Source organism: Bradyrhizobium sp. BR13661 (assembly GCF_029892425.1).
GTDB lineage: Bacteria > Pseudomonadota > Alphaproteobacteria > Rhizobiales > Xanthobacteraceae > Bradyrhizobium.
Map to the genome: position 1 here is coordinate 113,403 of NZ_JARXWB010000008.1, position 57,671 is coordinate 171,073.

Annotated in this window: 48 protein-coding genes, 1 other RNA gene and 1 pseudogene (2 of these 50 cut by a window edge); 21 read left to right on the forward strand and 29 right to left on the reverse strand. The window is 63.9% G+C overall.

All coding sequences use genetic code 11. The annotated features are described in order from the left end of the window. A protein-coding gene (locus M2427_RS15710; RefSeq protein ID WP_280707297.1) for an acetolactate synthase 3 large subunit crosses the window boundary here: on the reverse strand, positions 1 to 455 show its beginning. 1,321 nt of this gene lie to the left of the window's left edge; only the first 455 of its 1,776 coding nucleotides appear in the window; the start codon lies at positions 453 to 455; the stop codon falls past the left edge of the window. Positions 456 to 784: 329 nt separating this feature from the next. After that, on the reverse strand, positions 785 to 1,726 hold the full coding sequence (gene miaA, locus M2427_RS15715) for a tRNA (adenosine(37)-N6)-dimethylallyltransferase MiaA (protein WP_280707298.1): 942 nt from the start codon (positions 1,724 to 1,726) through the stop codon (positions 785 to 787). Between the two features lie 11 nt (positions 1,727 to 1,737). Here miaA and serB point away from each other — a divergent pair, with 11 nt between their 5' ends. After that, positions 1,738 to 2,643, forward strand: coding sequence for a phosphoserine phosphatase SerB (gene serB / locus M2427_RS15720; RefSeq protein ID WP_280707300.1), 906 nt, complete (start codon positions 1,738 to 1,740; stop codon positions 2,641 to 2,643). A 123-nt stretch (positions 2,644 to 2,766) separates the two neighbouring features. On the opposite strand, the gene M2427_RS15725 is transcribed toward serB, so the two are convergent. The 11 genes and pseudogenes from M2427_RS15725 to M2427_RS15775 form a co-directional block, all read right to left on the reverse strand. Further along, positions 2,767 to 4,269 (reverse strand): Do family serine endopeptidase, encoded by a 1,503-nt coding sequence (locus M2427_RS15725; RefSeq protein ID WP_280707301.1) that lies wholly within the window; start codon positions 4,267 to 4,269, stop codon positions 2,767 to 2,769. A gap of 143 nt (positions 4,270 to 4,412) precedes the next feature. Further along, positions 4,413 to 4,619 (reverse strand): DUF2065 domain-containing protein, encoded by a 207-nt coding sequence (locus M2427_RS15730; protein WP_188100998.1) that lies wholly within the window; start codon positions 4,617 to 4,619, stop codon positions 4,413 to 4,415. A gap of 71 nt (positions 4,620 to 4,690) precedes the next feature. Further along, entirely contained in the window at positions 4,691 to 5,587 is an 897-nt protein-coding gene (locus tag M2427_RS15735; protein WP_280707303.1) for a protease modulator HflC, read from the reverse strand. Beyond that, positions 5,584 to 6,720 (reverse strand): FtsH protease activity modulator HflK, encoded by a 1,137-nt coding sequence (gene hflK / locus M2427_RS15740; protein WP_280707304.1) that lies wholly within the window; start codon positions 6,718 to 6,720, stop codon positions 5,584 to 5,586. The genes M2427_RS15735 and hflK overlap by 4 nt, the downstream gene beginning before the upstream one ends. Before the next feature lie 160 nt (positions 6,721 to 6,880). Beyond that, positions 6,881 to 7,396 (reverse strand): dihydrofolate reductase, encoded by a 516-nt coding sequence (locus tag M2427_RS15745; protein WP_280707305.1) that lies wholly within the window; start codon positions 7,394 to 7,396, stop codon positions 6,881 to 6,883. Continuing rightward, positions 7,396 to 7,881 carry a GNAT family N-acetyltransferase gene (locus M2427_RS15750; RefSeq protein WP_280707306.1) on the reverse strand — a complete coding sequence of 162 codons (486 nt, stop codon included), beginning with the start codon at positions 7,879 to 7,881 and terminating at the stop codon, positions 7,396 to 7,398. Before M2427_RS15750 ends, M2427_RS15745 begins: the two co-directional genes overlap by 1 nt. Positions 7,882 to 7,886: 5 nt before the next feature. Further along, positions 7,887 to 8,681 (reverse strand): thymidylate synthase, encoded by a 795-nt coding sequence (locus tag M2427_RS15755; protein WP_280707307.1) that lies wholly within the window; start codon positions 8,679 to 8,681, stop codon positions 7,887 to 7,889. A gap of 240 nt (positions 8,682 to 8,921) precedes the next feature. Further along, complete coding sequence (locus M2427_RS15760; protein WP_280707309.1) at positions 8,922 to 10,436, reverse strand: tripartite tricarboxylate transporter permease; 1,515 nt, start codon at positions 10,434 to 10,436, stop codon at positions 8,922 to 8,924. A 7-nt stretch (positions 10,437 to 10,443) separates the two neighbouring features. After that, the gene (locus tag M2427_RS15765; protein ID WP_280707310.1) at positions 10,444 to 11,205 is read right to left on the reverse strand and encodes a tripartite tricarboxylate transporter TctB family protein; all 762 of its coding nucleotides are present in this window, start codon (positions 11,203 to 11,205) and stop codon (positions 10,444 to 10,446) included. 94 nt (positions 11,206 to 11,299) lie between these two features. Then, positions 11,300 to 11,830 (reverse strand): chromate transporter, encoded by a 531-nt coding sequence (locus M2427_RS15770; protein ID WP_280707311.1) that lies wholly within the window; start codon positions 11,828 to 11,830, stop codon positions 11,300 to 11,302. Next, a pseudogene (locus tag M2427_RS15775) lies at positions 11,827 to 12,425 on the reverse strand (chromate transporter). Before M2427_RS15775 ends, M2427_RS15770 begins: the two are co-directional and overlap by 4 nt. Positions 12,426 to 12,498: 73 nt before the next feature. On the opposite strand from M2427_RS15775, the gene ssrA reads away from it, so the two are divergent. The 13 genes from ssrA to M2427_RS15840 all read left to right on the forward strand — a co-directional run bounded on the left by ssrA (position 12,499) and on the right by M2427_RS15840 (position 25,736). Continuing rightward, positions 12,499 to 12,874, forward strand: a transfer-messenger RNA (tmRNA) gene (gene ssrA / locus M2427_RS15780). Positions 12,875 to 12,988: 114 nt separating this feature from the next. Beyond that, positions 12,989 to 13,507, forward strand: coding sequence for a ClpXP protease specificity-enhancing factor SspB (locus tag M2427_RS15785; RefSeq protein ID WP_280707312.1), 519 nt, complete (start codon positions 12,989 to 12,991; stop codon positions 13,505 to 13,507). Positions 13,508 to 13,596: 89 nt separating this feature from the next. Beyond that, positions 13,597 to 15,024 (forward strand): class II fumarate hydratase, encoded by a 1,428-nt coding sequence (fumC, locus tag M2427_RS15790; protein ID WP_280707313.1) that lies wholly within the window; start codon positions 13,597 to 13,599, stop codon positions 15,022 to 15,024. Positions 15,025 to 15,304: 280 nt separating this feature from the next. Then, positions 15,305 to 15,493: a DUF4169 family protein gene (locus M2427_RS15795; protein ID WP_280707314.1), complete on the forward strand. Its 189-nt coding sequence runs from the start codon at positions 15,305 to 15,307 to the stop codon at positions 15,491 to 15,493. After that, positions 15,490 to 15,744 (forward strand): ribbon-helix-helix domain-containing protein, encoded by a 255-nt coding sequence (locus tag M2427_RS15800; RefSeq protein ID WP_008134463.1) that lies wholly within the window; start codon positions 15,490 to 15,492, stop codon positions 15,742 to 15,744. Before M2427_RS15795 ends, M2427_RS15800 begins: the two co-directional genes overlap by 4 nt. A 139-nt stretch (positions 15,745 to 15,883) precedes the next feature. Further along, entirely contained in the window at positions 15,884 to 16,159 is a 276-nt protein-coding gene (locus M2427_RS15805; protein WP_280707315.1) for a FeoA family protein, read from the forward strand. A 24-nt stretch (positions 16,160 to 16,183) separates the two neighbouring features. Beyond that, positions 16,184 to 18,055 carry a ferrous iron transporter B gene (locus M2427_RS15810; protein ID WP_280707316.1) on the forward strand — a complete coding sequence of 624 codons (1,872 nt, stop codon included), beginning with the start codon at positions 16,184 to 16,186 and terminating at the stop codon, positions 18,053 to 18,055. A 376-nt stretch (positions 18,056 to 18,431) separates the two neighbouring features. Further along, positions 18,432 to 18,683 (forward strand): hypothetical protein, encoded by a 252-nt coding sequence (locus M2427_RS15815; protein WP_280707317.1) that lies wholly within the window; start codon positions 18,432 to 18,434, stop codon positions 18,681 to 18,683. A 636-nt stretch (positions 18,684 to 19,319) separates the two neighbouring features. Continuing rightward, on the forward strand, positions 19,320 to 20,834 hold the full coding sequence (locus tag M2427_RS15820; RefSeq protein ID WP_280707318.1) for an ATPase domain-containing protein: 1,515 nt from the start codon (positions 19,320 to 19,322) through the stop codon (positions 20,832 to 20,834). Next, entirely contained in the window at positions 20,831 to 22,534 is a 1,704-nt protein-coding gene (locus M2427_RS15825) for a response regulator (RefSeq protein ID WP_280707320.1), read from the forward strand. Before M2427_RS15820 ends, M2427_RS15825 begins: the two co-directional genes overlap by 4 nt. A 160-nt stretch (positions 22,535 to 22,694) precedes the next feature. After that, on the forward strand, positions 22,695 to 22,973 hold the full coding sequence (locus M2427_RS15830) for a hypothetical protein (protein ID WP_280707321.1): 279 nt from the start codon (positions 22,695 to 22,697) through the stop codon (positions 22,971 to 22,973). Between the two features lie 158 nt (positions 22,974 to 23,131). Continuing rightward, positions 23,132 to 24,118, forward strand: coding sequence for an ABC transporter substrate-binding protein (locus tag M2427_RS15835; RefSeq protein WP_280707322.1), 987 nt, complete (start codon positions 23,132 to 23,134; stop codon positions 24,116 to 24,118). Positions 24,119 to 25,187: 1,069 nt separating this feature from the next. Further along, entirely contained in the window at positions 25,188 to 25,736 is a 549-nt protein-coding gene (locus tag M2427_RS15840; protein WP_280707323.1) for a GNAT family N-acetyltransferase, read from the forward strand. Here the strand turns inward: M2427_RS15840 and M2427_RS15845 are convergent. Next, complete coding sequence (locus M2427_RS15845) at positions 25,675 to 26,265, reverse strand: TetR/AcrR family transcriptional regulator (protein ID WP_280707324.1); 591 nt, start codon at positions 26,263 to 26,265, stop codon at positions 25,675 to 25,677. The genes M2427_RS15840 and M2427_RS15845 overlap by 62 nt on opposite strands. Before the next feature lie 98 nt (positions 26,266 to 26,363). Between M2427_RS15845 and M2427_RS15850 the strand changes: the two genes are divergently transcribed. Both M2427_RS15850 and M2427_RS15855 read left to right on the forward strand, forming a co-directional pair. Then, a complete protein-coding gene (locus M2427_RS15850; RefSeq protein WP_280707325.1) occupies positions 26,364 to 27,101 on the forward strand; it encodes a 3-oxoacyl-ACP reductase family protein in 738 nt (245 codons plus the stop codon). A 114-nt stretch (positions 27,102 to 27,215) separates the two neighbouring features. Beyond that, positions 27,216 to 27,578, forward strand: coding sequence for a hypothetical protein (locus M2427_RS15855; RefSeq protein ID WP_280707326.1), 363 nt, complete (start codon positions 27,216 to 27,218; stop codon positions 27,576 to 27,578). 53 nt (positions 27,579 to 27,631) lie between these two features. Here M2427_RS15855 and M2427_RS15860 read toward each other — a convergent pair whose 3' ends face one another. Further along, the gene (locus tag M2427_RS15860; RefSeq protein WP_280707327.1) at positions 27,632 to 28,168 is read right to left on the reverse strand and encodes a sterol desaturase family protein; all 537 of its coding nucleotides are present in this window, start codon (positions 28,166 to 28,168) and stop codon (positions 27,632 to 27,634) included. Beyond that, positions 28,159 to 31,530: an adenylate/guanylate cyclase domain-containing protein gene (locus M2427_RS15865; protein WP_280707328.1), complete on the reverse strand. Its 3,372-nt coding sequence runs from the start codon at positions 31,528 to 31,530 to the stop codon at positions 28,159 to 28,161. The genes M2427_RS15860 and M2427_RS15865 overlap by 10 nt, the downstream gene beginning before the upstream one ends. Before the next feature lie 160 nt (positions 31,531 to 31,690). Here M2427_RS15865 and M2427_RS15870 point away from each other — a divergent pair, with 160 nt between their 5' ends. Further along, a complete protein-coding gene (locus tag M2427_RS15870) occupies positions 31,691 to 32,530 on the forward strand; it encodes a class I SAM-dependent methyltransferase (RefSeq protein ID WP_280707329.1) in 840 nt (279 codons plus the stop codon). 8 nt (positions 32,531 to 32,538) lie between these two features. Here M2427_RS15870 and M2427_RS15875 read toward each other — a convergent pair whose 3' ends face one another. The 5 genes from M2427_RS15875 to M2427_RS15895 all read right to left on the reverse strand — a co-directional run bounded on the left by M2427_RS15875 (position 32,539) and on the right by M2427_RS15895 (position 41,436). Continuing rightward, positions 32,539 to 34,239 (reverse strand): di-heme-cytochrome C peroxidase, encoded by a 1,701-nt coding sequence (locus M2427_RS15875; RefSeq protein ID WP_280707331.1) that lies wholly within the window; start codon positions 34,237 to 34,239, stop codon positions 32,539 to 32,541. A 341-nt stretch (positions 34,240 to 34,580) separates the two neighbouring features. Continuing rightward, complete coding sequence (locus tag M2427_RS15880; protein WP_280707332.1) at positions 34,581 to 34,826, reverse strand: hypothetical protein; 246 nt, start codon at positions 34,824 to 34,826, stop codon at positions 34,581 to 34,583. A 25-nt stretch (positions 34,827 to 34,851) separates the two neighbouring features. Further along, on the reverse strand, positions 34,852 to 35,976 hold the full coding sequence (locus M2427_RS15885; protein WP_280707334.1) for a DUF2336 domain-containing protein: 1,125 nt from the start codon (positions 35,974 to 35,976) through the stop codon (positions 34,852 to 34,854). A 313-nt stretch (positions 35,977 to 36,289) separates the two neighbouring features. Then, the gene (locus M2427_RS15890; protein WP_280707336.1) at positions 36,290 to 39,919 is read right to left on the reverse strand and encodes an AsmA-like C-terminal region-containing protein; all 3,630 of its coding nucleotides are present in this window, start codon (positions 39,917 to 39,919) and stop codon (positions 36,290 to 36,292) included. A gap of 284 nt (positions 39,920 to 40,203) precedes the next feature. Next, the gene (locus M2427_RS15895) at positions 40,204 to 41,436 is read right to left on the reverse strand and encodes a cytochrome P450 (protein WP_280707337.1); all 1,233 of its coding nucleotides are present in this window, start codon (positions 41,434 to 41,436) and stop codon (positions 40,204 to 40,206) included. 131 nt (positions 41,437 to 41,567) lie between these two features. Between M2427_RS15895 and M2427_RS15900 the strand changes: the two genes are divergently transcribed. Together M2427_RS15900 and M2427_RS15905 are read left to right on the forward strand one after the other, a co-directional pair. Then, positions 41,568 to 42,179, forward strand: coding sequence for a TetR/AcrR family transcriptional regulator (locus M2427_RS15900; protein ID WP_280707338.1), 612 nt, complete (start codon positions 41,568 to 41,570; stop codon positions 42,177 to 42,179). A 227-nt stretch (positions 42,180 to 42,406) separates the two neighbouring features. After that, entirely contained in the window at positions 42,407 to 43,642 is a 1,236-nt protein-coding gene (locus tag M2427_RS15905) for a pyridoxal phosphate-dependent aminotransferase family protein (RefSeq protein WP_280707339.1), read from the forward strand. A 230-nt stretch (positions 43,643 to 43,872) separates the two neighbouring features. On the opposite strand, the gene M2427_RS15910 is transcribed toward M2427_RS15905, so the two are convergent. Beyond that, a complete protein-coding gene (locus M2427_RS15910) occupies positions 43,873 to 44,307 on the reverse strand; it encodes a VOC family protein (protein WP_280707340.1) in 435 nt (144 codons plus the stop codon). A 338-nt stretch (positions 44,308 to 44,645) separates the two neighbouring features. Between M2427_RS15910 and M2427_RS15915 the strand changes: the two genes are divergently transcribed. Next, the gene (locus tag M2427_RS15915; RefSeq protein ID WP_280707342.1) at positions 44,646 to 45,095 is read left to right on the forward strand and encodes an ester cyclase; all 450 of its coding nucleotides are present in this window, start codon (positions 44,646 to 44,648) and stop codon (positions 45,093 to 45,095) included. Positions 45,096 to 45,161: 66 nt separating this feature from the next. On the opposite strand, the gene M2427_RS15920 is transcribed toward M2427_RS15915, so the two are convergent. The 3 genes from M2427_RS15920 to M2427_RS15930 form a co-directional block, all read right to left on the reverse strand. Further along, positions 45,162 to 47,747 (reverse strand): EAL domain-containing protein, encoded by a 2,586-nt coding sequence (locus tag M2427_RS15920; RefSeq protein WP_280707343.1) that lies wholly within the window; start codon positions 47,745 to 47,747, stop codon positions 45,162 to 45,164. Positions 47,748 to 47,904: 157 nt separating this feature from the next. Further along, positions 47,905 to 49,206, reverse strand: a complete 1,302-nt coding sequence (locus tag M2427_RS15925) for an MFS transporter (protein WP_280707344.1) — start codon at positions 49,204 to 49,206, stop codon at positions 47,905 to 47,907. Between the two features lie 88 nt (positions 49,207 to 49,294). Next, positions 49,295 to 51,724: an EAL domain-containing protein gene (locus M2427_RS15930; RefSeq protein ID WP_280707345.1), complete on the reverse strand. Its 2,430-nt coding sequence runs from the start codon at positions 51,722 to 51,724 to the stop codon at positions 49,295 to 49,297. Between the two features lie 286 nt (positions 51,725 to 52,010). Here M2427_RS15930 and M2427_RS15935 point away from each other — a divergent pair, with 286 nt between their 5' ends. Beyond that, the gene (locus tag M2427_RS15935) at positions 52,011 to 53,177 is read left to right on the forward strand and encodes an ABC transporter substrate-binding protein (RefSeq protein ID WP_280707346.1); all 1,167 of its coding nucleotides are present in this window, start codon (positions 52,011 to 52,013) and stop codon (positions 53,175 to 53,177) included. Positions 53,178 to 53,183: 6 nt separating this feature from the next. On the opposite strand, the gene M2427_RS15940 is transcribed toward M2427_RS15935, so the two are convergent. The 4 genes from M2427_RS15940 to M2427_RS15955 form a co-directional block, all read right to left on the reverse strand. Further along, positions 53,184 to 54,161: a hydroxyacid dehydrogenase gene (locus M2427_RS15940; RefSeq protein ID WP_280707347.1), complete on the reverse strand. Its 978-nt coding sequence runs from the start codon at positions 54,159 to 54,161 to the stop codon at positions 53,184 to 53,186. Positions 54,162 to 54,173: 12 nt separating this feature from the next. Next, on the reverse strand, positions 54,174 to 56,027 hold the full coding sequence (locus M2427_RS15945; protein WP_280707348.1) for a TRAP transporter large permease subunit: 1,854 nt from the start codon (positions 56,025 to 56,027) through the stop codon (positions 54,174 to 54,176). Positions 56,028 to 56,034: 7 nt separating this feature from the next. Further along, positions 56,035 to 57,066, reverse strand: a complete 1,032-nt coding sequence (locus M2427_RS15950) for a TRAP transporter substrate-binding protein (RefSeq protein ID WP_280707349.1) — start codon at positions 57,064 to 57,066, stop codon at positions 56,035 to 56,037. Positions 57,067 to 57,403: 337 nt separating this feature from the next. Continuing rightward, on the reverse strand, positions 57,404 to 57,671 hold the 3' portion of the coding sequence (locus M2427_RS15955; RefSeq protein ID WP_280707350.1) for a DoxX family protein. Its footprint extends 176 nt past the window's final position; only the last 268 of its 444 coding nucleotides appear in the window; the start codon falls outside the window, past its right edge; it ends in the stop codon at positions 57,404 to 57,406.

Below are 57,671 nucleotides of genomic sequence, written 5' to 3' on the forward strand. Positions count from 1 at the left end.
GCTTCGTGCAGCACCTTGGCGAGATCGTTGACGTCGCGCACCAGCCAGTTGTGCTTGGTGCAGGGGCGCGTGATGCCGACGGTGTCGCATTCCTGGAACGCGTCATTGCCGATCAGATGTGTCGGCACCTGGCCGGAGATGCAGACCAGCGGGATCGAATCCATCAGTGCGTCGGTCAGCGGCGTCACCATGTTGGTGGCGCCGGGACCTGACGTCACCAGCGCGACACCGGGCTTGCCGGTCGAGCGCGCATACCCCTCGGCGGCGTGACCCGCGCCCTGCTCGTGGCGAACCAGGATGTGCTGGACCTCGCTCTGCTGGAAGATCTCGTCATAGATCGGAAGCACTGCGCCGCCCGGATAGCCGAAAATGTCGGTCACGCCGTGGTCGATGAGCGCGCGGACGATCATCGCGGCGCCGGTCATCTGGTTCGGATCGTGGCTCTTGTCGCTCATTGGCTTGCTCCGGATGCGCTGTTGTCAGCGGCTTCGTTCGTGTCGGGTTCGGGAAATAAAAAAGGCCCCGAAGAGGGACCCTGCACACCGCCTGTCATGTGGATGGCAGCTAGCCACCCCCGGCGGTGTGCCTGGGTACGACGGCGATAAGAAGTTTGGTAATAATATTACGCATGGCAGGCGCTCGGCTTCCCAAAGGTTGCGCGAAACATAGCGACCAAAGCCTCGATGTCAAGGCAAAGCAGCCGCTTCCGCGTGATTTTGGCAGTGTAACCGTGTTCCCAGGGTTCGGCGAGAGGTAAATGCGGGAACCCGCGCACAAAAGCACGTCAACCGGGATTCCGGGCCGCTTCGGCGACGGCCGCGAGCCATCCCCTCGCCTCCTCCAGCTTAACCCACTCGAACTCCGGCAATTGGTGACGGAACCAGGTGAATTGCCGCTTGGCATAATGACGGGTATCGGCCCGGCCGATCGTGGCGGCTTCCTCGAGGCTAAGCTCACCCCGCAGATGCCGGATCAAGGCGGGCACACCGTGGGCCTTCATCGCCGGCAGCAGCGGATCGAGGTTTCGGGCGGCAAGCCGCTCGACCTCGATGAGGGCGCCGCTGCCCATCATGGCGTCGAAACGGGCATCGATGCGGGCATAGAGATCGTTGCGCTCGGGGGCCAGAAACACGGCGCGAAAACTGTCCTTGGGCAACAGGGGCGGCTGGCCCTCATGGTGCCAGTCGAGCAGCGAACGGCCGGTCGCCTCGACCACCTCGAGCGCGCGCGCGATGCGCGTGCGGTCGCGCAGGTTCAATCGCTCGGCCGCACGCGGATCGCGGCGCGCGAGTTCCGCGTGCAAAGCTTCGACGCCGTTCCGCTCCAGCCGCGCGCGTACATCCTCGCGCACCTCAGCCGGGATCGGCGGCACGACCGAGAGACCTGCCGTCAGCGCCTTGAAATACAGGCCAGTGCCGCCGATGAAGATCGGCAAACGCCCCTCGGCCCGTGTCTCTTCGAGCACCTTCGCGGCATCCATCACCCAGGCGCCGGCCGAGAAATTGACGGCTGCGTCGACATGGCCATAGAGACGATGCGGAACGCGCGCTTCTTCATCCTGCGTGGGACGCGCGGTAATGATGCGGAGGTCGCGATAGACCTGCATGGAATCGGCATTGATGACGGTCCCGCCTGCACTCAGGGCAAGCTCGAGTGCCAGCGCCGACTTGCCGCTGGCGGTCGGGCCTGCGATAAGCACGGCCTTGATCGGATGCCTCTCGCTCACGAAAACCTCAAATGTCTCTCGTCGCCACGCTGATCTGCAACCCCAATAATCCCGCGCTCGACTCGACCATCGTCGACGGCGCCCGCGCCGTGTTGCCCAAGGCGGCGCCTGCGCACTGGCTGTTCGACGGGGTTGCGGTCGACATTCCCTTCGGCGCCGACAGTAACCTCGAAGGCGACCGTCACGCCATCGAACAGCGGCTCCGCGAGCTTCGCGGCGACCTGCCCATCGATATCGTCGTGCAGCCTGTTGGTGTCAGGCGCAAGAAGCTTTTTCTCGCCGACATGGATTCCACCATGATCGGCCAGGAATGCATCGACGAACTCGCCGATCTCGTCGGGATGAAGGCCCACGTGGCCGCGATCACCGAACGCGCGATGCGAGGGGAGATCGAGTTCGAGCCGGCGCTGCGCGAGCGTGTCGCGCTGCTGAAGGACCTCCCCGCCGGCGTTGTCGACGAAGTTCTGGCCAAGCGCATCACGCTGACCCCGGGCGGCCGCGAACTGGTGGCGACCATGCGCGCCCACGGCGCCTACACCTGCCTCGTCTCCGGCGGCTTCACACTGTTCACGAGCGCGATCGCCGCAAAAATCGGATTCCAGGAGAACCGCGCCAACGAGCTCGTGGTGCGCGAAGGCAAGTTCACCGGCGAAGTCAAGGAGCCGATTTTGGGTCGCGCCGCCAAGCTTGCGACGCTGGTGGATCTGATGGAGTCGTTCGATCTCGACGATATCGACTCGGTCGTCGTCGGCGACGGCGCCAATGATCTCGCGATGATCCAGGCGGCGGGGCTCGGTGTGGCGTATCACGCCAAGCCGGCGGTGGCGGCTGCCGCGGCCGCGCGGATCGACCACGGCGATCTCACTGCGTTGCTGTACGCGCAGGGGTATCGGCGGGAGGAGTTCGTCGAGAGCTAAATACTAGCCCCGACGTCGTGCCCGGGCTTGTCCCGGGCATCCACGCTCGGATCTATCTACGCGGCGAAGACGTGGATGGCCGGGTCAAGCCCGGCCATGACGAGACGTTAAAGCAAACGTCCCTTACTGCACGCTCAGCGCCACGAAGCGCAATTCGCCGTCGCCGTTCGACACCAGCAGCAGCACGGACTTCTTGCCGTCCTTCTTGAGCTGGTCGATCCGCTTCTGGATCTCGTCGCCGCTCGCGACCGCTTCCTGCGCGACCTCGACGATGACGTCGCCGGCGGAGAGCCGCTTCTCGGCAGCATCCGAATTGGCGTCGACATTGGTGACGACCACGCCCTTGACGCTGTCCTTGATCTTGTAGCGCGCGCGCAGATCCTTGTTCAGCACGGCGAGATCGAGGCCGAGAGCCTTCTGCGTCACCGGCTTCTCCGGCGCCGGCTCGTCGGTTTTCACCGCGGCTTGCACCTTGTCGGGATCCTGCAGGCGGCCGAGCGTGACCTTCTTGGTCTGCTCCTCGCCCTTGCGGATGATCACGACGTCGACCTCCTTGCCGACCGCCGTGTCGGCGACGATGCGGGACAGGTCCTTCGGGTCCTTGACATCCTTGCCGTCGAACTTGACGACGACGTCGCCCGGCTCGATGCCGGCCGGCTTGGCCGGGCCCTTGTCGTCGATGCCGGCCACCAGCGCACCGCGCGCCGGCTTGATGCTGAGGCTCTCGGCGATCTCGTCGGTGACGCTCTGAATGCGCACGCCCAGCCAGCCGCGACGCAACTCGCCGAACTGGCGAAGCTGATCGACCACGCCCGCGACCGTCTTCGATGGCACGGCGAAGCCGATGCCGATCGAGCCGCCGGAGGGCGAGATGATCAGAGTGTTGACGCCGATGACGTCGCCTTCGAGGTTGAACAGCGGACCACCGGAATTGCCGCGATTGATAGCGGCGTCGGTCTGGATGTAGCTGTCATAGGGGCCTGAGGAAATGTCGCGGTTCTTGGCCGAGACGATGCCCGCTGTCACGGTGCCGCCGAGGCTGAACGGGTTGCCGATCGCGACCACCCAGTCACCGAGACGCAGCTTGTCGGAGTCGCCGAACTTCACCGCGACCAGCGGCTTCGGCGGCTTGAACTTCAGCACGGCGAGGTCGGTCTTCTTGTCGACGCCGACGAGCTCGGCCTTGGTCTTGGTGCCGTCGTTGAGAATGACGTTGATTTCGTCGGCATCGGCGATGACGTGGTTGTTGGTGACCACGACGCCTGATGTGTCGATGATGAAACCTGAACCGAGCGAGTTGGCCTTGCGCGGCGGCCCGTTGTCGCCGCCCTTGCTACCACCACCGGGCCCTTTGCGGTTCTTGAAGAAGTCGTCGAAGAATTCCTCGAAAGGCGAGCCGGGCGGCAATTGCGGCATGGTGTTGCTGCCGCCCTTGGCCTCGACCGTCTGCGAGGTCGAGATGTTGACGACCGCGTCGATCACCTTTTCGGCGACGTCGGCGATGCCCTCCGGTCCGCGCGCCTGCGCCGGCGAGCCGAACACGCCGAAAGCACCGAGCGCGAGCGCGGCCAGCCCAATTCGCGCGTTATGGCGCAAGCGGGTCGGGACAATGGTGGCAGCGGTCATTGTGATCTCCAGAGAAAAGGATTCGGGCTCAAGACTGCGCTTGAACGGGGGCGCGGCGCAAGCACGGAGCTTAACGGGCCTCAACAGCCCAATAATACGGCGAAAACCTGCTTCCCGCCTTCACTTTGGCGTTGGTACGGCGCCTAGATGGGACGTCGCATGACCCAGATCAGGATCAGGCCGGCGACGGCCGAGCCGATCCCGACCGCCCGCAGGATATTGTCCGGCGTGGCGATGGCGCTCTTCATGGCCTTGCGCATCCAGGCCGGACTCGCCGCGAACATCAGGCCTTCCAGCACGAACAAGATGCCCAAGCCGATGAGGAAGTCGGCGAACGCAATGGACCTCATCGGATAGGAACCTCCCGTTGTGCTGTTATTGTCTGGACGAAGGGCGGCCAAACCTGCCGCCCTTGTCTAGCTCACGGTTTCGCTGGCGTCTCTGTCGCCATCTTGCCGGACGGGTTACCAAAATACCGGAAGAAATCCGAGTCCGGCCGCAGCAGGAAGCGGGTGTCATTCGGCTTCAACCCGGCCTCGTAGGCCGTCATTGACCGGTAGAAGGCGAAGAAGTCAGCATCCTTGCCATAGGCCTCGGCAAACAGGCGGTTGCGCTCGGCATCACCAATGCCGCGCGTCTGCTCGGCCTGGGAGTTTGCGTCGGCAATGATGACAGTCACATCGCGGTCGGCCTTGGAGCGAATTTCCTGCGCCTTCTGGGCGCCCTGCGCGCGGAACTCAGCCGCCTCGCGCTGGCGTTCGGACTTCATCCGGTCGTAGACAGCCTGGCTATTCTGCTCCGGCAGATCGGCGCGGCGAATGCGGACGTCGACGACCTCGATGCCGTAACCGCCGGCCTCGTGATCGAGCTGCTCGCGGATGCGCCCCATCAGCTTTTCGCGTTCATCACGCACCACGGTGATGAACGTGACTTCGCCCAGCACGCGGCGCAGCGCCGCGTTCAGGAGCGAGGTGAGCTGGAGGTTGGCGGCCTGGATCGAACCGACGCTCTGATAGAAGCGCAGCGCGTCCTTGATGCGGTAGCGCGCAAAGGCGTCGACCACGAGCCGCTTCTGGTCGGAGGCAATGACCTCCTGCGAGGGGTTCTCGAGATCGAGGATCCGCTTGTCGATGTTGATCACGGAGTTCCAGGGCGTCTTGAAGTGAAGCCCGGGGTCAGTGACGACGTCCACCGGCGCACCGAATTGCAGCACGATGGTCTGCTCGGTCTGCTGCACCGTGAACAACGACATGTAAGCAACGATCACGACCAGAAGCGCCGCGAGCAGCGCGACAATACCTGTTACAGGAGACCTCATCTTGTGCCTCCGCTCGGCTGCTGGCCTGTCGTCGTCGGCCGCTTGGCTGACAATTCATTGAGCGGCAAATAGGGCACGACGCCCTGGCCCGAAGGGCCTCCGTCGTAGATGAGCTTGTCCGAGCCGCCGAGCACGCGCTCCATCGTCTCCAGATAGATCCGTTCACGGGTCACGTCGGGCGCCTTCTTGTATTCCTCGTACACTTTCAGGAAGCGCGCGCTCTGGCCCTTGGCCTCGGCGACCGCTTGCTCCTTGTAGCCCTCGGCGGCCTGCAGAATCTTGGCCGCGTTGCCGCGCGCTTCCGGCACGACCTTGTTGGCATAGGTCTGTGCTTCGTTCGACAGCTGCTCGAGATTGGCGCGCGCCGCCTGCACGTCACGGAACGCATCGATGACCTGCGCCGGCGGATCGACCTTCTGCATCTGCACCTGGGTGATCTGGATGCCGGCGCCATAGCCGTCGAGCGTCTTCTGCATCAGATCCTGCACGGTGCTCTCGGTCTGCGTCCGCGCGCCGGTCAGGATCGGCTGGATGTCGGAGCGGCCGATCACCTCGCGCATCGCGCTTTCGGCCACCGCCTTCACGGTGCCCTCGGGGTTCTGGATGTTGAACAGGAAGTTGCCGACACCGTTGGGCTTGATGCGCCACAGCACGGTGAAGTCGACATCGACGATGTTCTCGTCGCCGGTCAGCATCAGGCTCTCTTCCGGCACGTCACGGATCGAGCGGCCGCGCCGGGCCGGATCGTCGATCAGCGTCATGCCGATGGAAATGGTGGACACGCGCAGCGCCTTCGGCAGCAGCACGGTCTCGATCGGATAGGGCAGATGATAGTTCAGGCCGGGATCCACGGTGCGCACATGCTTGCCGAAGCGCAGCACGACGCCCTGCTCTTCGGACTGCACGCGGAAAAAGCCCGACAGCAGCCAGAGTGCGATGATGATGAGCAGGATCAGCGTGATGCCGATGCCGGAGAAGTAGCCGCCCGGCATGATCTGCTGGAGCCGGTCCTGGCCACGCCGCAGCAGGTCTTCCAGATCCGGCGGCCTCGGCCCGACCGGCTGCGGGCCTGTGCCCCATGGTCCCTTCGGACCCGAGCCCCATGGGCCACCGCCCTGATTCTTCCACGGCATTCGACGCTCTCCTCGGCAGACCGGGACTAGAACTTAAGCCGGCCCGCATTGTCCGGTCCGGCTTTATAGGGGACCGAAAGGGCCCTTACAACGCAGGCGTGACCGACCCACGAGCTATGCTCGGGGACGGAAAAGTCAATGTAAACATTGGCGAATGCAGTTAATGGGACGGCCGCCGACGATATGTCACATAGGAGAAGTCGGTGCTGTCCTCGGGTCCGGCCGGATGACGGACGCGCGCCACCTCGTCCCATTGCGCCTTGTCGATGGTGAAATGCGTGTCGCCATCGGGCCGCGCATGCACTTCCGTGATCTCGAGGCGGTCGGCGCGATCGAGCCATTGCCGGAAGATTTCGGCGCCGCCGATCACCGCGATTTCAGCGGCTGAACGCCGCAAGGCGTCACCCAGCGCGACCGCCTCCGCATCCGCAAACGATGTCGCGACGACGGCGCCGGCGGCGCGATAGGCCGCGTCGCGTGTGACGACGATGTTGGTACGGTTCGAGAGCGGTCGGCGCCCCGGCAAGGATTCAAAGGTCTTGCGGCCCATGATCACGGGCTTGCCGATGGTCAGCGCCTTGAAGCGTGCCAGGTCGGATTTCAGCCGCCAAGGCATCGCGTTGCCGGCGCCGATGACGCCGTTCTCCGCAATCGCGACGACGAACACGATCTCCATCAGGTCGCGCTCCCCGCAAGTCGTGTCAACGCGGGACCCGAAACGCGGCACAGCGTCCAGTCATCCAGCATCACGGCGCCGAGCGATTTGTAGAACGCGATCGACGGCGCATTCCAGTCGAGCACAGCCCATTGCAGGCGCGACCAGCCATTATCGACGCATTCCTTGGCCAGATAGACCAGCAGCGCCTTGCCGAGACCTTTGCCGCGATGCGACGGCCGCACGTAGAGATCTTCGAGATAAAGGCCGTAACGGCCGCTGAAGGTCGAGAAATTCAGGAACCACACGGCAAAACCGACGGACTCTCCGTTCCACTCGACAATCGCGCAAAACAGCCGGGGATCTTGTCCAAACAAGGCGTCCGCAATGTCGACCTCGGTCGCTTCGACCTCGTGCGAGAGTTTCTCGTACTCGGCAAGCTCACGGACGAAATCAAGAACCAGCCCGGCTTCGCCAGGACGCGCGCGGCGGATGTTCAACACCATCGGCTCTAGACCGCGACCTCCGCCTTGATGTGCGGATGCGGATCATAGCCGACGAGCTCGAAATCCTCGTAGCGGAAGGAGAAGATGTCCTTCACTTCAGGATTGATCCGCATCACCGGCAGTGCGCGCGGCGCGCGCGTGAGCTGCAGCCGCGCCTGCTCCAGATGGTTGGAATAGAGATGGGTATCGCCGAACGAATGCACGAAGTCGCCCGGCTTCAGGCCGGTGACCTGCGCCACCATCATGGTGAGCAGCGCATACGATGCGATGTTGAAGGGCACGCCGAGAAACACGTCGGCCGAACGCTGGTAGAGCTGGCACGACAGCTTTCCGTTGGCGACATAGAACTGGAACAGGCAGTGGCACGGCGGCAGCGCCATCTTGTCGACCTCGGCCGGATTCCAGGCCGAGACGATCAGGCGGCGCGAGTCCGGATTGCGCTTGATCATGTCGACGACGTTGGCGATCTGGTCGATGCTGCGTCCGTCCGGCGCCGGCCAGGAGCGCCACTGATGGCCATAGACCGGACCGAGATCGCCATTGGCATCAGCCCACTCGTCCCAGATGGTGACGCCGTTGTCGCGCAGATATTTGATGTTGGTGTCGCCATTCAGGAACCACAGCAGCTCATGCACGATCGCCTTCAGCGGCAGCCGCTTGGTGGTCAGCATCGGGAAACCGGCGGACAGATTGAAGCGCATCTGATGGCCGAACACCGACAGCGTGCCGGTGCCGGTCCGGTCGGTCTTCTCGGCGCCGTCTGAAAGAATCCGCTCGAGCAGGTCCTGATACTGGTGCATATGCGATAGAGCCTTTGGGGAGGCGGCGAACTTAACGGCGCCCCCGGCGCTGCGACAGCGGCGATTCGCTGCGCCCACAGATTATACAAGGAAAAGGTGAGCGTTCCCGCCGCAAACGACAAGGGGCGGAATTTGTGTCCCGCCCCTCCTCTATCGGATTGAAACTGCTCGCTAAGTCGCTCTGGCGTCCGTTCCGCAGGACGCGGGACGCCGCTGCGGGCCGACGCAGCTACGCGCCGCTCAGTTCTCGGATTCGGTGAACACCTCGTCGCGCTTGGCACGCAGCATGGGCAGCAGCGTGAGCACCAGCAAGAAGGCCGCGATCGCGAGCAATACGGCCGAGAGCGGACGCGTCAGGAACACGCTCCAGTCGCCGCGCGAGATCAAGAGCGCACGGCGCAGGTTCTCCTCCATCAGCGGCCCGAGCACCATGCCGAGCAGCAGCGGCGCCGGCTCGAAATCGTGCTTGATCAGCCAATAGCCGACGAGACCGAACACGCCCGCGAGGATGACATCGACGGGTGCATTGTTCACCGAGTAGATGCCGATCGCACAAAAGATCACGATCGATGGGAACATCAGCCGGTACGGCACGCGCAGCAGCCGGACCCAGATGCCGACCAACGGCAGGTTGATGATGATCAGCATGAGATTGCCGATCCACATCGAGGCGATCATGCCCCAGACAAGATCAGGCTGTTTCTGCATCACCTGCGGACCCGGCACGATGCCGTGGATGGTCATCGCGCCGACCATCAGCGCCATCACCGCGTTCGGCGGAATGCCGAGGGTGAGCAGCGGGATGAACGAGGTCTGCGCGGCGGCGTTGTTGGCGCTTTCCGGCGCCGCCACGCCCTCGATCGCACCGCGGCCGAACCGCGACGGATTCCTGGCGAGCTTCTTCTCGAGCGTATAGGCCGCAAACGAGGCGATCACCGCGCCGCCGCCGGGCAGGATGCCGAGGATCGAGCCGAGCGCGGTGCCGCGCAGGATTGCGGGCGTGGAGTCGATCAGGTCCTTCCTGGTCGGCATCAGGCCGGTGATCTTCTGCTGCACGAGATCGCGGTTCATCTCGGCGCCGGCGTCGAGATTGCGGATGATCTCGGCAAAGCCGAACACGCCCATCGCCACCGTTGCGAAGCCGAGGCCGTCGGCGAGCTCCGGGACGTTGAACGCCATGCGCGAGGCGCCGGTCTCGATATCAGAGCCGACCATCGACAGCAGCAGGCCGAACACGATCATCGCGATCGCCTTCAGCACCGAGCCCTTCGCCAGCACGACCGCGAAGATCAGGCCGAGCACCATCAGCGAGAAGTATTCCGCCGGACCGAATGCGAGCGCGAGCTTCGTCAGCGGCGCACCGAGGACGGCGATCAAAACAGTCGCGACACAGCCGGCGAAGAACGAGCCGATCGCGGCGATCGCCAGCGCCGGGCCGGCACGGCCCTGCTTGGCCATGGCGTGGCCGTCGATAGCTGTCACGACCGATGTCGCTTCACCTGGAATGTTGACGAGGATCGAGGTGGTCGAGCCGCCATACTGGGCGCCATAATAGATGCCGGCGAGCATGATCAGCGCGCCGACCGGCGGCAGTCCGAAAGTGATCGGCAAAAGCATCGCGACGGTCGCGATGGTGCCGATACCCGGCAGCACGCCGACCAGCGTGCCGACGAGCGCGCCGATCAGACACATCAGAAGGTTGATCGGAGAAAAGGCGACGACGAAACCGTGAGCGAGGTTGGCAAAAAGCTCCATGACAGCCTCACTGAGCCAGGAAACGTGGGAACATCGGCATCGGCAAACCGAGCACGTAGGGGAAGAGCAGAGCGCATCCGAGCGTCAGGCAGGCGCCGACGATGGCTGCCTCCACCCAGCGCGTCTCATGCGACCCCAGCGCTGCAATCATGAAGCTCACGAATGCCGAGACCACGAGGCCCAGCGGCCGGATCGCCAGGGCGAAGAACACGATCGAGCACATCACGAACAGCGGCCCGCGCCATGAATAATGTGCGAGCGCCGGTCCCTCGTTCAAAAGGCCCGTCAGGGCGATCGCGGCAGACAAGGCCACCAGCAGTCCGCCGAACATCCGCGGCGCGGTGCCCGCACCGAAGGAGAAGCCGCGCATGCCCTGCAGATCGCTCGAGGCCCAAAGCGCGAACAGCGCAAGCGCCATCAGGATGACGCCGCCGATATAGTCCTGTCCCGACTTGATCGTCATGAACAGCGTGACGATCGCCACGGCAAATAGCGGATAGGAATAAATCAGCGCCAGCAAAACGTCCGATGACGCCTTCTTGGTCTCACCGCCGATCGCGCCGAGTAGCGCAGCAGGCGCGCCGGCCGCCAGCGCCGTCGTGTGGCTGATCAGGACGGTGGCCGGACCGCGTCCGGCGCCCCAGCCAAAAATCGTCCCGATCGACCAGATCATTTCGAAAATCTGAGGCGCGAGCGCCAGCAGGCAGAAGCCGAGCGCCACCGACGTGTTCCTGGTGGCTGTTGCCGAGTGGCCCATTGTATCGGCCATGCATGTCTCCTCCGCGACCCGTAAGTCACGAGCACTGTTGTTCTAATCGGCTGGAAATCGATCCCCGCCCCGGATCATTGCGTAGCCATTTTCATCACACAATGCCAGCAAAACCCAACAGGCCGCCTGCGAGCAGAAGCCATAGTGGATTGACGCGCGAGACGGCGGCGATCAATGCAACTGTCGCGGTCAGAAGCAGCGCAGCAATGCTGCGATCGGTCGATTGTGCGAGGATCAAGGCACTCGCCGCCATCAATCCGATCGACAGCGGAACCAGTGCAGCCTGGATCAGGCCGGGCCAAAGCGACTCGCTCGGCCGATTCACGAGCCGGCTGACATAGTAGGCAAGCAGCGCCGTCGGCAGGCACATCGCCAGCGTTGCGGCCAGCGCGCCGGGAATGCCCGCGACCGCATAGCCGATCAGCGTGACAATGAGCACGTTCGGACCCGGCGAGAGCTGCGCGATCGCATAAGCATCCGCGAACTGCTTGTCGGTCATCCAGTGATGCACCTCAACAGCGATGCGGTGCATCTCGGGCACCGCGGCGGCAGCGCCGCCGACGGCGAACAACGACATTAGACCAAAGGTGGAGATCAGCGCCCAGATCGGATTCTCGCTGCTCATGCTGCTACTTTCCGTCGCATCACATAGGTGACTGCGATACTGAGCGGGATCGCGACCAGCAGAACCGCCTGCAACGGCCAGCGAAACACCCCAATGGCTGTGAACACGCCGAGCATCAGGATCAGCACGACGACATCCATCCGCTTGAGCAGCGGCGTCATCATCCTGAAGACGACGGCAATCAACAGGCCGACTGCGGCGCAGGAGATGCCCGCGAGACTACGACGCAGCACCTCCACATCGCCGAACCGGGCATAGATGATCGCGAGCACGGTCATGATCAGCGTCGGCGGCAGCAACAGCCCGGTGAAGGCGGCAACACCGCCGGCGATGCCGCGCAGCTGCGCGCCGAACACCATTGACAGGTTGACGATGTTGGGCCCGGGCAGGAAATGGCAGAGCGCAAGTTGAACTCCTCCGCGGTCATCCAGCGGTGCTGGTCGACGATGGCATGCCGGGCAAACACCAGGACGCCGCCGAAGCCAGCCAGCGACATCCGGGCGAAAGCCAGGAACAGCGCAAGCAGGCCGGGCGGAGGGGCGTGGACGGCGGGGATATCCGGCTCTTGGGCGGCCGGTGCTGAATCCGGGGACATGTCAGAAGCTTAGAACGAAGGCCCTTGCCCGGCCAAGACTATCGAGCCCCTATCCAAAGGGAACCGCGCCAAACCCCTGTCTTTCTAAACCTTTGCCCCCTATATTGGGGGTGCCGGTTCGCCGGCTATGGAAATAAACGGTCGTCGCAATAAACCATTCGGACCCGGGGGCGGTACCCGGCGCCTCCACCAAAGCTCATCGTTCGGCGGGCTTGGCCCACTGGCAAGTGAGCTTCGGCGGGGGCGAAATAGGATCGACGAGGGCGTAAAGGGCGTACTTTTTCCCGGTATTGTTCCGCCGTTATCGGGCTACTGCAATAGTTGCCAACGACAACTTTGCTCCGGTTGCTCAGGCTGCGTAACGCAGTTTGAAAGACCATCTTAAAGTCCTAACGGGTTAAGCTCCGTTAGGCGGGGTTCGGAGGCACCTGGCAACAGAAGCCTCCACTTACCTTTGATTTCCTTTCCGGCGGGGACTCCTGCTGACCCGTCAGGCGCGGTACTATTGCGGCTTGGCGAGTCGGGCCGGCAGGGTCCGGCTCCAGGAATGCAACAGGACCACCATGGCGACCGATCATATCCGATACGATGTGCTGGCACGGGACGCGCTGCGCGGCGTGCTGCGCAAGGTGCTGACCGATGCCGCGGCCCATGGCCTGCCGGGTGAGCATCATTTCTTCATCACCTTCGTGTCGAAGGCCGAGGGCGTGAAGCTGTCGAGCCGGCTGCTCGCCCAATATCCGGAAGAGATGACGATCATCCTCCAGCACCAGTTCTGGGACCTGACCGTGCTTGAGGACCGCTTCGAAGTCGGCCTATCCTTTGGCGGCATCCCCGAGCGGCTGATCGTGCCGTTCAGCGCCATCAAGAGCTTCCTCGATCCGTCGGTGAAATTCGGCCTCCAGTTCGATACGTCCGACGTCGCCGAGGTGGCAGGCGAGACGCTGCCTGCGACCCCGGCCCCTTCAGCCGTCGCGGTGCCCGCACCGGCCGCGGAGCCTGCAGAGACTGCGGAAGAACCGCCCCCGCCGAACCAGGGCGGCGCCGAAGTCGTTCGGCTCGATCGTTTCCGCAAGAAATGATCCAGGTTGGGCGCGAGACGGTCGCGCCCGGCCCAACTCCCTATATAGAAGAGCACATGAACGGGCCGTGCGGTGTTTCGCGCGGCAGAATGGATGTGCTCATGGCCAAAGCTACGAAGACCGCCCGCCCCGCCACCCGCATCGAGACCGACAGCTTCGGTCCCATCGAGGTCCCCGCCGACCGCTATTGGGGAGCGCAGACCGAACGCTCGCGGCAGAATTTCCGGATCGGCATCGACCGCATGCCGATTTCGCTCGTGCACGCGCTCGGCATCGTCAAGCTCGCGGCCGCACAGTCCAACCTCGAGCTCGGCTTGCTCGACAAGCGCAGAGCCGGCGCGATCATCCGCGCCGCGCACGAGGTGATTGAGGGCAAGCTCGACGACCACTTCCCGCTTGTGGTGTGGCAGACCGGCTCGGGCACCCAGAGCAACATGAACCTCAACGAGGTCATCGCCAACCGCGCCAATGAGCTCCTGGGCGGCGAACTCGGCGCCAAGAAGCCGGTGCATCCCAACGACCACGTCAACATGAGTCAGTCGTCGAACGACTCCTTCCCGACCGCAATGCACATCGCGGCCGCAAGCCGCGTCAATGCCGATCTCGTCCCCGCGCTCGGCGAGCTGCATCGCGCGCTGCGCAAGAAGGAGAACGAGTTCGCGAAAATCGTGAAGATCGGCCGCACCCACACCCAGGATGCGACGCCGCTGACGCTCGGCCAGGAATTTTCAGGCTATGCCGCGCAGGTCGAGAGCGGCATCGCGCGGCTCAAGGTCGCAGTGAAGGATCTCTATCCGCTGGCGCAGGGCGGCACCGCCGTCGGCACCGGCCTCAACTCCAAGCCGCGCTTCGCAAAACTGTTCGCAAAGCACGTTGCCGGGATTACGAAGCTGCCCTTCACCAGCGCCGCCAACAAATTCGAGGCGCTGGCGTCGAACGACGCCTATGTGCTGGCGCACGGCGCCATCAATTCTGTCGCAACAGGCCTGTTCAAGATCGCCAACGATATCCGCCTGCTCGGATCTGGCCCACGCTCAGGCCTCGGCGAACTGATCCTGCCGGAGAACGAGCCGGGCTCGTCGATCATGCCGGGCAAGGTCAATCCGACGCAGTGCGAGGCGATGACCATGGTGTGCTGCCAGGTGTTCGGCAATCACACAGCGATCACGGTCGCCGGCAGCCAGGGCCATTTCGAGCTCAACGTCTACAAGCCCGTGCTCGCCTACAACATGCTGCACTCGATCCGCCTGGTGGCGGACGCCGCGCGTTCATTCACCGAGCATTGCGTCAGCGGCATCCGCGCCGACCAGAAGCACATCCAGGAGCTGATGGAGCGTTCGCTGATGCTGGTGACCGCGCTCGCACCGAAGATTGGCTACGACAACGCCGCCAAGGTGGCCAAGACCGCACATGCCAATGGCACAACGCTGAAGGAGGAGGCGCTGCGGCTCGGCTTCGTTTCGGCCGACGAATTCGACCGCCTGGTGCAGCCGGAGAAGATGACCCGGCCCGGATAAATTCCGAATTCCGATAGTCATCCGTAATGATACGGAGCCCCAAAGGCTCATAAATATAAGGTTTAGAGGACAGGATTTGATTACCGTCAATGTTGCGGCGGGGACGCGTGCTACGCAGAGCCTCTCCGCCCTCGACGGGGCGAAATTCATCGTTTGATGGCCCTCGAGGCCGATTGACGAGGACGAGCGAATGACGATCAAGTCTTGTGGGGCGCAACGCGGCGCCCTGTTTCTGGAAGTTTCATCCGGCCCGAAGAGGAGAGGATGATGGAGACGCGGCATGGGGAACGTCATCAACCTGAATCGTTTCAGGAAGCGCGCCGAGCGGGAAGCCTCGGCGAAGCAGGCGGACGCCAACCGAACGAAGTTCGGGCGCACGAAGGCCAAGCGATCGGTGGAGGAGAAACAGGCGGACCAGGCGCAGGCACATCTGGACCAGCACCGGATCGATCGCGAGGAGCAGCCATGAAGTCGCCGGTCGTGAAGCGTTCGATCGTGGTCGCCGGCCACAAGACCAGCGTCAGCCTGGAAGAGGCGTTCTGGAACGGCATGAAGGAGATCTCGGGCCTGCGCAACATGACGCTGTCCGAGCTCGTCGGCGAAATCGACGGCGCCCGCCAGCAGGGCAATCTGTCCTCGGCGATCCGTCTGTTCGTGCTCGACTACTTCAAGAGCCGCGCCATGGCCGCCATCCAGCCGGACAAGGTCCCGGCGCAGTAGCGCCAAGGATCAACGCCAGGGATCATCACTGGGGCGCTCTGCCCACGGCTTCGTGATCTGCACTTTAAAATCCCTCTAAGGTGCAGTTTCCACGGGCATGCGCGCTTGACCTCAATGCCTTGCGTTGAAAATACAGGGCATGACCGATACCCATGATACGCGCCGCGAGATGCCGCTGGGCCTGGCCCAGCGCGGCTATACCGGCGTCATCCAGCACCTCTCCGCCAAGGACGCGGGCTCAGCCCTCTCGGACATCGAGCTCGAGAGCCGGCTGATCGAGCTCGGCTTCGTCGAGGGCGCGCGGGTCGAGGTCCTGCACGAGGGGCTGGTCGGCCGCGACCCGATCGCCGTGCGTGTCGACAACAACACCATCGCGGTCCGCCGCCGCGAGGCCATGGCCATCATCGTCGCCTAGAAGCGCGGCCGGAAATTTGATTCCATGGAATTACCCCTTCTGCATCTCGCCCTGGTGGGCACGCCAAACAGCGGCAAGACGTCGCTGTTCAATGCGCTGACCGGCAGCCGGCAGAAGGTCGCGAACTATCCGGGCGTCACCGTCGAGCGCAAGGAAGGTTTCTTCGTCACCCCCTTGGGACGTCAGGTCTCCGTCGTCGACCTGCCCGGCACTTATTCGCTGCGCGGCCGCAGCCCGGACGAGGAGATCACCCGCGACTTCGTGCTCGGCAAGGCCACCGGCGAGACCGTGCCCGACCTCGTGCTGTGCGTGGCCGATAGCACCAATCTGCGGCTGACCATCCGCCTGCTGCTGGAGCTGAAGCGCACCGGCCGGCCGATGATCCTCGTCCTCAACATGTTCGACATCGCGAGCCGCCGCGGCATCTCGGTCGACGTCGTCAGGCTCGCCAAGGAGCTCGGCGTGCCCGTGGTCACCTCGATCGCGGTGCGTAAGGGCGGCACCGCCGATCTGTTGAAACTGACCGACGATATCTCGGCCAAGCTCGCCGCTGAGCCTGCGGAAAACAGCTGGCGCGCGCTCAGCGTCTCCGAGCTGCGCGCGACCCAGCGCGAGGCCGACCGCATCATCTCGGACTGCGTCAGCCTGCCAAGTCGCCCCGACACGCTGACCGCGCGGATCGATGCCGTGGTGCTTCATCCGGTCGGCGGCCTGATCGTCCTGGCGGCCATCCTGTTCGTGATGTTCCAGGCGGTGTTCGCCTGGGCGCAGCCGCTGATGGAGCTGCTCAACTCGGGCTTCGATGCGCTGGGCGAGTTCGTGCACGCCACCCTGCCCGCCGGCCTGTTGCAGAGCTTCCTGCAGAACGGCGTGATCTCGGGCGTCGGCAGCGTCATCGTGTTCCTGCCGCAGATCATCATCATCTTCCTGTTCATCCTGCTGCTGGAAGATTTCGGCTACATGGCGCGCGCGGCGTTCCTGATGGACCGCATCATGGGCGGCGCAGGCCTGCACGGCCGCGCCTTCATCCCGCTGCTGTCGAGCTTTGCCTGCGCCATTCCCGGCATCATGGCGACGCGCGTGATCGACAACAAGCGCGACCGGCTGACCACGATCCTGATCGCGCCGCTGATGACCTGCTCGGCGCGCATTCCCGTGTACACGCTGATCATCTCGGCGTTCATTCCGGCCAAGGATGTCTGGGGCTTCATCAATCTGCAGGGTCTGGTGATGTTCGGCCTCTATGCGACCGGCATAGCCAGCGCGCTGGCCGTCTCGTTCCTGATCAAGTTCTTCATGCTGCGCGACTACGCGCCGGCACCGTTCATGCTGGAGTTGCCGGACTACAAGGTGCCCAGGCTGAAATCGATCGCGATCGGCGTCTTCACCCGCGCAAAGATGTTCCTGCAGCGCGCCGGCACCACGATCTTCTCGATGATGGTGCTGATCTGGTTCCTGGCCTCGTTCCCGCAGCCGCCCGCGGGCTCGACCGAGCCGGCGATCGACTTCAGCCTAGCTGCCATCATCGGCAAGGCGATCGAGCCGCTGCTCCGTCCCGTCGGCTTCAACTGGCAGATCGCGGTCGCGCTGATCCCGGGCATGGCGGCGCGCGAGGTCGCGGTCGCAGCGCTCGGCACGGTCTATGCGATCGAGGGTGGCAAGGAAGCGGCCGAGCAGATCGGCCAGGTGCTGGCAACGAAATGGTCGCTGGCGACCGCGCTGTCGATGCTCGCCTGGTACATCTTCGCTCCGCAATGCGCTTCAACGCTCGCCGTCATCCGGCGCGAGACCGGAAGCTGGGGCTGGATGGCGACGACCTTCGCCTACATGCTGGTGCTGGCCTATGCGGCGAGCTTGTTGACCTACAATGTCGCGGTCGCGCTGGGCGCGGGATAGCCTCTCTCAAAACCAAGGTCGCGAAAACAACCCCCTGCACAGTAGACAGGGGTTGTGAAATCAATGGCTTACATGACTGCGAGTCCGTAGCCCGGGAGGAGCCAACGGGTCGCGCGAATGCGCGCCCCGATGACGGGATTCGGAAAATCCGTTGACCCGTCGGGCAAAACAGAAGTAGGATAGTATTGTCGGCAGATGCGACACACGCGAATGCAAATCGCGCCGCATCGCGCAACCTCTTCCGAACCGGCGCAACGGCCGGCGTGAGGTTGATCTACATCAACGTGATCGATCCCCGGGACAACAGGCTGTGGTCGGCGCACGTGAAACGACGCTCGTCGTCTTCGTGTCGCACACGCCAAGGGGAGAGATCATCATGCGTATTTCGATCAAGTCCATGACCGTTTCCGGAATTGCTGCCAGCGCCCTGCTCGGACTTGCGGGCGTCACGTTCAATCCGGCACCGGCCGCCGCAATCGTGTATTGCACGTATGTCGACTATCCCGTCGGTTGCGTCGCCAGGGCCGGCGTCGTGCTGCGGCCGCGGCCGGTCGCGCGCGCGGCGGTCCGTCACAATGTCGGCGGCAACGCCAATGGCGGCGTCAATCGTATTGGTGCTGGGCGCTAGGTCTCACTTGCAGGCCGCCATCCTAGCGACATGTCGCGCTGGTGATTGCCGGGTCGAATTCATGATCGGAAGTTGCGCAGTGGCAGGTTGAAACCCGTGCAGCTTCCGCTTTCAAGGATGGCGCAAGGTCGTCCCAAGATGCCGCTGTTGGCGTATTTCTGGAAGGTTGGCGCGGCGTTGCTCGCACTCCTGTTCGTTGCAGACTTTTGTCCGCCCAAGGCGCCGGTCGCCGAAAGAAAAAGAGTGTCGATCGGCCGACCACAACGATCAGCGTCATATCGTGCTTCTGGACGGGCAGCAGCTCGCCGCGCTCGACCGCCGCAACTGAGCTTTGCCGAATCCATCGGTGCGCAGAATGCGCTCTGGTTGACCTCTCGGGCACGAGGCCGGCCGCCGGCAAATCATTCGGAAAAATCGGTTGATCTGTCGGGCACGATGGCATCAGGGAACGATCAGAGCATTCAGAAACCTGTTGTGTTCAGTTTTGAACGTGAAGCAACTCAAATCAGCATCACATGTCTAGGCGTACCAAGAGTGCCAAACGTCGGGAACACGAGCCCGGTCTAAGAGTTCCTATCCGGGCCTTCCATGGACCAGCCCTTCAGGCCGATGGCGGGCTTTGGATAAGAGGATTTAATGACTGGTTCATCCCCGGCTGTTCCAGCCAGCGACCTCAAGGATCTAGCTAGAGTTTCGACCGGCAGCGTAGGCCTAGATGATATTCTGGGCGGCGGCTTCGATGCCAATCGGATGTATCTTTACGAGGGACGACCCGGCACCGGAAAAACCACCCTGGCGCTGCAGTTCCTGCTCAAGGGCGCCGCCAGCGGCGAACGCGTGCTCTACATCTCCCTATCTGAAACCAAGCGCGAGCTGGCCCTGGTCGCGCAGCGACACGGCTGGTCGCTGGACAATGTCGACATCTTCGAGCTGGTCCCGCCGGAAACGACGCTCGATCCCGAGCGGGAACTTACGGTATTCCATCCCGCTGAAATGGAATTGGGCGAAACGACCAGCCTGATCATCAAGGCGGTGGAACGAATTAACGCGACCCGCGTGGTGCTCGACAGCCTGTCTGAACTGCGCCTGCTTGCCCAGAATCCGCTCCGCTACCGGCGCCAGGTTCTCGCCCTGAAGCATTTCTTCACCAACCGCAATTGCACTGTCGTGCTGCTCGACGACCTCTCATCTGCGCAGGACGACCTGCAACTGCATTCGATCGCGCATGGCGTCGTCATGCTCGAACAGCTTGCCCTGGCTTATGGCGCGGAGCGGCGCCGGCTCCGCGTGATCAAGATGCGCGGAATCCGGTTTCGCGGCGGCTTTCATGATCTAACAATCGAAAGCGGCGGCCTGCGCATATTCCCGCGCCTCATCGCGGCAGAACACCACACGCCGTTCCGCAGCGATATTACTCCGAGCGGCAATGCGGAATTCGATCAGCTGCTGGGCGGAGGGCTCGAGCGCGGCACCAACGCACTCCTGCTGGGTCCTGCCGGTGTCGGGAAATCCTCTCTCACCCTGACCTATGCGATAGCGGCCGCTCAACGCGGCGAACACGTCGTATTCTTTGCGTTCGACGAAGGCCGCGGAACGGTTGAAGCCCGGTCCAGAACGCTCGGCCTGCCGCTCGAAAAATACATCGAATCGGGACACATCCGGTTTCAGCAGATCGATCCAGCTGAGATGTCGCCAGGCGAGTTCGCCGCCAATGTGCGCAATAGCGTCGAGCACGACAAGGCGCGTGTCGTCATCATCGACAGCCTCAACGGCTATTTGAACGCAATGCCGGACGAGCGGTTTCTCATCCTGCAGATGCATGAACTCCTGAGCTACCTGGGCCAGCAGGGCGTGCTGAGCATTCTGGTTCTCGCTCAACAGGGGCTGGCGGGTCCAATGGAGACGCCAATCGACCTCAGCTATTTGAGCGACGCAGTGATCATGCTGCGCTACTTCGAGCTGGCCGGAACGGTGCGGCGGGCCTTGTCGATCGTCAAGAAACGCAGCGGCCCTCACGAGCATACCATTCGGGAATTTCAGTTGGGCAGCACGGGCATCAAGCTCGGGCCGCCGGTCAGGGAATTCAGCGGCATTGTTTCGGGTAGTCTGCGCTATGCCGGCATTGAGACGCCGGAAGGATCCGCAGGATGAACGCCGGCCGCGATAATCAAGTTCTCGTGCTTGCTCCAATTGGTCGCGACGGACAGGCGTCCGTCGAACTTTTCCTCAATTCGAGCCTCCAGGCGATCAATTGCCAAAGCCTCACCGAACTCGTCGACGAGATGACGGCCGGCGCAGGCGCCGTCTTCCTCGCCGAAGAAGGTCTGTTCGGGCAGGACACCGCGCCGCTGGCGCAATGGATCGAAAGCCAGCCGCCATGGTCGGATTTTCCCTTCGTCGTGCTCACCAGCCATCGAGAACACCCGGCCGTGGTCGCCTGGCGCCGCAAGATCGTTGCCATGCTGCGAAACGTTTCCCTGCTGGAACGGCCGGTGCAGCCGATGACCCTGACCAGTGCCGTTCAGTCCGCGCTGCGCGCGCGACAGCGCCAGTACGAGATCCGGGCGCTCCTCGCGGCACGCGAACAGACGGCTCAGCAGCTTGAAAAGCTCGTGGTTGACCGCACGCACGCGCTGGCGGAGGCCAACGAGCAATTGCGCCTCGAAATGAACGAGCGCGCCCGGGTCGAGGAAACTCTTCGCCAGGCCCAGAAGATCGAAGCCATCGGCCAGCTGACCGGCGGCGTTGCTCACGACTTCAACAATCTGCTGATGGTCATTTCCGGCGGCCTTGACATGCTGGACCGGCAGACCGATCCGGCCCGCCGCCGCCGACTGATGGATGGAATGGCGCAGGCCGCCCGGCGCGGCGCCGGCCTGACCAAACAGCTGCTCGCTTTCTCTCGGCGACAGAAGCTCAGACCCGAGGCCGTCGACGTCGCCTACCAGATCGGCGGCATGCGCGAACTGCTAGACCGCAGCCTGAGAGGCGACGTGCATGTCGAGTTCGATTTTCCGGATTCGCTGTGGCCGGTCGAAGTCGATCCGGGCGAGCTCGAGCTGGTCATTCTCAACCTCGCCGTCAATGCGCGCGACGCGATGCCGAATGGCGGTACAATCGTTGTGCGCGGCGAAAACCTGCCCGATCTCAACGACGAGCAGATCGCCGGCGATTTCGTAAGGCTCTCCGTCATCGACAGCGGAACCGGCATGGCTCCGGAGATTCTCTCGCGGGTCTTCGAACCGTTCTTCACGACCAAGGACGTGGGAAAAGGCTCCGGTCTTGGGCTCGCCCAGGTGCACGGGTTCGCAACGCAGTCACGTGGCACGGTGCGCATTCGATCGGACCTCGGCCGGGGCACGAGCATCGAGCTCTATCTGCCGCGTTCGTTCAATACGCCTGCCAAGGATAGACACCTCATCGATCTCGACAGAGCGCGGCCGAGAAGGAGCGCCCATGGCCGCATCCTTCTGGTGGAAGACGACGACGAGGTTGCGGCACTTGTAAGTGAGATGCTCGACCAGCTCGGTTACGAAGTCACGCGTGCCGCGAGCGCGGCGGCAGCACTCGGGGCGCTCGCTGACGGTCGCTCCCTCGACCTGATCTTTTCGGACGTCATGATGCCGGGCGGCATGAACGGGGTCGAGCTGGCGCGCGAGATCAAACGGCGACGCAGCGACATGCCTGTCCTTCTGACCAGCGGGTACTCGGAAGCAGCAGCCCAGGATGCGGCGTTAGCGGGCGTTCAGATTTTGGCGAAGCCCTATCATATCGATGAGCTTGCCGCTGCACTCAACGCGGCGAAGTCAGACGGGCTGCAGGCCGACTCCAGGCGTTCCCTCGGCTATTGATCTCGCCTTTCAGACGACTCACGCGCTCGTTCCGACATAGCGCGTTGTTAACGTTGACCTATGTCAGCATGGTCGAACTTTCCGACAACAGGCTGCGTTGGCCCGAGATGAAACGACGCTCGTCGTCTTCGTGTCGCACACGCCTAGGGGAGAGATCATCATGCGTATTTCGATCAAGTCCGTGATCGTTTCCGGAATTGCTGCCAGCGCCCTGCTCGGACTTGCAGGCGTCACGTTCAATCCGGCACCGGCCGCCGCAATCGTGTATTGCACGTATGTCGACTATCCCGTCGGTTGCGTCGCCAGGGCCGGCGTCGTGCTGCGGCCCCGGCCGGTCGCGCGCGCGGCGGTCCGTCACAATGTCGGCGGCAACGCCAATGGCGGCGTCAATCGCATTGGCGCAGGCGCTAGTCACGTGAACCTCAAGTTCGCCACATAAAGTCTGCTGAGCTTTGTGGGAGAAGCGTTTGACGGAAGCCAAGATCTGGTCTGCGGGCATCGGCGGCCCCCAACAAGTTTCCGTCAACGCCCTCGCGTCTTCCAAGTGCAGGGTTTGGTCGGTTACACTGCCGCATACTGATGAACGCGGGGACTGGAATGCGGCGGCGTGAATTTATTGGCCTTGCAGGCGGTGCGGCGGCATGGCCGCTCATCGCAAAAGCTCAGACAGACAGATCAATGCGACGGATCGGCGTTCTGTTCGGAGCGAGTGAGGGGGATCCGCAGGTCACGAAATATCTGGAAGCGTTCAGCTCCGGACTGCGGCAACTCGGCTGGATTGAAGGTCAAAACATCGAGATCGATTACCGCTGGGCGCGGGGCAGCATCGACCGGGCCCGATCCCTGGCGAAGGAGTTGGTCAGCACTTCTCCCGCGCTGATCCTGACCACCGGGACGGAGCCGGCGCTGGCCCTGCGCGAAACAACCGCAACAGTGCCGGTCGTATTCATCAACGTCACGGACCCTGTTGCCGGAGGTCTGGTCGCCAGCCTGGCGCGACCATCGGGTAACATCACCGGGTTTACGCCCTTTGAGTACGATATCGGAGGAAAGTGGCTCGGCTTGCTCAAGGAGATGTCGCCGCGCCTGACACGGGTTGCGATGCTTGGCGATCCCGTCAATCACAACTTCAGGGGATTCAAGGCGTCATTCGAGACGGCCGCGCAGTCGCTGTCAATTGAACCGATTTCTATTGCCGTCCACGGCGCAGAAGACATCGAGCGCGGAGTTGGTTCGTTTGCTGCTGAAGGCGACGGCGGATTAATCATCACGGCCGCAACTTTCTCGAACGTCCATCGCGCACTGATCGTAAATCTCGCCAACACCAGGAAATTGCCTGCGATCTACTGGAATCGCGTTCAGGTGGCTGCCGGCGGCCTGATGTCGTACGGGCCGGATACGGCTGACCTGTTTCGCAGTTCCGCGACCTACGTCGATCGTATCCTGAAAGGCGAAAAACCCGCGGACCTTCCGGTGCAGGGGCCGACCAAGGTCGAACTGATCATCAACGCCAAAACAGCAAAAGCAATCGAACTTACCGTACCGCCAGCTATTCTCGCCCGCGCCGACGAGGTGATCGAGTGAGAGCGCTATTTGCTGCGGCGCATGGGTCCGTTAACGGACCCGGAACGGACGCAGCTGCCGCAGCGTGCTACGGTGCCTCCTGGTGTGAGCGGAACTGTTGGAATGACAAGTGCCAATATGGATCACGTCAAACTGTGGCCGACTGCGTGGGCCACAGTTTCCGGTTATTTTGATCATCCTTTGGAGCGGACCGTTTGGTCTGGTCTTCTTGGGCGCGCCCATCTTGCTCCTGGTGTGGGCCTGCTCAGCACTACTCGCCTCAGGTCTAGCAATTGTTTCAGCACGTGCCCATAACTGGCGGCGAGCCATTTCGATGTCAGTACTGCCACTCGCCACGCTTATCGCAATCGCTAATGCCGGTACCGTTTGGTCGCTCGCAATGGACACTGGGGAGAGGCTCCATTTCCAAGTCATGCGCCGGAGCTATCTCGTGGATGTGGCGAACCTTCCGTCTGCTGGCGAACCTCGGTTCGCGATATGGAACTGGGGTGGATTTGGAACTGGCCACGGTGTTGCCTACGACGAGAGCGATGAAATAGCCTTGTCGGAGCAATCGCCCGCGTGGAAAGAGAGGGTTGCGAATACAGAGGTTGGAATGTGCGGCGCATGGGGCACGCCGCTGGGGGAGCATTTCTACCTCGTTGGGACTGGCTGCTGATAGCAGCCCTTCTCGCTCCGACGAACCTTTGCCCTCTTCAAACCGAATGGCCGTTCCTGGCCCATCGCGACATCATGCACTGCCCCACTAACTTGGCCGCTGTTGGGGCATAGCGGACATCGCCTTCCCTGTCATGCCGCTGTGTTGATGAGTGCATGGCCTAGTTCGGTCATGGACCGAAATGCGCCCGCGTCCGGCAACGATCAAGGCGCCACGCGCGCCCTTGACGGGGCCTTGCCCCACCCGCATTCTCTCAGCGAGCTCGGAATGGCGACCGCGTCGGACGCGATGGTCAGTCGAATTCACCTATCGGCGCGGCGGCGAAATCTACGACGAGAAGGCGCCCGCCGACGTCGTGCGAAACCAGCGCACGATGGAAACATCGAAACTCCAGCCCTCCAATTCACTTTCATGGATCAATTCAGCACCAAGCGGCTGACTGGCGAAAGGCTGAACGAAACCCACCTCGCCGACCTCGTCGCACTCCATCTCGATCCCGATGTCTCCCGCTATCTCGGCGGCGTGCGCTCGGCCGAGGTGACGAAGACTTATCTTGCGACCAACATGGCTCATTGGGAGCAGCACGGTTTTGGTCTCTGGGCCTTGCGCACGAAGGACGGCGTCTTCGCCGGGCGAGCGGGACTCCGGCATATTCTCGTGGACGACATTGACGAGATCGAGATTGCCTACACGTTCAGACGCGATCTCTGGGGCCAGGGATTTGCCAGCGAGATCGCGACCGCGCTGACCGACATTGGGCTGTCGCAGCTGAAATTGCCGTCCCTCATCGGCCTCGTCTTCGTCGAGCATGGCGCCTCGCGGCGCGTGCTCGAGAAATCAAACTATTCGTTCGAGAAGTACACGATGCATCATGACGAAGCCGTCGTGATCTACCGGATCAACCGCCCGGCCATGCGGCCATTGCCGCCTTCGCCACAGCGCTCAACTCCGCCTGCGTAGCTCCGTCCTTGGCCTGGATGGCCATCCCTTCATAGACGCTGAGATAGAGCCGACTCAGGGCCTCGGTGTCCGTGGCGGCCGGGAGTTCGCCGCTGGCCGTCGCAGCCGCGATCCGGGCGCGCAGGTTGCCGAGCATCTCGAGGCGAACCTTCCTGACTGCGCGGGCGATGGGCGCCGGCCAATCATCGCTGACGGCGCCGAGTACGGCCATGCAGCCGGCCGGCGCGATCCGCGATTTCGGCAATATCTCGGCCGCCGCGGTCAGCAGGTTCGCGATGCCCTCACGGGCAGTAGCGCCTTCGCCAAGCCGGTCCCACACCGGAGGCGCCTCGGTCGCGACGTAATGCTCGAAGGCCGCGAGATATAGCGCCTCCTTGCTCTCGAACGCCGCATAGAGGCTCGGCGAGCGCACGCCCATGGCCTCGCACAGATCGTTCATCGAGGCTGCCGCATAGCCCTTGCGCCAGAACAGCAGCATCGCGGCCTCCAGCGCCGCCTCGCGATCAAATTCCCGTGGCCGTCCCGCCATGACGTCTCTTTCTGTAGTAATCAACACATAATTCACTTGACGGAGGCGATCAAGATCCCAGATATTCTGTGTCGATCGTTACAGAATAGGAGATTACGATGACGCTGACGGGAAAACGGGCCCTGGTGACGGGCGCAAGCAGGGGTATCGGCGCGGCGATCGCAAAGGCGCTCGCCGCCGAAGGCGCCGATGTCGCAATCACTTACGAAAAGTCCGCGGACAGCGCCGCGAAGGTCGTCGATGCCATCAAGGCGTCCGGCCGGAAGGCCGTGGCGATCCGGGCAGACAGCGCCGATGTCGCCGCGGTCCAGGCCTCGGTCGACAAGACCGTCGCCGTCCTGGGCGGGCTCGATATTTTGGTCAACAACGCCGGCATTCTGCGCCTGGGCAGCCTCAACGACATCTCGCTCGCGGACATCGATGCGCTGCTTGATGTCAACGTCCGTTCCCCGATCGTCGCGAGCAAGGCCGCGCTGCCCCACCTCGGCAAGGGCGGGCGCATCCTCACCATCGGCAGCTATTTCGCCGACCGCGTGCCGGCGCCGGTGCTTGGGCTCTATTCGGCCTCGAAGTCGGCGTTGATAGCGTTCACAAAGGGACTGGCGCGGGAGCTCGGTTCCAAGGACATCACGGTCAATCTGGTGCAGCCGGGCTCGATCGACACCGATATGAACCCGGCGCATGGCCCGACCGCGGAGACGCTGAAGCAGTTCATGGCGCTCGGCCGCTACGGCGCGCCTGAGGACATCGCCAACGCGGTCGCGTTCCTGGCGAGCGAGAAGGCGAAGTACATCACCGGTTCGACGTTGACCGTCGATGGCGGCGCGAACGCGTAAGCTCCAGAGGGAACGCAGCCGGGCATAAAGACCGGCTGCGCTCTCGTGACTTCATTCAAATTTCGCGCGCGAATTTGAATGGCGTTCCGACAATCGACTGTCTATGGTCGGACCATGTCACGCCTTCTATGTCTATTCGTTGCTGTCGTTCTGTCGCTGCTGCCGGTCGCCGCGCCGGCTGCATCAGTCCACAAGAAGCCCAAGCAGAGCTGGCACGGTTACGGCTTCCTGCCGGGCTATCACCAGCCGCTCAGCAACAGCCAGCCGATCTTCATGCAGAAGAACGGGTTTCGGCGCTACGCGCGCGAAAACCAGCGCCCATGGTATATCGATCCCGTGCCGAGCTATTACCGCTACTTCGACGGCGAATGGCGCTATTTCGGCCGGCCCGGCTTCGGCGGCTCGCGCTACAATGGCGGCAGCTTCGGTCCGTGCTGGACGCGGACGCCGATCGGCATGATCTGGAATTGCGGCTGAACGGCGCGCTGCGCCTTTGCCCACCCTACAATAGCGCGATCCGCGGTGAACAATCATTCGGAACAATAGGTTCCGAACACGCGATCCCACATGCTGGTGACCACGCCGAAATTGCACGGCCGCTTGCCGTAGTGGTGGCGCGTGTGGCGGCGCTTCAGGCGCCAGAGATAGCCGCCGCGCTTAACCGGATGATGATGAATGATGTGGTGGAGCGCACCGAAATAGATGTAGCCCAGCATCAGCCCCGCGGTGACGGTGCAGGCGCTGCCGAACCCGACCAGCAGCCACACCGGCAGCAGCGATCCCAGGCAGATCGAGCCCAGGCTCAGCCAGAGCGGCGAGCCGACCAGCGCGCGCGGATCGGTATGATGAATGTCATGCAGGGCGGCGAGAAAAGCCGGTCCATGCAAGGCAAAGCGGTGAATGACGTATTCGGCGAGGCTCCAGAGCAACAGCCCGCTTGCGAAACCGATGACCGCCTCGTCCCAGCGCAGCGGCTCCTTCAACAGCAGTGCGACCGCGACCAGCGCCGCGCTCGCCAGGGGATAGAAGACGAAATCGGCGAAGTACAAGAACTTTTTCAACTGCATGGGCTTGTCTTGCTGGAACGCTCCATGGCCGCCCGTGCTTCGAAAATCTCCGGCAACTCCTGTGCGTTGGTGAAATTCCCGACCACCGGGCCGAGCACGCTCCGCGCCTGCGCGTCCGTTCCGCTGGCCTGATACAATCTGGCGAGCGAGAGCGCGGCGCGCAGCTCGTAGGTCGCGGTTCTCTGCGCCCGCGCGGTCTCGATGGCCTGGGTGAAAGCCGTCTCCGCAGCGACGATATCGATCGGGTCCTTGCGCAGCAGCAGCTCGCCGCGCCAGCGCTGAATCTCCGGGGTGAACCATTCCTGTCCCGTTCGCTCCACCTCGAGCAGCTGCTCGTCGAGGATTGCGAGCGCCTCGTCGAACTGACCTTCGCACGCCTTTGCTTCCGCAAGCAGCGTCCAGGTCAGCGGCACGTAGAGCCCGGTCGCCATCTTTCCGACCAGCGGCAGCGCGATCGAATCTTCCATCTCCTTGAGCCCGGCGGCCCGTTCGCCTAGATGGCAACGGATCCAGCCGTTCCAGAATTTGCCGGCGCGCGTGTAGAGCAGCAGACCGTGCTCGCGGCTGAGCTCGATCACGGCATCGACATGCGGCCTGGCGCGCGCGGGGGTGCCGCGCATCGCCTCGAGCACGATCTTGTGGAAATGCGCGTAGACCATCGTCGCGATGTGGCCGCTGTCGGTGGCGCGGCGGATCGCCTCCTGCGCCAGCTGCTCGGCGCGATCGACCTCGCCGAGCGGCCACAGCACCAGCGCGAGATAGATCGCCGCAGCGATACCGTAATCGTGGCCGTACAGGAATGCCAGATTGCGATCGTGCTCGTCGCGGTAGATGGTGAGCGCGTGCTCGAGATGCCGCTTGGCATCGACGAAATTCCCCTCGAACCAGCGCGTCATGCCGCAGACGCGCTGCGCGATCCCCGCTTCCGGCGCGTCGGGCCGGTCGGCGGTATCGTGCAGGAAGGCCTCTGCGAGCTCCTGCATCGATCCGAGCTCGCTGCGAACCAGGCTTCCGACCCACAGGCCGTAGACGGCGGCAAACCGCTCCGGCGCCCCCTTGAGACCGGAGGCGAGCTCGCGCGCGCGCGAGAACGCGACCGACGTCTCCGGCGCACCATAGCCGCGCGTCGCGATCAGCGCGTTGCCGTAGGCGATCTGCAATTGCAGCCGGCGGCTCTGCCCCGAGGGGCTTTCGCTCAAGCCCTCCGCAAGGCCGATCGCCTTGGCCAGATGCGCGATCGCCTCGTGACAGGCCGAGCTGCGCAAGGACCGGTCACCCGCCTTGCCCCACCACTCCACCGCGTCCTCGACCAGACCTGCCTGCGTCAGATGGTGCGCCGTGATTTCGGGGGCGGCAGCGGCGGCATCGGGGAATTGCTCCTGCAGCACGCCTGCGATCCGCTCGTGCAATCGGCGCCGGCTGCTCTTGAGCAGGCTCTCATAGGCGGTGTCCTGCACCAGCGCATGCTTGAAGACATAGGCGCCTTCCGGCGCGGACCTGCTGCGGAAGATCAGCTCGGCGGCTTCGAGCTGCGCAAGCCTCGTGTCGAGCTCGGCATCGTCCTTGTCGGCGATGGCGCGCAGCAGCACGTCGGAGAATTCGCGGCCGATGACCGCGCAGATTTGCGCGACCTCCTTCGCCGGCCCGAGCCGGTCGAGCCGCGCCATCAACGAATCCTGAAGCGTCGCGGGAATCGACAGCCGCGGCAGGCTGCCGGCAATCTTGTAGCGGCCGCCGGCTCCGCGCTTGAGGATGCCCATCTCGAGCACGGTGCGGGTCAACTCCTCGACGAACAGCGGGATGCCATCGGTCCGCGTCGCGATCTGCGCCACCAGCTCGGATGGGACCGCGCGGCTTCCGATCACATCAGTGATCATGCGCTCGACATCGGTCTCCCCGAGCCGTCCGAGCTCCAGCGTCGTCAGATTGGCCGGGCCCATCCATGGCAGCGTGAATTCGTTGCGGAACGTCAGGACGAGCAGCAGGCGAAGCTGGTCGGCCAGCCTGACCGCGAGCCCGAGCAGCTCGAGCGAGGTCGCATCCGCCCAATGCAGATCCTCGACGATGCAGACCACCGGCGCCCCGGCGGAAAGGCGCTGCAAGCGCTGGATCAGCGCGGCGAGCGTGTTGCGACGCAGCTGTTGCGGCGTCCAGGCGAGCGGCGGATAGCGTCCGTCGGTTGCGATCGAGAGCAGGTCCGCAAACAGCGGCACCAGCGACGGCGTCTTCAGATCGTTGCGCCCGAGCAGCGCTTCGAGCTTGCGCAGTTTCTGCGCGTTGCTGTCGCCGCCACCGATCTTGGCCGCCCGCTGCAGCTGCGTGATGACGGGATAGAGCGCGCTGGCGCGATGATGCGGCGAGCATTGATAGCGCAAGCGGATGTGCGGCTCCGCGCCGATCCGCTGATCGAGGAAATGTTCGGCCAGCCGTGACTTGCCGATACCGGGCTCGCCCGAGATCAGCACGACCTGGCCCTGGCCGCGCCAGGCCCGCTGCTTGCACTCGGCCAACCGCTCGAGCTCGTGCTCGCGGCCGAAGAAACCTGCGAGGCCGGCGGCATGGTGGGCCTCAAAGCGGCTCGCCAGCGGCGACGGACGATCCACCGCCCAGACATCGACCGGCTCGCTGAATCCCTTGATCACACGCGTACCGAGCTCGCGCAGCTGGAACAGGCTGCCGAGCAGCCGGCGCGTCGAGGCCGCAATGATGACGGAGCCGGGATCGGCGAAGGCCTGCATACGCGCCGCAAGATTGGGCGTCTCGCCGATCACTTCGAGCCGGCTGGAGGCGCCCTTCGCAAAGAGATCACCGACGACGACGAGCCCGGTCGCAATCCCGATCCGCACCTCGAGCTGCAGGCCCGGCTGCACGTCGATGGCGCGGACCGCCGCGGTGATCTCGAGCCCGGCGCGGACCGCGCGCTCGGCATCGTCCTCGTGCGCGGACGGATAGCCGAAATAGGACAGGATGCCGTCGCCCACCAATCGCGAGACGATGCCGTCATAGCTGGCGATGACCGCGGTCGCGGCCTCGCGATAGGCTTGCAGGATTTCGCGCATCTCCTCGGGATCGAACTGCTGCGACAGCGCTGTCGACCCGACGAGGTCGCAGAACATGATGGTGAGCTGCCTGCGCTCGGCGCCCGCGTCGATCGCCGGTGCAAGCAGACGCGCCTTCGGAACGTCCAGCTCAGCAATGGAACGCAACAGCCTCCGCCGGTGTCCCAGCACGACGCCCATGGTCGCGAGATCGCGATCCGTAATCTCGGAAAGAATGTCGAAATCAATGCCGTGGTCGGAAAAGGACTTTAGGTATTGAGGGAGGCCGACCTTCTCCAACCAGGCGGCAACCTGCCCAGTCATCACGCGGGTCCAGCATTATCTATACTAAACTTAAAGTATAGCCCCCGTCGGATTGAAGTCAATCGTGGTACGCAAGCGTCGCCATTGTTGACGCATCGAACGCGCTGGCCCATGCTTTATGGTGGAAGCGTTCCCCATTTTCGCGCGAGAGTATCCATCCGTGAAGCAGGATCCGTATCCGACAGCGGCAAACCCGATTCATTCGGCCGTCGTAAAACTGTTTTATTCGCGCGCCGCGCGGCAGCTTTTCACCAACGCCTGGTACTCCCTGCTCAGCAATCTCGACCGCGACGCCGCGATCCGCTTCCTCAACTACGGCTATGCCTCGCTGAACGGCGAGCAGGTGGCGCTGCAGGCCGCTGACGAGCCCGATCGCTATGCGATCCAGCTCTACCATCACGTGGCATCGGGCGCCGCGATCGGCGGCAAGGATGTGCTGGAGGTCGGCAGCGGCCGCGGCGGCGGCGCGTCCTACATCGCGCGATATCTTGGCCCGCGCAGCTACACCGGGCTCGACATCTGCAAGCCGGCGATCCGTTTCAGCAAGGCGCGCTATGCCGACCAGGGCAACCTCGCATTCCAGGTCGGCGATGCGCTGAGCCTGCCGTTCGCGGACGAGAGCTTCGACGTCGTGATCAACGTCGAGAGCGCGCAGCATTATGGCGACATGGGACGCTTCCTGGACGAGGTGCATCGCGTGCTCAGGCCGGGCGGCGCGTTCCTGATGGCGTGTTTCGAAGACCGGTCCAAGGACGTGTACCCGCGCGAGTCCTTGCAGAAATCGCGCTTGCGCCTCGTCAGCGAGGACGACATCACGCCGAACGTCGCACGCGCGCTGGAACTCGACGGTGCGCGGCGAACGGCACTGGCGGACGAGATCGTGCCGCGGGTGCTGCTCGGCGTGTCGCACGAATTCGCGGGCATTCCGGGCACGCAATTGCACGCCTCGTTCGCGAACGGCACCTGCCCCTATTACTGCTTCACCTGCCGCAAGGACTGAGCGGCCGCTCAGAGCGTCTTGAGATATTCGATCAGCGCCTTGCGATCGTCCTCGGTCATGTCGGTTCCGTAGAGGTGACCGGCGTTGGAGTTGCCGCGGATCGTCGTGTCGAACAGGAACGCGCCCGGACTTTGGGCCTTGGTATCGTATCCCACGATGTCAGGGTTGAACTCCCAATTGCCGATATAAAACGTCTTCGGCCGCAGGTTAGGGGGCAGCAGGAGATCGTTCAGCGACGGCACCGAGCCGTTGTGCAGATAGGGCGCCATCGCCCAGATGCCGTTGAGCGGCCTTGCCCGGTAGGCGAGCGGCGCCCTGAACTGATTTGGACGGCCGCAATTGATCTCGGCGGCACGGGCCGCATTCTCCTTGGACCGGCCGATCCACAGTGCGGCGATGTTGCCGGTGAGAGCCTCGGCGGCCTTGTAGTTGGACATCGCATCCGGACCGCCGATCTTCGACAATGCGATCTTGCGGCGGTTGAACGTCGTCGCCTGCTCGGGATCGGTGCCGATCCGGCCGAGGTCGACCAGCGGGACCTGGATCTCGCTGCAGCCGTCGGAAGCTGCATCAGAGGGCGCGGCTTCGTGGCAATTCGCGCAGGCGCTGACATAGACGAGCTGGCCGCGCAGCGCCCGCTTCTGGTCGAGCGCGCCGAGAATGGTCTCGGGCCAGTGCGGAGAGCGCAACTCCATCAGCTTGCGCTGCCCCCAGACGACGTTCTCCATCTGAACCCCGTGCATCACGTCGGGCCCGAGCATCGTCGCGTCGTGCTTGATGGGCGCGAGCACACCGAGTGCCTCGACGATGTTGCGCGTCAGCGGCTGCCGGATCGAGGCATTGTACAGCACCCAGTTGAAGCGCGGCGTATCCCACAGCGCCGGATACCGCACCGGCGCCGTCAGATGCGCGAAGTTTCTGGTCTCGCCAATGTCCGTCGGATCGCCCGGCAGCCTGAACGGCCCCGCCAGAAGCTGGTTCAGGCCGGCCCCGTGCGCATCGAGCCGGCCCGCCCCGCCCGCCGTATCGCCCGAATTTCCACCGACGACCTGGTTGAACATCGCGGCCGCCTTCAACACGCCGCCGAAGCATTGCAATCCGCTCTGCACGTCGGCCTGCGGCGCCTTCACACGCGCCATGAAGCGCTGTCGGGCTCCGTTCTGATCCACGAGAACCGCGCCGATCGACCCGACCAGCTGCCCGACGAATGAATCGATATCGATATGGGCAGGGCCCCCCTCGATGCGGATCTGCTGGCCGCGATAGCTGACCTGGCCGGTGTGACAGCCGGCGCAACCAAGGCCGAGCCAATCGCCTTTCCAGCAGGCGTGCCGGCCATCGGGAATATCCACCGGCGTGCTGTAGAGTCCGATGGCAAGGCCATCAGGATTGGCGGTGCTGACGGGCTCGGTCAAAAAACCCAGCCGCTGCAAATTGTCGGGCGCCTTGATCAGCGCGGTTTGTCCTCCCTGCTGCCCTGGCTGCTCCAGCGCGACAAACCATTCATAGGGAATCAGCGCCGTGCCTTGCGAGATGAAATGCCAGCGATCGGCGGTCTCATCGCTCCAGCCCTGTTGCAGATGGACCGGACCGCCTGCTGCGGGCTTGTCTTGATATTTGTCTTGAGGCTTGTCCTCTGCCAAAGCGGAAACGACAGCGGCGAGAAGGGTCGCGGCGGCAAACAATTGTACGCGCACATCAAATTTCATCGTCGGCTCCAATTTCTGTGAAGCTCATCAATCATGACGGCGACAGGGCCGCCGCTACCCGGCAATCAGCAATCGTCCGCCCCGGTGGCACCGTATGCAGCACCGGAGCTCTTCCAGAAATTTTCATGCAAGGAACAACGCGCAAACCCCGTTGCTCGCGGCCGTCTTTCGGCGCCCGCAAGCGGAGGCTACATCACGACAGAGATAAGCGCAAAGGTAGAAATGGGACAATAAGACGCGCGGCCGAGACCCGAAGAGTCCGGCGCGCGCTTCTGCGACTGTTACAAATGATCAGATCGCCCGGCTGCCGACACGATCGGGACGCGTGGCGGCTTTGCTTGCTACCGGAAATACCCCAGCACCAGATCGGTATCCGCGCTGCCCGGCACCGTGCCGTTCAGCTCGGCGTCGATGACGCGGCGGCAGGCGTCGATCGCGGCGTGGTCGCCGAGGTCGTTGGCGGCTTCGAGCACGAGCCAGGCGGCGTCGACCGTGGCCTTTTCCGGAGCCGCTCCGCCCGTCTCGGCGGAGAGGTTGCTGGTGAGACTCTTGTTCTTGCGAATCGCGGTGCCGAATTGAGGCAACATGGCAAATACTCCCTCGATTTCCCGCTCAGTGAACCTGGAGCTCGGGCTGACGACCCGATGCGGGATCGGCGCCGGCGCTGTTCTTGCGCGACTGGTAGAATTTCAGAATGCTGCGTGAAGTCTCGATCTTGAGCCGGCCGAAATCGCGCTCGTTGTCATGGAGCTCCCGCGCCGTGATCAAATGATCCTTGGCACCGAGGAACAGCAGCGACATCGTCGTGTCCCAGGAGAAGTCGAGCGCCTTGCACAGCACCAGGATCATCTCGCGGTTGCGGTCCATCAGCGCACGCTCGATCACATCGACCGGCAGCGAGGACAATAGCGACAGGCCGATCTGGACTTCGTCGAAACGATGCTGGCGCGCATAGTTCGAGATCGAGACCTGGTTGAGATTGCCCTGCCGGTACTGCGTCGTGACCACGCGCTTGGCGACGAAATAGGTGCGTGAGGAGGGGCCGAACTTGGACTGCAGATCGCCGGTGACCTCGGTGACCGAGCTCTGGATCTGCGACATCATCTCGGGGCGCTCGGTCTCGAGCCGGCGGCGGACGTCTTCCGAGGCCTTGGAGATGAGCTGCTGGAAGATGTGGCGCGGCACGTCCTTGCGCAGGCCAAGCTGCTCGGCGAGGATCGAGTCGCCCTCGGCGCGCCGGACCATGTGGAGCAGGCCCGAGCCGGAGAAGCGCGCGCCCTCGTTCCTGGCGACCGAGGTGACAACCTCCTGGTTACCACGCTTGACGAGAACATCCGTCACGGCTTCGCCGATCGCCTCACGCTGGGAGATCGCGAGCAGATGCGCCTGGCCCTTGGTCATGGCGCTCTCGACCAGCACCTTCTCGCCGATGCGATTGGAGTCGCGCAGCACGGGGCCGGCGACCTCGATCTTGTCGTCGAGCGCGAGCTTCTCGATGACATTGAGGGGAGCGTGATCGCAACCCGCCATCAATTCGGACAGTTGCGCCCGCGCTTCGACCTCGATCTCATCGGCAAGCCGGCCGATGACCTCGCCGAACGTGCTGATGTCGTCGTCGACATAGCGGCCCGTGATCAGAAGGTCCGTCGCATGCCACAACGCTTTCACCCGGCTTTCGTCGGTGCCGCGCGCGATCGCGTCGTCCAGATCCTGCAGAAGCGTATTCGCCCCGTTCATCTCGATCACCCCAGTTCTTGGACAGCCATCCTGCTGATGCGGGCAGGACTCCGAATTCCTCTGGGGCCCAAGCTAGGGAACAAACGCGAGAATCCAGTAAAACCGTCACATCAGTTTTGCCGATGAAAATTCATTCAAATGCGAGCGAATGTGGTTACCGTTGGGTAAGGTGTGCGTTTCCCCAGTCGTCATGGCCGGGCATAGCCGTCTGAAGGACGGCGTCGCTTCCGCTCGCCTATGTCCCGGCCATCCACGCCTCGCAGCACGAAGAACGTGGATGCCCGGGACAAGCCCGGGCATGACGGAAAGGCCCTTACGGATTCGACGGCGTCAGGACCAGCGGCGGCTTCGGCCGGGGCTTTGCGGGCGGCGGGCCCGGGGCGGGCCGCACGTCGATCGGCGGCGGCAGCGGCGCGACCTGCTGGCTTGCCAGCGGGGGATTTGGCGCGGCCGGCACGGCGAGCGGCGGCTTCGGCGTCGGTACGGCCTTCGGTTCTAGCTTGGCTTTCGGCGGGGGGCGGCGCGGATCGCGGCCGGGCATCGGCACGTCGGTCAGCGCCGGTGAGGGCTCGGACTCCGGGGAGACCAGCGTCGGCAGCGCGGCGGTCGCCGGCGGCGGCTCGCCACGCTCGATGGCATCGAGACGGCGCGTCTCGCGATCGATCGTGCGCACCGCAAGCCATGACGACAGCGGCGTCAGATCGACGGTGCGGCTGAGCCTGTCGGGGGGACCGGCCGCAAACAGCTGGATCTCCGGCGGCGCGCCCGAGAGGCCGGTCATGATCGGCGTCAGGCTGGCGCGGATGTCGGCCTGGTCGGCGGGAATGTCGTAACCGCCCGAGACGATGGCGCGCGCGTTCCTGGCCTCAAGCGGCGTCGCGCCGACGCGCAGGCGGCCGTCGCGGATCGTGAATGCGATCTGCGCTGACGCGACCGCAATCGGAGCCGATGACAAGGCGGGCTCGACGAGCTGGCGCAAACGGTTATCGTCCGAGACCTGCCCGCCGTCGCTGGCGCGGATGGCGATCTCGAAGGCGCGCGGATTGAGACCGCTGATCTCGGCGGAGTCGAGCGTCACCGTGCCATTGCCGGCGAGCGCGCCAGTCAGGGCCGAAACGCTGCGGCCCTGGCTCGTCAGCGTCATCTGCACCGAGGCGCGCCCCTTCGGCAGCGCGAGATCACGGTAGCGCAGCGATGCCGCGTCGACATTGGTCAGATCGAGACGCGCATTCAGCGCCAGGCCATTGGCACCGTTGCGTGCATCGAGGCTCGCCGTCATCTCGCCGCCACCGACGCCGCCCTTGAGCGCATCGAGCGCGAGCGACTGGCCGTCACCCCTGAGCGTGCCGCTGAACGGACGCAGCTCGATGCCGCCGGGCAGGCTGCCGCGGAGCGCCTGGAATGCGATGCGGCCGCGCCAGCCGGTGACGAGGCCTGCGCTCAGCGGCTCGCCGCTGTCGCGCCCGGCGGCGCCGATGGCAAGCGCCAGGGCAGGCGCCAGATCGAGCGCGTCCAAGCCGATTTCGCCTTCGACACTCTTCTCCTGGTCGAGCGTCATGGCGAGATGGCCGCGCAGATGCGAGCCGGATGCGGTGCTGTCGAGATCGTCGAAGGTCAGGCGATTGCCTGACAGCGTAAGACGGGAGGACAGGCTCACCGTCTGAGCCGATTTGTCGGCCGGGCTGGTCCCGAACAGCGGTGCGAGGTTGGCGTTGCGTACGTGCAGATTCACACTGCCCTTCGGCTCCGAAAATTCGAGGCTGCCTTGCGCATCCGCATCCAGGCCGCCACCGCTGAGCTTTGCGTTCAACTGCATCGGCTTGCGCCACGCGCCGCTCAACCGGCCTTCGAAGCGGGATGCGCCCTCACCTGCGGCAACCGCGCGATCAAGGCCGAAGACAGAAAGCAAGGTGCTGCCGCGCTGGGACGACATCCGCGCATCGACGGTGAACTCGTTGCGCGAGAGAGCATTGAAGTCGAGCCCGCGAAGATCGGACAAGGGAGGCTCAGCTGTTGCCTGAAGATGCCCTGTCGCTTGTGGCGTTGCGAAGTCGAGCTGGGCCAGGGCCGTACGGCGGCCACTATCCCCCTTCTTGTCGGCGGCGAGATCGAGCACCAGACTCGCGGTGGACGATCCCGACGCGGAATCGATCGCCAGAAGACGCTGCGACCATGCGGGCGACAGCGTTTCGACGATGGAGGCCATCGGCCGCAGCGAGGCGGCTGTCATGTCCAGCACGAACCGTCCCTGCGAATTGACCCGATCGAGATTTCCGCCGCCATCGACGGACACGCCACCTGTCTGACTGAACTTCAGACGATCGAGAGCGATGCTCTTCGGATCGTAGGCGAGTCCGGCCGAAAACCCTTGCAGCTCCTGTCCGGCCGAGATCGCCCGCCCGACATCGAGCGAGAGTTTTATCTCCTCCGGCCATTCCCCTTGTGGCCCAGCGAGCGCGCGGACGAAACTCGCGGCGGCATCGAGGTCCAGACGGTCGGCCTTGAGGTCGGCATCAATCCGCGAGCCCTTGGCTGCGCCTGTTTGAACGAAGGCGATGCGGCCTTCGACCGCGCCGCCCTCGATGTCGGCCTTCAGCTTGTCGATGGCGAGATGGTTGGCCGCGATCGTCACGTCGCCGGAAAGGCGCAGCGGTCGCGTGCTGCGCCTGATGACCTCGTTGCGTCCCTGCAGCCAGGCCACCAGCGTATCGGGATCGGAGGACTCGACGCTGAGGCGGCCGCTGAAACTGTCGGCACCGGGTGTGGCGCCGTTGAGCGAGACCTGCGTCGTGCCGGGCGCGCGCAGCTCGAGCCGCTGGAAGGTCCAGGACCGGCCGTCGGTCTGCAATTCGGTCGTGATGTTCTGGAGCGGACGGCCGCCCAGCATGATCTGGTCGGAGTTGAACTCGATCTGCGCCGGGATCGGCGCCTGCGGGATCGCGGCAAGGCCTGCGCGCAAGGCGGGCAGGACGCGCAGCGGCTCGGCATCGTCCCGGCCGGCGAGCCTGTCGGCATCGACCTGGCGCGCCGACAGCACCGCGCGCAGCAGCGGCGAGGTGCCAAACCTGAGGTCGCCGACGCCGCCAACCTTGAGCGCCGTGTCTTCGGGGCCGAAGCTCGCGTCAATCTGGTCGAGTCTGGCGCCGGCCGGATCGGCCTTGAGTTTTGCCGTGAGCTTCCAGGGCGTCGGCCCCGCCTCGCCCGGCTTCTTCGGTGGCGGCACCGCCAGCGTCAGCGCGCCATCGAATTTCGGCAGGCGGTTGTCGAAGGCGAGTATGCCTTCGAGATCGGCCAGGATGGCCCGCTCGCCGGGATCGACATTGAGGTGCAGGCGGGTGGCGCTGCCGTCGGGGCTGGGACCGGACGAGACGCGGAACGGATAGCGCACCCCATGGGCGGTGAAATGGCCGTCGCCCCGTACCGAGCCCGCAAGCGAGCGCACGTCGCCGGAGAAGACGATGTCGTTGAGCTCGAGTGTCGAGCGACTGGCGGCATCGTGAAGGGCTATGCGGCCGGTGAGGTTCAGCCGCTCGATGGCAAGCGAAGCGAGGTTGAAGGTGCCGCTTGCGGTCGACGGCAGATCCACCTTGCCCTTGGCGTCGAGACCAAGATCGACGGCCATGCCGCCGACCGAAAGCTCGGTGGCGCGCCATTCGCCCCGCATCAGCGAGCTCAGGCTGAACTCGACGTCGAGCTTGTCGGCGCGCAGCCGCCCGAGATCGTTGTTGCCGCCAAAGGTGACCGAACGCAGCCGCAGGGTCGGGGCCGGCAAAAGCCGCGCATCGAGCTCGCCCGCGACGCGCACCGGCACGCCAATGATCCTGACAGCCTCTGCCTCGAACTGGGGCCGGAACTGGTTCCAGTCGATGAAGTAAGGCCCGATCAGCGCGGCCAGCAGCGCCAAGATAAAGGCAATCGCCAATCCGAGCAGCGTCGTCTGCACGGGTCTCCCCTCGGCCAAGCCGGCACCCGGGTCAAACCCAAGCCTTCAAACCCAAGCCCACAACCAAGCTTCAGGCGCGCCGGAACAGCCCCTTATATAAGGGGAAGTGTGGCGAAGTCACAGCGACTGTTGCGCACGGAGGTTAATGCGGGTGGGAGACCCTCATGGTGAGGAGGCGCGTTAGCGCCGTCTCGAACCATGCAGGCCCAGCTCTCGCCCGTGGCCATCCTTCGAGACGCCCGCCTTCGGCGCTCAGGATGAGGAAAAGTTCTCGCGGGGCAAGACTATCGCCAGCTCGCCGGAAGCTGCTTCAGGCCCCGCAGCACGAAGGTCGGCCGCCATTCCGGGTTCTCGACGTCGTCGATGCGTAAGTCCGGCAGCCGCCGCAGCAGCGTGGCGATGGCGACCTCGGCCTCGATGCGCGCCAGTTGGGCGCCCAGGCAGAAATGGATGCCGCCGCCGAACGACAGCGGCCGAACGTTCGGCCTGGTGATATCGAGCCTGTCGGGGTGATCGGGGTAAACCGCCGGGTCGTGATTGGCCGAGCCGAGCAGGCACAGCACGGTCTCGCCCTTGGGGATTCTCTTGCCGCCGAGATCGTCGAACTCCTCCAGCGCGACCCGTCCGGTCATCTGCACGGACGAATCGTAGCGCAAGAACTCCTCGATCGCATTGACCATCAGGTCCGGCCGCGCCTTCAGAAGCGCGAGCTGCTCCGGGTTGCGGTGAAGCGCGAGCAAGCCGTTGCCGATCAGGTTGACCGTGGTCTCGTGGCCGGCGCCGAACAGCAGGATAATGTTGGCGGTCAGCTCCTCATTGGTGAGCTGGTTGCCGTCCTCCTCGGCCTGCACCAGCTGGGTGATGAGGTCGTCGCCGGGATTCTTGCGGCGCAGCTCGAACAGTTGCTGGAAATACATCTGCCCCATCATGTTGGCGGCATTGCCCTTCGCGATCTCTTCCGGCGTCATCGGCACCGGATCGAGCAGCCGGCCGCCCTCGCCCGAGCTCTTGTAGAAGAGCTCGCGATGGTCCTCCGGGATGCCGAGCATGTCGCAGATGATGGTGACGGGCAGGCGGAAGGCGAAATCCTCGATCAGGTCCATATGGCCGCGATCAATCACGGCATCGATGGTCTGGTCGACGATCTCCTGGATGCGCGGCCGCATGTCCTCGACGCGGCGGGCGGTGAACGCCTTCACGACGAGGCCGCGCAGGCGGGTGTGATCGGGCGGATCGGACTGCAGCATCCAGTGGCTCATGCTGCGGAACACCGGCTCGTTCATGATCTCGGGGCTATAGCGCCGCTTGGAGCGCTCAACGAAATCCTTGCCGAAGCGCTTGTCGCGCATCACGAGGCTGACATCGGCGTGACGGCTGGCGACGAACTGGCCGAACGGCGTCACATGAATCGGATCGATCGTGCGCAGCCGTTCGTAATGCGGGTAGGGATTGCGGATGAAGTCCGGCGCCAGCGGATTGAACAGCGGTCCGCCTGCGGGTTGCACTTGCTCGTTCATGGTGACCTCACATCGGTTGCCGCATGACACGATACGCAAGGCAGCCCCCAAAGCCCGGCGTAACCATCCCCTGTATTTTATCAACTCGATACATTGTTGTATCGAGTTGCATTCTGCCCTAAACTGGCCCGATGTCAAGAGTGAGGACCAGGCCGACCAGGGACGACACGCGGGAGGCGCTGTTCGAGGCTGCCGCACGCGTGTTCGAGCAGGACGGCATTGGCGGCGCCAGCATCGAGGCGATCGCGGCGGAGGCGGGCTTCACCCGCGGCGCGTTCTATTCGAATTTCAGGAGCAAGGACGAGTTGATCTTCGCCATGCTCGAGGACCATGTCGAGCAATCGATCCGGCGCAACATGGAGATCCTGGCGCAGCACAAAAACCTCGACGATTTCATCGCCGCGTTGAAGGCGATGGATCGCACGCGGCAGGACCCGCTCGGCCGCTCCCCGCTCCTGCACATGGAGATGATCCTGTTCGTCGCGCGCGCCGAGAAGCGCCGGCCGGAGCTTGCCAAGCGGCTTCGCGCGCGGCGCAAGCTGATCGCCGACATCGTCGAGGCGACGTTGAAGGACAAAGCCAGGGGCGACACGCTGAACCCGCCCTGGATGGCCTCGGTCGTGCTGGCGCTGGAAGACGGCTTCCGCCTGCACCGGCTGATCGATCCCGAGACGACGCCGGCCGACAGTTTTTGGCGCGCGATTACGGATTTGCGGCGCAGGACGGGGCTGGCGTCGGAGTGATGTTAACACGATTTCGGGCGCATTTGCGCGCGATCGGGAACTCCATTAACATTCAGCAATGTTTTGTCGAGGACCGTCGAATCACTGCGGAGGCCTGGATACCAAGATTCGGAAGTTGGCTGCCTCGGAATCGTACCTTCCCCGATGTCCAGTGCCGTATCTCTATCGTTATGACCTCTATCATTATTCAAAAGGCAGCATGGGCTTGCCGCAGTACAGGAGTTGGCTTGCAAGAATTTGTTGAAATGGCCGAATGGCTGGTGCACCAGAACATGCATGACGGCGATCCCGTCGAGTCCTTGCCGAACCCGGTTTTCCGCTCTCATGGCAAGACATACGTATCCTTCAGCACCAACAACTACCTCTCGCTCGCGACCAGCACGCGTTTGATCGAAGCAGCCAGGCGAGGTTTGGAAGCCTACGGTGTCGGCAACTGCGAGTCGCGCCTGCTCGGCGGGAACCTGGCACTCTATAGCGAGCTCGAGAGCAAGCTCGCGGCCTGCAAGAACAAAGATGCCGCGGTGCTGTTCGCAACGGGATACATGGCGAACCTCGGAGTTTTGTCTTCTCTTCCGCAAACTTCCAAATTCGCGCGCGTTTGTGGATTTACCAGCGCGCGAGAATATACCTACGCTTATTTCAGCGATGAATTCAATCATGTCAGCATCCGCGAAGGTATCCGCATGTCTGGAGCCGCGCGGGCGACATATCGACATCTCGACCTCGATCACCTTGAATCGCTTCTCAAGAAATCGACCGCCTCGACCAAAATCATCGTCACCGATGGAGTCTTCAGTCAGGACGGCGACATCGCGCCCTTGCCCGATTTGCTGCAGCTCGCCGAGCGTTACGACACCACCTTGTACGTCGACGATGCTCACGGGACCGGCATTCTTGGCGAGCACGGCGGCGGAATAGCCGAACATTTCGGCATCGCAAGCGAACGCATGATCTACATGGGCACGCTGAGCAAGGCCTATGGCGGGATCGGCGGTTTCATTGCAACGGAAACCCATATCGCGCAAATCATTCGCCTGGCCTGCTCGGCTTATGGATTCACGTCGACGCTGCCGCCGGACCAGGCGGCTGCACTCAGCGAAGCGGTGGACATGGTCAGGGACGAACCCGAGCGTCGTGCGCGCCTGTGGGAAAATCAGGCTTACTTCGTCACGAGGATGTCCGAGCTGCCCTATCGGTTGGCTTCAACGGAGTCGCCGATCGTCCCAATTCTGATCGGGGATGAAGATGCCGCCGACGCGCTCGCGAGGTCACTTGGCGAAGCCGGAATCCACGTCGATGCCGTTCGCTTCCCGGCGGTGCCGCTTCGCAAAGCGCGCCTCCGTATTCAACTCAATGCCGGACATACCCGCACGGACATCGATCTGCTCGTCGACACGTTACGGGCGCACCAGCATCATGCGGACGTGACCGGTATTTCAACGAGAAACTTGGCGGAAGCTTAGGGAACCGAAGGCGAGCGCGGAGCTCTCGTCGCGGCGTGCGCGCCCTACGCAAGTTAGCAGCGCGCCTGTCGTAGATTTGGGCGGTCGAAGCGCAACGCTTCCGACCAGTCCCCGGCTCGGCGCTCACGGGATCGAAGCGGACATCAACCTGCCGACAACCCCGTTGAATCAGTCGAAAGTGACCCATGGCGGACTAGCCACCTGACGCGGCTCTCTTTCGAAAGGCGCGGTTACCTCTTCCCCAAATCCTCTGCGAACCGCAGGAGGTAACCATCGGGGTCTTGGACCAAGAATTGCCTGTTGCCGCGCTCCTCTCCTGCGATCCGATACCATGCGTCGTGACATTCTCTGAAGAGAGCCCATTTGTGCTGCTTCAGCGCATCGAGAAGAGGGGCAACAGAGTCGACGAAGATCTGGAAATTAATCCCGCGCCCCAACGGCCGCTCCAGAGGCCCGGTTTCCCAGTTGCCATTTCTCTGATTCAGCATGACCTGTGCCCCTTGTAGCTCGATGTACATGAAGAGATTCTCAGGCCTTTGATAGGCAATCTGGAAGCCGAGTATATCGCACCAAAAACTCTTGCTGCGTTCCAGGTCGAATACGTCAAACTCGGGTACAAGCCGAGCAAAGCCGCCACTCGGCAATCTATCCACCGTTGTTCCCATGGCTCGGCAGTCCTCCACGCTCTTTGTTCAGCGAACCGCGGCAAGGTGCGATGCCGCTCTCGTGAGCGGGCTGTTTATCATGGATCCTTTGCGACTGCTTATGGCCCATCGCGACATATTGCGCTGCCGCACGAACTCAGTCGCTATAGAGGCAAAGTGGACATTGCGTTCGTCGCACCGCCGTGGGCCCGCCGGCAGATGCGCGTCCGAACCTTCGTCCACACACCAACGCTCTGATACGAGGAACGAGCGTCGTCGGGAATCGGGTGGGAGGGCAGCGCTGTGATGGTCATAGCTTCTCATGGTGGGCAGTAAAGCACACAATGGGAGAAGTGATCGTGACGATTGAAGACGACAACAAGGCCATCGTTGGCCAGTGGTTCACGAAATTCTGGGGCGAGACCTGCGACCTCGGAATTGTCGATGAGCTCGCAGCGCCAGACATGCTGCTGCAATATTCGCTGCACCAGCCGCGGCGCGGGCGCGACGATATCAAGGCGTTCATGACGGACTTTCGGAAAGCGTTCCCCGATCTCAACTTCTGGGGCGCTGCCGATCTCATCGCCGAAGGCGACTATGTCGTCGGCCGATGGGAAGGCGGAGGCACGCATACCGGGCCGGCGTTCGGCGACTTCCTGGCGGGATCGCTGCCGGCCAACACCGGCCGCAAAATGAAGTTCACCGGCACGACCGTGTTGAAGCTCAAGGACGGAAAGATCCTCGAGGAGATCGGTCTTGATGACGGGGTTACTGCCTTGCAGCAGCTCGGCCTCATCCGCGCGGCCTGAATTGCACGCCCTAAACGAAGACACCGGCGATCTCGCGATCGTCGGTGTGATCCTGGAATCCGCACGCTAGGCCGACCGCCTCACCGCGCCCTCACCCGCCGGCTTGACATCCAACCGGCGCAGCATCGCCCTCGCCTGCTCGGCGCAATGCTCGATCAGCCAGCGCTCGAAGGCAACAGGCGCGAGCGCGGGGGCGTAGAGGAATCCCTGCACGACGTCGCAGCCGAGCTCGGCCAGCATCTTGCGCTGGCCTTCGGTCTCGACGCCTTCGGCGACGACGGTCAGCCTAAGACCCTGGCCGACGCGGATCACGGCGGTGGCGATCGCAACTGCGCCGGCATCCTTCTCGATGTCGCGCATGAAACTGCGGTCGATCTTGAGCTCGCGGATCGGCAGATGCGCGAGCCTGGAGAGGCTCGAATAGCCGGTGCCGAAATCATCCACGGACAGGCCGATGCCGAGCGCACGGATCGCATGCATCGTCTCCAGCGCGGCGGCGCCGTCCTGCATGAAGGTGCCTTCGGTGATCTCCAGCATCAGGGCATCCGGCGGCAGTTCGTATTCGGCGAGGATGCCCGCGAGCCGCGCGGCCAGCGCAACGTTGCGGAAATTGATCGGCGACAAATTCACCGAGACCGAGGGGATGTTGAGCCCGGCGCGGCGCCAGGCCGCCATCTGCCGGCAGGCCTCGCGTACCGACCACAGGCCGATCTGCTCGATCAGGCCGCATTCTTCAGCGAGCGGAATGAACCTTGCCGGCGAGACGTCGCCCAGCGTCGCATCGTGCCAGCGCGCCAGCGCCTCGACGCCGTGGATGGCGCCGTCACCGCTGCGGATCTGCGGCTGGTAGCTGAGGCTCAGCGCATTGTCGGCGATGGCGCGGCGCAGCGCTGCGATCATCGCCAGCCGCTGCTCGGTGAGACCGTTCATCTCGGCGCTGTACATGCGATGGGTCGAACGGCCCGCCTGCTTGGCCATGTACATGGCGGCATCGGCCTGCTGCATCAGCGTATCAATGTCGGTGGCATGGTCGGGATAAAGGCTGATGCCGATGCTGGCCGACATCGGCATCAGCTTCGATCCGAGCCGCAAGGGCGCGGCCAGCGCCTCGGTGACGCGGGCAGCGACCTGCTCGGCACCCGCGGCGGTGCGGTGCGGAAGCAGGATGACGAACTCGTCGCCGCCGAGCCGGCCCAGCATGTCCTCAGGCCCCATCTGCTCGCGCAGGCGCTGCGCCAGTTGCACCAGGAGTTCGTCGCCCGCGGCATGACCGAGCGTGTCGTTGACGTCCTTGAAATGGTCGACGTCGAGAAATGCCAGTGCGACGTGGCTGCCGGCCGCACAGGCGTTGATCGCCGTCGTGATCAGGTGTCGCAGTTGCGCACGGTTGGGCAGCCCGGTGAGGATGTCGTGATAGGCAAGCCGCGCGATCTCGGCACGCGCCTCCTTGCGTTCGATGGCGAAGGCGCCGAGGTCGACGCAGGCATCGACGATGCGCCGGTGCCAATTGCTCGGCGCGCGGGGCTCGCGATAGTAGAATGCGAACGTCGCAATGACCCGGCCGTCCTTGGCCTTGACCGGGGTCGACCAGCAGGCACGCAAGCCGGTCGCCAGCGGCATGGCCTTGTAGGGCTGCCAGCGCGGATCGGTATCGAGATCCTCGGCCAGCACCGGCTCGCCGTAGAAGGCGGCGGTGCCGCAGGAGCCGACATTGGGGCCGATCGCGATGCCCTCCAGCGCGCGGGAATAGGCCTCGGGCAAGCTCGGACCGCCGAGCGGGTGAATCAAGCCTGCAGCATCGACATGCAGCAGCGAGCAGACGACGTCGGGCGCGATCTCCTCGACGCGGCGGCAGAGCCGGTCGGCAATCTCGGTGATCGGCACCTCGTCGGCGAGCGCGCTCATGATGAGCTGCTGCAGCGAGCGCAACTGCCTGCTCTCGGTGATGTCCTCGACCAGCGCGAAGATGTGCTTGAGCCGGCCCTTGTTGTCGCGGAAGGCGTCGAGCCGCGCACAGATCCAGATCTCCTCGCCGCTTTTGTCGTAAGCGAGTGTCTCGACCTCGCCGCGGCGTCCGCCGGCCATGAGCCGCTTGACGAGCTTCGCGATCGCCCTGCGGTTGGTATGGCAACCAGCGATGAGCTCTGCCGCAGGTCGTCCCTCGGCTTCCTCGCTGGTATAGCCGAACAGCGCCGTGAAGGCCGAATTGACGTAGCGGATGTTCTGCTCGACGTCGGTGATGATCACCGCGCGATTGGTCTGGTCCGAGACGGCGTTGAGCAGCCCGATCCTGACGCGACGCTCGGCGTCGGCGGTGACGTCGCGCGCGAACACGATGCGATGGGTGGTGCCGTCGATGGTCGTCGACGACAACACGATCGCGGCCTTGATCCGGCTGCCGTCACGCCTGACGAGGCTGATCTCGTCGCGAAAGTCCGCGACCGGATCGGCCTGAAGGCATTTGAGCGTGAGAATGCCGGCATCACCGCCGAGCACGTCAGCGCGCGCGAGTTTCCAGATCCGCTCCGCGCCGGCGTTGAAATAGGTGATGCGGTGCGCATCGTCGACAATGACGATGCCGTCGTCGGCGCATTCGAGCGCGGCGCGCAGCACGTCGGGCATTTCGGTGACCGGGAAGTCGGAAGCAGACATCATCGCGCTCGGCAGCATCAGGAAAATGCGGCAATCCGCCCGAAGCTAACGCGTCGATGGTGTCCAAGACCTTTTTGCAACCGGCCTGCGTTTGGCCAAGCCGCGACATGCTTAACATTCCGCGAAAGACGCAGAGGTAATGTGGTGCGTGAGGAACTTACTCAGTTCCGGTTCCGGACTGGAGCCTGTGCAGCCGGCCCGCTACAGCCCGCACCTTGCCGGGCGAGGCCTGCCAGACCGACAGCGCCGACAAACCACTGACGATCATCGCGATGGCAAAGGCAAGCGTGTAGTCGCCGGCGCGATCGTAGAGCAAACCGGTCAGCCACGGGCCGGCCGCGCCGCCCGCCAGCGCCGCGAGCATGATCATTCCGAAGATGCTGCCCTGGTGCCGGCCTTGAAAAATCTCGAACACCACCGCGCCCATGATCGAGGTGAGGCCGTAACCAAGCGCGCCCTGCGTGAACACCATCAGCCAGACCAGCCAGATCGAAGGCTGGTATTTCAGCCCGATCAGCGCCGCGAAACAGATCGCAAAGCCGGCGCAGCTGATCGCCCAGACCCATTCCCGGCCGATCCGGTCGGAGATGTGGCCGAGGAAAATCTGGCCGGGGATGCCGAGCAGGCTGACGGCGCCGAGCGCCCAGACTGCAACGCTCGGGCTGAAGCCGATCTCGAGCAGGAACTTGGTCTGATGCACCTGCACCGCGTACCAGATGTACAGGCCGGAGAAATAGCCGAGCGCGATCCACCAGAAGCGCGCGGTCCCGACCGCTCGCCGCAGCGTCCAGTCGGTGGCGACCCAGTCGTGATCGACGATGTTGGAGACCGGCTTGGCCGTGCCCGCGGCCGGCGCAGCATCGCCATCCGGCTGCAGGCCGATGTCTTCGGGGCGCTTGTGCAGCAGCAGATTGATCGGCGCCAGCACGACCAGGATCATCAGTCCCATCGCGGTGCAGGCGGTGCGCCAGCCGGTCTGCTCGATCATGTGCTGCACCCATGGCAGCAGCGTCATCGAACCGATGCCGACGCCGGCAAAGGCGATGCCGATGGCAAAGCCACGCTTGCGGATGAACCAGTTCGGCAGAAACAGCGACTGGCCGGAATAGCCGAGACACACGGAACCGGCGCCGACCATGACACCGATCGTGAGATAGAGGTGCCAGGGCTGGCTGGTGAGCGGCGCGAGCAGCAACCCGCCGGCCATCAGAGCGACGCCGAGCTCCATCACCGCGCGCGGCCCCGCGCGATCCATCAGCCGGCCGATCAGCGGACTGGCCACGCCTGATGCAACGAAGCCGAAGGAGAACGCGCCCGCGGTGACGCCGCGCTCCCAGCCAAATTCGGAGAGGATCGGCGGAAAGAACAGCGAGAAGGAGGTGCGCGCGTTGACGCCGATGGCCATGGTGACGAACGTCACCGCGACCACGACCCAGCCGTAGAAGAACCGAAGCCGCATTTTTTTTGTTTCATCCCTGGACGATCCTTCGGACCATCTGGGGACGCCGGGGTCAAGCGATTTTCGCGAATGCCTTTTGGACGGCCGCTCAGGCGGCGTCGCGCCGCGAACGCTCATTCGGGCCGTCGAGCTCGATCTGGTCGATCGGCAGCGGGCGGCCGAACAGATAGCCTTGCGCAAAATTGATGCCGAGCGCCTTCAGCCGCTCGAACTCCTCTGACGTCTCGACGCCTTCGGCGGTGACCGACATGTCGAGCCCGCGCGCCAGCGTCACGATCGAGGAGATGATGGCGGACGAGCGCGGCTGGTGCGTGAGGTTGCGGACGAAGGATTTGTCGATCTTGATCTTGTCGAACGGAAACGCGGTGAGGTAGCTGAGCGAGGAATAGCCGGTGCCGAAATCGTCGAGCGCGAGCTCGATGCCGATGCTCTTCAGCCGTTCCATGAAGGCGTGATTCTCGGTGCCGCGCTCCAGCAGGACGGATTCGGTGATCTCGATCTCGAGCCGTTGCGACGACAGGCCGGAATCCCGCAAGGCCGCGCTGATGACGTCGAACAGATCGGCTTCCTTGAACTGGATCGGCGACAGATTCACCGCGACCATCAGATCGGACGGCCACGTCGCCGCATCCGCGCAGGCGCGACGCAGCACGAACTCTCCGAGCGGCACGATCAGCCCGGATTCCTCGGCGAGCGCGATGAACTGATCCGGCGGGATCAGCCCGCGCGCCGGATGCCGCCAGCGCACCAGCGCCTCGAAGCCGCGCCGCGCGCCGGTGCTGGCATCCATGAACGGCTGGTAGTGAACTTCCAGCTGGCAGCGCGCGATGGCGTCGCGCAGATCGCCTTCCAGCGTGTTGCGCGCCTCGAGCTCGGCCGACATCGCCTCGTCGTAGATGGTGAAGCAGTTGCGGCCGGCCGATTTCGAGCGGTAGAGCGCAAGGTCGGCCTTCTTCAGCAGCTGCTCCTGGTCGCGGCCGTGATCGGGCGCGATCGCGATACCGATGCTGGTGCCGATCTCGACGCGATGTCCGGGCAGCAGGAACGGCTCGGTCACGAGCTTGGCGATGCGGCCCGCAAGCTCCGTCGAGCAAGCACGCTGATCCTCGCAGCCTTCCTGGATGATGGCGAATTCGTCGCCGCCGAGCCGCGCCAGCACGTCGGTGGCACGCACGGCGGATTTCAGCCGCTGGGCAACCAGCCGCAGCAGCGCATCGCCCGCGCCATGACCGAGGGAATCATTGACGTTCTTGAAGCGATCGAGATCGAGCATCAGGATCGAGAAGGTCCAGCCGCCGCCGTTCTCCAACTGGTTGTTGAGCTCGTCGAGCCTGGCAAGGAAGAAAGCGCGGTTCGGCAATCCGGTGAGGACGTCGGTCTGGGCCAGCTCGAGCACGCGCCGGTTGGCCAACGACAGCCGCCGTGAATTGCGGCTTGCGAGCATCAGATAGGTCGACAGCGACAGCGTCAGCAGCATGCCGACAACCAGCACCGCGCCCGCACGGTCGTAGCTCGTCTCGAGCGGGCCGCCGACCGTTGGCATGGCGCGCACCTGCCAATCGGTGTCGCCGATCCTGAGATGGCCCGCCCAGTGCCGTCCTTGCGCGACGTCACGCATCGACTGGGGCGCCGTGGGCGCCGATGCGAAGTCCGGCATCGACTGTTCGAGACTGACGATGCTTGCCGTGTAGGGCGGATAGATGTTGATGCTGACCGCGGGGTTCGCCCCGGTCGTCGCGCGAATGGCCTGCATCAACATCGGCAGGTCGAACACGCCGACCACGAAGCCCGCGAGATTGCGGCGGCGGTCCACGACCGTGTCGCGCGAAGTGCCCTTGGCATAGACGGGCACTGAGACGATCACATCGGGCTGGCGGCCTGTCTCACGATCTGCGTAGAGGCGGGCGCGAATGGCGACGATCCGGTCATTGTCGCGCGCGCGTTCGAGGGTAACACGACGTTCCGGAACACTGCTATGGTCCATGCCATAGACTTGCGAAGTCTTCGGCTGGGTCGAGTAGAAGACGGGAAAGTATTCGTCGCTCTCGGGAGCGAGCGCGAATTTGTCGCCCTGAAGCGACTTGATATGATAGCTGGAGATGCCGTCGGCGATCGCGGCGGCTTCGTATTCGGCCCGCTCCTTGCGGTTGACGCGTGGCAGCCAGGCGACGCGCAACATGCCCGGGTGACGCTCGAACAGGCGTGCGCTGAAAGTCTCGAACTCGCTGCGGGTAATTTCGTCGTTGGCCGATTCGAACAGGGTCCGCAGCGCAACGAGCCGGCTGATATATTCGCTCATGCCGTTCTGCATGACGATGGATTCGGTGTCGGCCGCGTTCTCGAACTCGAGCTTGTTGACGCGATCTTCCCATCGCGCCACTGCGGCAGCACCCGCCAGCGAGAACAGCAGCCCGAGGCCGGCCGCCACGAACGCAGGACGACAGAGCCCGATCAACGGCGCAAGACGCCGCCCGGTCGCGCGTTTCCGATCCTGATCATTCTGATCGCGATCGCCCATCCTGAAGCCGCTATCCCCTCTACGCGGCAGCCTGAACTTCTGGTTGAGCCGCCGGGATCGCTATCGGACAAGGGCGCAGTTAAGAACTGCACAATTTCGAAACCCAGCTTTCCCGCATTGCTCGGGGTAGTTAACGAAATGGGAGCATGAAGGTGCACACCGGACCGGAACTGCCTGATTTACCCGGAGTACTACGGGGGCCGCATAGCACCTCTGGTTAGTCCGCGATTCAGCCAGCCGGGTTACATTGCGCAGGTCTTTCCCCTGTGCCCGGCACTATTGTTCCATGACCCGACATCGATTGGCGACGCGTCTCGTCCTGACCACGGTCTTGTTGGCCACGATTGCAGTCGCGGCCAGGGCCGACGAGGTCGGCGTGAGCAGCGACGCAATCCTGTTCGGCCAGGCGGCTGCGCTCGAAGGTCCGTCTTCGGCACTCGGGCAGCGGCTGCGGCACGGCATCGCCGCAGCGTTCGCTGAAATCAACGCCAGGGGCGGCATCCACGGCCGCAAGCTGCAATTGATCAGCCGCGACGACGGCTACGATCCCGACCGGTCGGTTGCGCAGACATTGCGTTTGATCGACGACGACAAGGTGTTCGCGTTGATCGGCGCGGTGGGCACGCCGACCGCGATGGCGACGATCCCGGTGACGAGCGCGCGTGGCATCCCCTTCATCGCTCCGTTCAGCGGCGCGGAGTTCCTGCGCGACCTCGAACTGGCCAACGTCGTGAACATCCGCGCAAGCTACGGCGCGGAGACCGAAACCCTGATCGAGCATCTGACCGAGGATCGCCATTTCACCCGGATCGGCATCTTCTATCAGGACGATTCCTTCGGGCGCGACGGTCTTGCGGGCGTGAAGAGCGCGCTTGCCAGACGCGGCCTCGAGCTCGCCGTTGAGGGCACCTTCGAGCGCAACACGCGCGCGGTGGGCGCGGCCTGGCGCACGATCAAGCGTGCGGAGCCCGAGGCGATTGTCATGGTCGGCACCTATGGTCCGAGCGCCGAGTTCATCAAGCTCGCGCACCGCAGCGGCGCCTATCCGACCTTCGCCAACATCTCCTTCGTCGGTGCCACGGCGCTCGCCAATGAGCTGGGGCCCGAAGGCGCAGGCGTCGTCGTCGCACAGGTCGTGCCATTTCCCTGGGATCGCTCGATCAAACTCGTCGCCGACTATCAGGCGGCGCAAAAGGCGATCGATCCCACGCTGACACCGGATTTCGTCTCGCTGGAAGGCTATGTCTCCGGACGGCTGGCGGCGGCCGCACTCGAAAAGCTCGGACCGAACCCGACACGGGCGGCCCTGCTGCGCACCATCAACGACGTCGGACGCTTCGACATCAGCGGCAGCATCATCACCGTCGGCCTTCGCGCCATCGAGACGCCGCCGAAGGTGTTCCTCACCGTGATCCAGAAAGACGGAACGTTCAAGGCAGTCGACCGGCTGTAGGGCGATTCAAGGCCGACGCGTCCAGCGGTCGGCATTGACGGCGCCCTGCGGCGCTTCGCCCTTGATGATGGCCTCGACCTGCCGCACGGTTTCCAGCGACTGATACTCGATCGCCTGCGGCGTCAGCCCGCCGACATGTGGCGTCGCGACGACGTTGGGAAGTTTTGCCAATTCCGGCGTCGGCATCTGATCCGGCGCGCGGCCGACATCCATCGCGGCACCGGCGATGCGGTTCTCCAGCAGGGCTTTGGCGAGCGCAGCCTCGTCGACGAGATTGCCGCGCGACAGATTGATGAAGACGGCATGCCTCTGCATGCGCGCCAGTGCCGCCTCCCCGATCAATTTCTCAGTCTGCTCGTTGGCAATGGCGAGGCAGACAACGTAATCCGATTCGGCCAAGAGCTCGTCGAGCACGACCTGCCTGATCGCGCCGTCGCTGACATTGGCGAAGGGATCGGCGACCAACACCTCCATGCGCAGCACTTTTGCGACCTCGGCAAGATAACGCCCGATGCTGCCATAACCGATGATCCCGACCTTGCTGCCGGCAAGCTGCCGGCCCATTCGCGCCTCCGGCTTGCGGCCGGCGTGGTAGTCCGCCGTCGCGCGCGAGACGCCGCGGGAGAGATCGACCATGAAGCCGATCGCGAGCTCGGCAACGGCCTGCACGAAGCCGGGACCGGCGCGGGTCACCAGCACGCCGGCTTGCGAGGCGGCGTCGACGTCGACATTGCGGATATCGACGGCGCAGCGGACGAAGGCCCGCAAGCGCGGCAATTGCGCAAAGATCTCGCCGCGGCCTTCGGTCATGCGATCGGCGACGATGATGTCGGCATCCCTGGCCGCATTCACGAGGCCTGCCGCATCGAGCGCCTGGTCGCCTTCGTGCAGGGTTACGTCGGCGATGGCGCGCAGGCCGTTCAGGCTGCGATCGCCGTAGTAATTGCGACGCATCTCCGGCGTGTGGGCCAGCAGGACTTTCACGGCAATACTCCTTCAGTAGCCGAACGCGCGCGGCAAGGCGGTGCTCAGCCATGGCACGAAGGCGATGACGAGCAAACAGAGGAACAACAGGCCGAGATAGCCCAGGATCGGCTTCACCGTCTGCTCGATCGGCACATTGCCGATCAGACAGGCGCCGTAGAGGCCAAGCCCGAGCGGTGGGGCGAACAGGCCGACGCCCATCGCGATGACAAGCACGACGCCGAAATGCAGGGAATCGATGCCGAGCTGCACCGCGACCGGCAGCAGCAGCGGCCCGAAGATGATGAGCGCGGCCGCGCCTTCGAGCACCGAACCCATCACGATCAGCACGGCGATGGCGAGCAGGATGAACAGCCACGTCCCGCTCGTTTTGGACAGCCCCAGCATGACGTCAGCGACCGCATGCGGCACCTGCTGCAAGGTCAGCGTGAACGCCAGCGATTGGGCGGCCGCGACGATGAACAGCACCAGCCCGGCACGCGTCGCCGCCTGCACGAAACTATGCGCGGCCGATCTGAAGCCGAGCTCGCGGAACACCACGCTGCCGACGACAAGGGCATAGGCCACGGCGAAGGCAGAGATTTCCGTGGCCGTGGCAAAGCCGCTCTTGAAGCCGAAGAAGATCATGAAGATCAGGCCGAACGAAGCGATCGCGCCGCTCCACAAGCCGGAGACCGGCGCCTGCGGCTCGACGTCCTCCGTGTCCGCTGGCGGCTTGCCGAAAATGATGGAGAAGGCGATCAGGACCGCCGCCATCAACGCCGCCGGCAGCAGGCCTGCCATGAACAGGCCGCCGATCGAGAGGTTTGCAACGAAGCCGAGAATGATCAGGTTGATGCAGGGCGGAATGGTCTCCGCCATCACCGCGGATGCGGCGAGCAGCGCGACCGCACTGCCCGGATTCTGCTTCGAGCGGCGCGCCGCCGGAATCAGCACGGAGCCGACGGCCGCGACATCGGCCATCTTCGAGCCCGAGATGCCGGAGAACAGCACCATCGAGGCCACCATCACGACGTTCAGCCCGCCGCGCATGCGCCCGACCGCACGCTGCAGCAGCTCGATCAGCCGCACCGACATGCCATTGGCTTCCATGAGGTAGCCGACGAGGATGAAGAACGGAATCGCGAGCAGCACGAAATTGTCGATGCCGCGCGCCATCTGCTGAGCAAAGATGACCCCGGGCAGCGCGCCCTCGACCCAGATGAAGATCAAAGCCGCCAATGCCAGCGCAAAACCGATCGGCAAGCCGCCGAACAGCGTGGCGAAGAAGCCGATCAGCATCAGCATGCCAGCCGACGGCACCGACGACGGCGACAGATAATCCCAGGCGAGATAGAGGCCGGTCACGACGGCGACTGCAACGAGGCCCCTGACGATGTCGGGCAGCGGCCGCGCACAGAGATGATCGACCGCGAACACCGTCATGAACAGCGCGCCGACGCCCATCGGGTAGAACGTCAATTCCAGCGGCAGGCCGGACCCGGTGGTCTGCCCCGCCGTCAAGGATCCCAGCTTGATCGCGTTGTAGGCGACGTAAGCAGAGATCAGCACGATGAGCACGCTACTTGCGGCATCGACCAGGGTGCGGAGCCGAAGCGGCAGCAGATCGCGGAAAAAGGAGACGCCGACATTCTCGCCGCGCGCCAGCGCACTGGCCGCGCCGAAGAAGGCCGAGCCCACCATCAATCCGCGCGCGACGTCGTCAGACCATTCGACCGGCGCGTTGAAGAAGAAGCGTAACAGCACCGACCCGCACACGACCGCAAGATCGGCTGCCAGCAGGATGGCCGCGATCGCGTCGCTCACGCGAAGCAGAACAGCGATGCTCCCGTGGCGAGCGCCAGAGAGCGGCACGGCTTCGGTCATCGCCATCTCAGGCTTGCGTCGAACGGATGATGTCGATGACGGCCTTGGATTCCGGTCGCGCCTTGATGAAGTTCTCGTGCTGCGGGGCGACGCGCTTCTTGAACGCCTCGCGGTCGCATTCGGCCACCGTCACGCCCTTATCGGTCAGGGCCGCGAGCGCTTCCTTCTCGACCGCAAGCCCATGGGCGCGCGTGTCGATCGCAGCCTTCTTCGCGGCATCGAGAAAACCCTCGCGCAGCTTCGGATCCATGCGATTGAAGGTCATGTCGCTGAAATAGACCGCCAGCGGCGAGAAATTGTGCTGCGTCAGCGCGTAGAACTTCGCGGTTTCGAAGAACTTGCTGGCAAGGATGGTCGGCGGATCGTGCTCGAGGCCATCGAGCACGCCGGCCTGCAGCGCCGTGTAGATTTCGCCGAACGCCAGCGGCGTCGCGGCGGCGCCCATCAGCCGCAGGCATTCCGTGATCACGGGATTGGGCAGGGTGCGAATCTTGAGCCCGGCGAGATCTTCCGGCGTCTTCACGGGCTTCTTCGCCAATACGCTGCGCGAGCCGAAATTATAGGCCCAGGCGATGATGCGGATGTTGCTGCCCTTGAGCAGCGCGTCCTCGATCGGCTTGGCGGCGCCGGCGTCGAACGCCTTGGTCTGCTGCGGGAAGCTCGAGAACAGGAAGCCGAGGTCGTAGGTGCCGACCAGCGGCACCAGATTGGCCGAGATCGACGAGCCCGAGATCATGAGGTCGATGACGCCGAGCTTCACCGAATTGATGACGTCGATTTCCTGACCGAGCTGGTTGTCCGGGAAGAAAGCGACCTCAACCTGCTCGCCGAGACCATTGGCCTTAATCTGCTTGACGAGATTGTCGTAGTAGACGCGACCGTTGGCGAATTTGGGATCGTTGGGCAGCGAAGAGGAGCATTTCAGCTTCAGCGTCGCAGCTTCAGCGCGGCCGATGACGGCGGGAGAGAGAAGGAGGCCGGCGGTCACTGCCGTCGACGACTTGATGAACGTGCGACGGCTGACGGGCACGATGGTCATGGTGTCTCTCCCCAATATTTTTTGTTGGCGGCCGCGGTCGTTGCCACGGCCTGTTGCGCGGACTGTATGGCCAAAGCGACGGCACAGGCAAGGCGTGCGGCCGGGGGCGATGCGGGCGCGCAAGCGGCAGGCGCGCCGGCGGAGATTGCGGCGCAACGCCTATGTTTGCCGATGTTTTTCGATCATGCCGCATCGCGCTGAAACGACGGGCCATGCAAGATTGACGCAGATCGATCCAATTCAGGTATGGATCCATGCCGAACGCAGATCGATGGGTCCGCAGCAAAAAGCTGCGGGACCGGGGTCCCGCAGCTTTCGCATTTCAACGATAATCAGATCAGCGCGACGGTGCGACGCTCAATTGCCCGTTTGCCGCCTCGACATCACGCGAGGGCCGCAGTGCGAAGGCGCCGTCGCCGAGCAGAGCCTGCGCGACGAGCGCGATCGCCCAGAACGCGGGAAATTCCCAGCCACCCTTCGGGTTGGTGAAGAAGAAGCCGGCCGCAGCATGCACGGTGAAGATCGCGCCGAGCAGGACCGGAATGCCGGCCAGCGCCGCATAGCGGGTCCAGACGCCGAGGATCAGGGCAATGCCGCTGAGAACC

What these genes read in the sequence shown, in the direction of transcription:
- serB (WP_280707300.1), top strand. Translation starts at nt 1,738, where the DNA reads ATGTCTCTCGTCGCCACGCTGATCTGCAACCCCAATAATCCCGCGCTC.
- M2427_RS15725 (WP_280707301.1), bottom strand. Translation starts at nt 4,269, where the DNA reads ATGACCGCTGCCACCATTGTCCCGACCCGCTTGCGCCATAACGCGCGA.
- M2427_RS15730 (WP_188100998.1), bottom strand. Translation starts at nt 4,619, where the DNA reads ATGAGGTCCATTGCGTTCGCCGACTTCCTCATCGGCTTGGGCATCTTG.
- M2427_RS15735 (WP_280707303.1), bottom strand. Translation starts at nt 5,587, where the DNA reads ATGAGGTCTCCTGTAACAGGTATTGTCGCGCTGCTCGCGGCGCTTCTG.
- hflK (WP_280707304.1), bottom strand. Translation starts at nt 6,720, where the DNA reads ATGCCGTGGAAGAATCAGGGCGGTGGCCCATGGGGCTCGGGTCCGAAG.
- M2427_RS15745 (WP_280707305.1), bottom strand. Translation starts at nt 7,396, where the DNA reads ATGGAGATCGTGTTCGTCGTCGCGATTGCGGAGAACGGCGTCATCGGC.
- M2427_RS15750 (WP_280707306.1), bottom strand. Translation starts at nt 7,881, where the DNA reads ATGGTGTTGAACATCCGCCGCGCGCGTCCTGGCGAAGCCGGGCTGGTT.
- M2427_RS15755 (WP_280707307.1), bottom strand. Translation starts at nt 8,681, where the DNA reads ATGCACCAGTATCAGGACCTGCTCGAGCGGATTCTTTCAGACGGCGCC.
- M2427_RS15760 (WP_280707309.1), bottom strand. Translation starts at nt 10,436, where the DNA reads ATGGAGCTTTTTGCCAACCTCGCTCACGGTTTCGTCGTCGCCTTTTCT.
- M2427_RS15765 (WP_280707310.1), bottom strand. Translation starts at nt 11,205, where the DNA reads ATGGCCGATACAATGGGCCACTCGGCAACAGCCACCAGGAACACGTCG.
- M2427_RS15770 (WP_280707311.1), bottom strand. Translation starts at nt 11,830, where the DNA reads ATGAGCAGCGAGAATCCGATCTGGGCGCTGATCTCCACCTTTGGTCTA.
- M2427_RS15785 (WP_280707312.1), top strand. Translation starts at nt 12,989, where the DNA reads ATGGCGACCGATCATATCCGATACGATGTGCTGGCACGGGACGCGCTG.
- fumC (WP_280707313.1), top strand. Translation starts at nt 13,597, where the DNA reads ATGGATGTGCTCATGGCCAAAGCTACGAAGACCGCCCGCCCCGCCACC.
- M2427_RS15795 (WP_280707314.1), top strand. Translation starts at nt 15,305, where the DNA reads ATGGGGAACGTCATCAACCTGAATCGTTTCAGGAAGCGCGCCGAGCGG.
- M2427_RS15800 (WP_008134463.1), top strand. Translation starts at nt 15,490, where the DNA reads ATGAAGTCGCCGGTCGTGAAGCGTTCGATCGTGGTCGCCGGCCACAAG.
- M2427_RS15805 (WP_280707315.1), top strand. Translation starts at nt 15,884, where the DNA reads ATGACCGATACCCATGATACGCGCCGCGAGATGCCGCTGGGCCTGGCC.
- M2427_RS15810 (WP_280707316.1), top strand. Translation starts at nt 16,184, where the DNA reads ATGGAATTACCCCTTCTGCATCTCGCCCTGGTGGGCACGCCAAACAGC.
- M2427_RS15815 (WP_280707317.1), top strand. Translation starts at nt 18,432, where the DNA reads ATGCGTATTTCGATCAAGTCCATGACCGTTTCCGGAATTGCTGCCAGC.
- M2427_RS15820 (WP_280707318.1), top strand. Translation starts at nt 19,320, where the DNA reads ATGACTGGTTCATCCCCGGCTGTTCCAGCCAGCGACCTCAAGGATCTA.
- M2427_RS15825 (WP_280707320.1), top strand. Translation starts at nt 20,831, where the DNA reads ATGAACGCCGGCCGCGATAATCAAGTTCTCGTGCTTGCTCCAATTGGT.
- M2427_RS15830 (WP_280707321.1), top strand. Translation starts at nt 22,695, where the DNA reads ATGCGTATTTCGATCAAGTCCGTGATCGTTTCCGGAATTGCTGCCAGC.
- M2427_RS15835 (WP_280707322.1), top strand. Translation starts at nt 23,132, where the DNA reads ATGCGGCGGCGTGAATTTATTGGCCTTGCAGGCGGTGCGGCGGCATGG.
- M2427_RS15840 (WP_280707323.1), top strand. Translation starts at nt 25,188, where the DNA reads ATGGATCAATTCAGCACCAAGCGGCTGACTGGCGAAAGGCTGAACGAA.
- M2427_RS15845 (WP_280707324.1), bottom strand. Translation starts at nt 26,265, where the DNA reads ATGGCGGGACGGCCACGGGAATTTGATCGCGAGGCGGCGCTGGAGGCC.
- M2427_RS15850 (WP_280707325.1), top strand. Translation starts at nt 26,364, where the DNA reads ATGACGCTGACGGGAAAACGGGCCCTGGTGACGGGCGCAAGCAGGGGT.
- M2427_RS15855 (WP_280707326.1), top strand. Translation starts at nt 27,216, where the DNA reads ATGTCACGCCTTCTATGTCTATTCGTTGCTGTCGTTCTGTCGCTGCTG.
- M2427_RS15860 (WP_280707327.1), bottom strand. Translation starts at nt 28,168, where the DNA reads ATGCAGTTGAAAAAGTTCTTGTACTTCGCCGATTTCGTCTTCTATCCC.
- M2427_RS15865 (WP_280707328.1), bottom strand. Translation starts at nt 31,530, where the DNA reads ATGACTGGGCAGGTTGCCGCCTGGTTGGAGAAGGTCGGCCTCCCTCAA.
- M2427_RS15875 (WP_280707331.1), bottom strand. Translation starts at nt 34,239, where the DNA reads ATGAAATTTGATGTGCGCGTACAATTGTTTGCCGCCGCGACCCTTCTC.
- M2427_RS15880 (WP_280707332.1), bottom strand. Translation starts at nt 34,826, where the DNA reads ATGTTGCCTCAATTCGGCACCGCGATTCGCAAGAACAAGAGTCTCACC.
- M2427_RS15885 (WP_280707334.1), bottom strand. Translation starts at nt 35,976, where the DNA reads ATGAACGGGGCGAATACGCTTCTGCAGGATCTGGACGACGCGATCGCG.
- M2427_RS15895 (WP_280707337.1), bottom strand. Translation starts at nt 41,436, where the DNA reads ATGAACGAGCAAGTGCAACCCGCAGGCGGACCGCTGTTCAATCCGCTG.
- M2427_RS15900 (WP_280707338.1), top strand. Translation starts at nt 41,568, where the DNA reads ATGTCAAGAGTGAGGACCAGGCCGACCAGGGACGACACGCGGGAGGCG.
- M2427_RS15910 (WP_280707340.1), bottom strand. Translation starts at nt 44,307, where the DNA reads ATGGGAACAACGGTGGATAGATTGCCGAGTGGCGGCTTTGCTCGGCTT.
- M2427_RS15920 (WP_280707343.1), bottom strand. Translation starts at nt 47,747, where the DNA reads ATGTCTGCTTCCGACTTCCCGGTCACCGAAATGCCCGACGTGCTGCGC.
- M2427_RS15925 (WP_280707344.1), bottom strand. Translation starts at nt 49,206, where the DNA reads ATGCGGCTTCGGTTCTTCTACGGCTGGGTCGTGGTCGCGGTGACGTTC.
- M2427_RS15930 (WP_280707345.1), bottom strand. Translation starts at nt 51,724, where the DNA reads ATGGGCGATCGCGATCAGAATGATCAGGATCGGAAACGCGCGACCGGG.
- M2427_RS15935 (WP_280707346.1), top strand. Translation starts at nt 52,011, where the DNA reads ATGACCCGACATCGATTGGCGACGCGTCTCGTCCTGACCACGGTCTTG.
- M2427_RS15945 (WP_280707348.1), bottom strand. Translation starts at nt 56,027, where the DNA reads ATGACCGAAGCCGTGCCGCTCTCTGGCGCTCGCCACGGGAGCATCGCT.
- M2427_RS15950 (WP_280707349.1), bottom strand. Translation starts at nt 57,066, where the DNA reads ATGACCATCGTGCCCGTCAGCCGTCGCACGTTCATCAAGTCGTCGACG.